The sequence below is a fragment of the Campylobacter showae genome (assembly GCF_963515975.1).
GTDB lineage: Bacteria > Campylobacterota > Campylobacteria > Campylobacterales > Campylobacteraceae > Campylobacter_A > Campylobacter_A showae_F.
Genome location: NZ_CAUPZM010000011.1, coordinates 1 through 57671 on the forward strand (window position 1 = coordinate 1; position 57671 = coordinate 57671).

At 41.1% G+C, this 57671-nt stretch carries 47 protein-coding genes and 1 pseudogene (1 of these 48 running past the window's edge); 9 read left to right on the top strand and 39 right to left on the bottom strand.

Going from position 1 to position 57671, the window contains the following annotated elements:
* On the top strand, positions 1 to 711 hold a 711-nt coding region (locus RWM02_RS05260; protein ID WP_314069736.1), incomplete at its 5' end, for a cysteine ABC transporter substrate-binding protein.
* Between the two features lie 27 nt (positions 712 to 738).
* On the opposite strand, the gene RWM02_RS05265 is transcribed toward RWM02_RS05260, so the two are convergent.
* The gene (locus RWM02_RS05265) at positions 739 to 1950 is read right to left on the bottom strand and encodes a Wzz/FepE/Etk N-terminal domain-containing protein (protein WP_314069739.1); all 1212 of its coding nucleotides are present in this window, start codon (positions 1948 to 1950) and stop codon (positions 739 to 741) included.
* A gap of 284 nt (positions 1951 to 2234) precedes the next feature.
* Here RWM02_RS05265 and RWM02_RS05270 point away from each other — a divergent pair, with 284 nt between their 5' ends.
* The gene (locus tag RWM02_RS05270; protein ID WP_314069741.1) at positions 2235 to 2969 is read left to right on the top strand and encodes a sugar transferase; all 735 of its coding nucleotides are present in this window, start codon (positions 2235 to 2237) and stop codon (positions 2967 to 2969) included.
* A gap of 3 nt (positions 2970 to 2972) precedes the next feature.
* On the opposite strand, the gene RWM02_RS05275 is transcribed toward RWM02_RS05270, so the two are convergent.
* The 20 genes from RWM02_RS05275 to groES form a co-directional block, all read right to left on the bottom strand.
* Positions 2973 to 4181 carry a glycosyltransferase family 4 protein gene (locus RWM02_RS05275; protein ID WP_314069744.1) on the bottom strand — a complete coding sequence of 403 codons (1209 nt, stop codon included), beginning with the start codon at positions 4179 to 4181 and terminating at the stop codon, positions 2973 to 2975.
* On the bottom strand, positions 4178 to 5548 hold the full coding sequence (locus RWM02_RS05280) for an alginate lyase family protein (protein ID WP_314069746.1): 1371 nt from the start codon (positions 5546 to 5548) through the stop codon (positions 4178 to 4180). Before RWM02_RS05280 ends, RWM02_RS05275 begins: the two co-directional genes overlap by 4 nt.
* Positions 5549 to 5693: 145 nt before the next feature.
* Positions 5694 to 7835: a bi-domain-containing oxidoreductase gene (locus tag RWM02_RS05285; RefSeq protein WP_314069749.1), complete on the bottom strand. Its 2142-nt coding sequence runs from the start codon at positions 7833 to 7835 to the stop codon at positions 5694 to 5696.
* On the bottom strand, positions 7810 to 8943 hold the full coding sequence (locus RWM02_RS05290) for a Gfo/Idh/MocA family protein (RefSeq protein ID WP_314069752.1): 1134 nt from the start codon (positions 8941 to 8943) through the stop codon (positions 7810 to 7812). The genes RWM02_RS05285 and RWM02_RS05290 overlap by 26 nt, the downstream gene beginning before the upstream one ends.
* A complete protein-coding gene (locus RWM02_RS05295) occupies positions 8940 to 10082 on the bottom strand; it encodes an N-acetyl sugar amidotransferase (protein WP_314069755.1) in 1143 nt (380 codons plus the stop codon). Before RWM02_RS05295 ends, RWM02_RS05290 begins: the two co-directional genes overlap by 4 nt.
* A 170-nt stretch (positions 10083 to 10252) precedes the next feature.
* The gene (locus tag RWM02_RS05300; protein ID WP_314069757.1) at positions 10253 to 11560 is read right to left on the bottom strand and encodes an O-antigen polymerase; all 1308 of its coding nucleotides are present in this window, start codon (positions 11558 to 11560) and stop codon (positions 10253 to 10255) included.
* Positions 11547 to 12668 (bottom strand): hypothetical protein, encoded by a 1122-nt coding sequence (locus RWM02_RS05305; protein ID WP_314069758.1) that lies wholly within the window; start codon positions 12666 to 12668, stop codon positions 11547 to 11549. The genes RWM02_RS05300 and RWM02_RS05305 overlap by 14 nt, the downstream gene beginning before the upstream one ends.
* A 23-nt stretch (positions 12669 to 12691) precedes the next feature.
* The gene (locus RWM02_RS05310; RefSeq protein WP_314069760.1) at positions 12692 to 13906 is read right to left on the bottom strand and encodes a hypothetical protein; all 1215 of its coding nucleotides are present in this window, start codon (positions 13904 to 13906) and stop codon (positions 12692 to 12694) included.
* Positions 13890 to 14921: a nucleotidyltransferase family protein gene (locus tag RWM02_RS05315; protein ID WP_314069763.1), complete on the bottom strand. Its 1032-nt coding sequence runs from the start codon at positions 14919 to 14921 to the stop codon at positions 13890 to 13892. The genes RWM02_RS05310 and RWM02_RS05315 overlap by 17 nt, the downstream gene beginning before the upstream one ends.
* Entirely contained in the window at positions 14918 to 15991 is a 1074-nt protein-coding gene (locus RWM02_RS05320) for an acyltransferase family protein (RefSeq protein ID WP_314069766.1), read from the bottom strand. The genes RWM02_RS05315 and RWM02_RS05320 overlap by 4 nt, the downstream gene beginning before the upstream one ends.
* Complete coding sequence (locus RWM02_RS05325; RefSeq protein ID WP_314069769.1) at positions 15984 to 16673, bottom strand: acylneuraminate cytidylyltransferase family protein; 690 nt, start codon at positions 16671 to 16673, stop codon at positions 15984 to 15986. Before RWM02_RS05325 ends, RWM02_RS05320 begins: the two co-directional genes overlap by 8 nt.
* Before the next feature lie 2 nt (positions 16674 to 16675).
* On the bottom strand, positions 16676 to 17737 hold the full coding sequence (locus tag RWM02_RS05330) for an N-acetylneuraminate synthase family protein (protein WP_314069772.1): 1062 nt from the start codon (positions 17735 to 17737) through the stop codon (positions 16676 to 16678).
* Between the two features lie 12 nt (positions 17738 to 17749).
* On the bottom strand, positions 17750 to 18550 hold the full coding sequence (locus tag RWM02_RS05335; RefSeq protein ID WP_314069774.1) for a glycosyltransferase: 801 nt from the start codon (positions 18548 to 18550) through the stop codon (positions 17750 to 17752).
* Entirely contained in the window at positions 18547 to 19122 is a 576-nt protein-coding gene (locus tag RWM02_RS05340) for a PglD-related sugar-binding protein (protein ID WP_314069777.1), read from the bottom strand. The genes RWM02_RS05335 and RWM02_RS05340 overlap by 4 nt, the downstream gene beginning before the upstream one ends.
* Positions 19119 to 20255 (bottom strand): LegC family aminotransferase, encoded by a 1137-nt coding sequence (locus RWM02_RS05345; RefSeq protein ID WP_314069780.1) that lies wholly within the window; start codon positions 20253 to 20255, stop codon positions 19119 to 19121. Before RWM02_RS05345 ends, RWM02_RS05340 begins: the two co-directional genes overlap by 4 nt.
* Before the next feature lies 1 nt (position 20256).
* Positions 20257 to 21447, bottom strand: coding sequence for a UDP-N-acetylglucosamine 4,6-dehydratase (locus RWM02_RS05350; RefSeq protein ID WP_314069848.1), 1191 nt, complete (start codon positions 21445 to 21447; stop codon positions 20257 to 20259).
* Positions 21444 to 22637: a UDP-N-acetyl-D-mannosamine dehydrogenase gene (gene wecC / locus RWM02_RS05355; protein ID WP_314069783.1), complete on the bottom strand. Its 1194-nt coding sequence runs from the start codon at positions 22635 to 22637 to the stop codon at positions 21444 to 21446. The genes RWM02_RS05350 and wecC overlap by 4 nt, the downstream gene beginning before the upstream one ends.
* Positions 22637 to 23779 (bottom strand): non-hydrolyzing UDP-N-acetylglucosamine 2-epimerase, encoded by a 1143-nt coding sequence (gene wecB / locus RWM02_RS05360; RefSeq protein WP_314069786.1) that lies wholly within the window; start codon positions 23777 to 23779, stop codon positions 22637 to 22639. Before wecB ends, wecC begins: the two co-directional genes overlap by 1 nt.
* A gap of 236 nt (positions 23780 to 24015) precedes the next feature.
* Positions 24016 to 25650, bottom strand: a complete 1635-nt coding sequence (gene groL / locus RWM02_RS05365) for a chaperonin GroEL (RefSeq protein ID WP_122863534.1) — start codon at positions 25648 to 25650, stop codon at positions 24016 to 24018.
* A gap of 21 nt (positions 25651 to 25671) precedes the next feature.
* Positions 25672 to 25932: a co-chaperone GroES gene (gene groES, locus RWM02_RS05370; RefSeq protein WP_002946739.1), complete on the bottom strand. Its 261-nt coding sequence runs from the start codon at positions 25930 to 25932 to the stop codon at positions 25672 to 25674.
* 173 nt (positions 25933 to 26105) lie between these two features.
* On the opposite strand from groES, the gene RWM02_RS05375 reads away from it, so the two are divergent.
* Positions 26106 to 28703, top strand: a complete 2598-nt coding sequence (locus RWM02_RS05375; protein ID WP_314069791.1) for an AsmA family protein — start codon at positions 26106 to 26108, stop codon at positions 28701 to 28703.
* 582 nt (positions 28704 to 29285) lie between these two features.
* On the opposite strand, the gene RWM02_RS05380 is transcribed toward RWM02_RS05375, so the two are convergent.
* Genes RWM02_RS05380 through RWM02_RS05405 form a run of 6 tightly spaced genes read right to left on the bottom strand, consistent with a single transcriptional unit; the run spans position 29286 to position 34972 of the window.
* The gene (locus RWM02_RS05380; protein WP_122863532.1) at positions 29286 to 29915 is read right to left on the bottom strand and encodes a tetratricopeptide repeat protein; all 630 of its coding nucleotides are present in this window, start codon (positions 29913 to 29915) and stop codon (positions 29286 to 29288) included.
* 9 nt (positions 29916 to 29924) lie between these two features.
* Positions 29925 to 30572 carry a tetratricopeptide repeat protein gene (locus RWM02_RS05385; protein WP_122863531.1) on the bottom strand — a complete coding sequence of 216 codons (648 nt, stop codon included), beginning with the start codon at positions 30570 to 30572 and terminating at the stop codon, positions 29925 to 29927.
* A 9-nt stretch (positions 30573 to 30581) separates the two neighbouring features.
* Positions 30582 to 31217: a tetratricopeptide repeat protein gene (locus tag RWM02_RS05390; protein WP_122863530.1), complete on the bottom strand. Its 636-nt coding sequence runs from the start codon at positions 31215 to 31217 to the stop codon at positions 30582 to 30584.
* A 52-nt stretch (positions 31218 to 31269) separates the two neighbouring features.
* Positions 31270 to 31869, bottom strand: coding sequence for an NUDIX hydrolase (locus RWM02_RS05395; protein ID WP_314069795.1), 600 nt, complete (start codon positions 31867 to 31869; stop codon positions 31270 to 31272).
* Positions 31854 to 33227 (bottom strand): magnesium transporter, encoded by a 1374-nt coding sequence (gene mgtE / locus RWM02_RS05400; RefSeq protein ID WP_314069798.1) that lies wholly within the window; start codon positions 33225 to 33227, stop codon positions 31854 to 31856. Before mgtE ends, RWM02_RS05395 begins: the two co-directional genes overlap by 16 nt.
* Positions 33227 to 34972: a peptidoglycan DD-metalloendopeptidase family protein gene (locus RWM02_RS05405; protein ID WP_314069801.1), complete on the bottom strand. Its 1746-nt coding sequence runs from the start codon at positions 34970 to 34972 to the stop codon at positions 33227 to 33229. The genes mgtE and RWM02_RS05405 overlap by 1 nt, the downstream gene beginning before the upstream one ends.
* Before the next feature lie 114 nt (positions 34973 to 35086).
* On the opposite strand from RWM02_RS05405, the gene RWM02_RS05410 reads away from it, so the two are divergent.
* Genes RWM02_RS05410 through RWM02_RS05420 form a run of 3 tightly spaced genes read left to right on the top strand, consistent with a single transcriptional unit; the run spans position 35087 to position 37763 of the window.
* Complete coding sequence (locus RWM02_RS05410; RefSeq protein WP_314069804.1) at positions 35087 to 35803, top strand: plasminogen-binding N-terminal domain-containing protein; 717 nt, start codon at positions 35087 to 35089, stop codon at positions 35801 to 35803.
* Positions 35803 to 37185 (top strand): FAD-linked oxidase C-terminal domain-containing protein, encoded by a 1383-nt coding sequence (locus RWM02_RS05415; protein ID WP_314069806.1) that lies wholly within the window; start codon positions 35803 to 35805, stop codon positions 37183 to 37185. Before RWM02_RS05410 ends, RWM02_RS05415 begins: the two co-directional genes overlap by 1 nt.
* Positions 37186 to 37187: 2 nt before the next feature.
* Complete coding sequence (locus RWM02_RS05420; RefSeq protein ID WP_314069809.1) at positions 37188 to 37763, top strand: hypothetical protein; 576 nt, start codon at positions 37188 to 37190, stop codon at positions 37761 to 37763.
* Between the two features lie 81 nt (positions 37764 to 37844).
* Here RWM02_RS05420 and RWM02_RS05425 read toward each other — a convergent pair whose 3' ends face one another.
* On the bottom strand, positions 37845 to 41495 hold the full coding sequence (locus RWM02_RS05425; RefSeq protein ID WP_314069812.1) for a S6 family peptidase: 3651 nt from the start codon (positions 41493 to 41495) through the stop codon (positions 37845 to 37847).
* Between the two features lie 185 nt (positions 41496 to 41680).
* Between RWM02_RS05425 and RWM02_RS05430 the strand changes: the two genes are divergently transcribed.
* A complete protein-coding gene (locus RWM02_RS05430) occupies positions 41681 to 42511 on the top strand; it encodes a YihY/virulence factor BrkB family protein (protein WP_314069815.1) in 831 nt (276 codons plus the stop codon).
* On the opposite strand, the gene RWM02_RS05435 is transcribed toward RWM02_RS05430, so the two are convergent.
* The 10 genes from RWM02_RS05435 to RWM02_RS05480 form a co-directional block, all read right to left on the bottom strand.
* Complete coding sequence (locus RWM02_RS05435) at positions 42508 to 43782, bottom strand: ComEC/Rec2 family competence protein (protein ID WP_314069816.1); 1275 nt, start codon at positions 43780 to 43782, stop codon at positions 42508 to 42510. The two genes, RWM02_RS05430 and RWM02_RS05435, sit on opposite strands and share 4 nt — an antisense overlap.
* Before the next feature lie 23 nt (positions 43783 to 43805).
* The gene (locus tag RWM02_RS05440) at positions 43806 to 45215 is read right to left on the bottom strand and encodes a replicative DNA helicase (RefSeq protein WP_314069818.1); all 1410 of its coding nucleotides are present in this window, start codon (positions 45213 to 45215) and stop codon (positions 43806 to 43808) included.
* A gap of 260 nt (positions 45216 to 45475) precedes the next feature.
* A complete protein-coding gene (gene ispG / locus RWM02_RS05445) occupies positions 45476 to 46534 on the bottom strand; it encodes a flavodoxin-dependent (E)-4-hydroxy-3-methylbut-2-enyl-diphosphate synthase (RefSeq protein ID WP_122863519.1) in 1059 nt (352 codons plus the stop codon).
* Positions 46535 to 46924: 390 nt separating this feature from the next.
* Positions 46925 to 47677, bottom strand: a complete 753-nt coding sequence (locus RWM02_RS05450; RefSeq protein ID WP_122863518.1) for a DUF4272 domain-containing protein — start codon at positions 47675 to 47677, stop codon at positions 46925 to 46927.
* A gap of 329 nt (positions 47678 to 48006) precedes the next feature.
* The gene (locus tag RWM02_RS05455) at positions 48007 to 48639 is read right to left on the bottom strand and encodes a DUF417 family protein (protein ID WP_314069825.1); all 633 of its coding nucleotides are present in this window, start codon (positions 48637 to 48639) and stop codon (positions 48007 to 48009) included.
* 634 nt (positions 48640 to 49273) lie between these two features.
* Positions 49274 to 51352, bottom strand: coding sequence for a primosomal protein N' (locus RWM02_RS05460; RefSeq protein WP_314069828.1), 2079 nt, complete (start codon positions 51350 to 51352; stop codon positions 49274 to 49276).
* The gene (locus tag RWM02_RS05465; RefSeq protein ID WP_314069831.1) at positions 51352 to 51765 is read right to left on the bottom strand and encodes a prepilin-type N-terminal cleavage/methylation domain-containing protein; all 414 of its coding nucleotides are present in this window, start codon (positions 51763 to 51765) and stop codon (positions 51352 to 51354) included. Before RWM02_RS05465 ends, RWM02_RS05460 begins: the two co-directional genes overlap by 1 nt.
* A 131-nt stretch (positions 51766 to 51896) precedes the next feature.
* A complete protein-coding gene (locus RWM02_RS05470) occupies positions 51897 to 52406 on the bottom strand; it encodes a type II secretion system protein (protein ID WP_314069833.1) in 510 nt (169 codons plus the stop codon).
* Between the two features lie 131 nt (positions 52407 to 52537).
* Positions 52538 to 52762: a hypothetical protein gene (locus RWM02_RS05475; protein WP_002953755.1), complete on the bottom strand. Its 225-nt coding sequence runs from the start codon at positions 52760 to 52762 to the stop codon at positions 52538 to 52540.
* A gap of 7 nt (positions 52763 to 52769) precedes the next feature.
* Complete coding sequence (locus RWM02_RS05480; RefSeq protein ID WP_002946115.1) at positions 52770 to 53003, bottom strand: hypothetical protein; 234 nt, start codon at positions 53001 to 53003, stop codon at positions 52770 to 52772.
* Positions 53004 to 53071: 68 nt separating this feature from the next.
* On the opposite strand from RWM02_RS05480, the gene uvrB reads away from it, so the two are divergent.
* Positions 53072 to 55048 carry an excinuclease ABC subunit UvrB gene (uvrB, locus tag RWM02_RS05485; protein ID WP_314069838.1) on the top strand — a complete coding sequence of 659 codons (1977 nt, stop codon included), beginning with the start codon at positions 53072 to 53074 and terminating at the stop codon, positions 55046 to 55048.
* Positions 55049 to 55587: 539 nt separating this feature from the next.
* On the opposite strand, the gene RWM02_RS05490 is transcribed toward uvrB, so the two are convergent.
* The gene (locus RWM02_RS05490) at positions 55588 to 56292 is read right to left on the bottom strand and encodes a metallophosphoesterase (protein ID WP_314069842.1); all 705 of its coding nucleotides are present in this window, start codon (positions 56290 to 56292) and stop codon (positions 55588 to 55590) included.
* A gap of 298 nt (positions 56293 to 56590) precedes the next feature.
* On the opposite strand from RWM02_RS05490, the pseudogene RWM02_RS05495 reads away from it, so the two are divergent.
* Positions 56591 to 57671, top strand: a pseudogene (locus RWM02_RS05495) (molybdopterin-dependent oxidoreductase); it runs 1376 nt beyond the window's last position.

A 57671-nucleotide genomic window follows, 5' to 3' on the forward strand; every position in this document is an offset into this window, starting at 1 on the left:
GGCGTTTTTAGCGACAAACCGCCGTTTGGCTACGTCGATAAAGAGGGCAAAAACCAAGGCTACGACATATACTTCGCCAAACGCATCGCAAAGGATCTGCTAGGCGACGAGAGCAAGGTTAAATTTGAACTCGTAGAGGCGGCGGGCCGCGTAGAAGTGCTAGTCGCGGACAAGGTCGACATCACTTTGGCAAATTTCACCAAAACCCCCGAGCGCGCCAGAGTCGTTGATTTCGCGCTTCCGTATATGAAGGTGTCGCTTGGCGTAGTTAGCCCGGACGGCGCGGTCATAAAAAGCGTGGACGAGCTAAAAGGCAAAAAACTAATCGTCAATAAAGGCACGACCGCGGATGCGTATTTCACGAAAAATCACCCTGACATCGAGCTTATAAAATACGACCAAAACACAGAAACCTTCGCCGCTCTGGTCGATAAAAGAGGCGCGGCGCTAGCGCACGATAATGCACTGCTTTTTGCGTGGGCTAAGGAAAATCTAGGCTTTACCGTCGGTATCGAAGCTCTAGGCGACGTGGACGTAATAGCGCCTGCGGTTAAAAAAGGCAACAAAGCGCTGCTTGAGTGGCTAAATAACGAGATCGTAGAACTAGGCAAGGAAAATTTCTTCCACAAAAACTACGACGCTACACTAAAACCGATCTACGGCGATAGCGTAAATCCGGAATCTCTCGTCATTGAAGGCGGGAAGCTGTAAAAATAGAGGGCAACTTAGCCCTCTATTTTAAATTTCTTTTTCTTTATTTATCCTATTTTTTATAGAATCATAAACAAGAACTCCAAAAATTGAAAGCATCAAGCTTGACAAAAATGCGATCGCTATAATAATTGCCTTTTTTGGCTTAACTGGGTTTCTTGATACGACTATATCGGAAACTATTTGAGTATTTTGATAGTTATAGGGATTAAGCGAAAGCTCAACGAGAGATCTTTGGTCCAAGAGTTTATTTAGCTCCTCTATTTGTAAATTTACCAGCTCTCTTTGTAGTGTCGGCAACCTATCGTTTATTATAGTATCCTTTTCAGCCTGCATATTCTCTAGCTCTACACTAGCGAGCCTATCCAATCTATCTTGTGCATTAGGTTTGGTTTGCGTCAGCAACACCTCTTTTTGTTGCTCAAGAGATATTATGCTTTGTTCCAAATTTGTAATTTGACTATAAAAACCCTGCTCCAGCATTTGTTTAAGTATTAAATTTTCGCCCATCTTTATATTTTTATTTGCTTGAAGTTCTTCAAGTTTGGCCTCATACGCCTTTAGCCTTTGTTTGTTTAGTGCGATATTTGTTTCTACAGATGGTATGTTTATATTATCTATCACGGATATGTTTCGTTTTGCTTCAGGTATGGTAACCTCGCGCATATATGTTATTTGCCTGTCTATACGCGGAATTTGTATAGACTTTAAATATTCCATCTGCTGTTCTTTTGCAACTACCGTATTATTTTTTAGAAAATTTATTTGACGATCAATATTTGCAAGCTGAACCCTCTTGGTTTCTAAAAATGCATCAAGAATACTACGATGCTCATCAGCCAGATCGCCCACTATTTTATTCACCTGCTCTTTGGCAATATCGTTTGATACAGCAACAACTTCTATATTTAGAAATTTTTTATTATTTTTCTCTTCAGATATTTTTTGTACTCTATACTCAACCCCCTCGACATCTTTTTGTAAATTAATATATTTTACGGTTAATTTTTGTACAACTTCTGCGGTATTGGCCAATAAAACCTCTTCACCTTTGTCATTTTTATAGTATCCAGTTTCAACTAGTGCGGCAACTTTATACCAAGGAGTAGTTACGGAAGCATACAATACAGCCATTAATGAAGTAGTGCCGGCAACCAAAAAAATAAACTTTTTATAACCCCACATCTTCTTAGCCAACTCAAACAAATCTATCTCGTCATTCAAATTTTCTGATTGCATTTTCATCCTCGCTAATTAGTATATATTTAAGATATATTATACTAAAATAGTAATTAAATTTCTACTGTGTTTAAAGGGTGACTTTGTCTTTAATAATTCTTGGAGAAAAATATCATTTCGACGACTTGGAGTTTATTAAGGTTAATAAAAAATTTAAAAAGATAGATTCTATAAAATACAAAAATAGAGACTCCAGAGAAGTGAGAAAAGATATAGAAAGTCTATTAAAGCAAAGTTTTTATAAATATTTGGTAATAAACACAAAAGTCTATGTAGACCCCAAAATGATAAAATATCTCACCTTACTTCAATTTCGCCTACAAAAGAGAAAAATCCAAATAATAACCATAGAAAATTTTTTAGAAAAATTTCTATACAAATGCTACATACCGGACGACAACTCCGATCTAAAATTTTTAGCCGATATAAGGCCCTACAACAAATTTGAGTTTTGCCTAAAAAAAATAATAGACTATACCGGCGTGAGTATTTTATTTTTAGTGCATTTTTTTGCTAAATTTTTTATAAACCATAAATTATCCGTAGAATCTCCCGGCTCATTATACTTCATACAAAATAGGGTCGGACTAAATGCAAAAACTTTTAAATGCTATAAATTCCGTACAATGCATGAAAATTCATACCACAATCCTTATACGAGCGAAGACGATGATAGAGTTTTTAAATTTGGTAGATTTATGCGAAAAACCAGGATAGATGAGATACCGCAATATAAAAATATCCTAAAAGGAGATATGCACCTAATCGGGCCTAGGGCAGAATGGGATATACTAGTCAAAAACTACGAGAAAGAGATCCCGTACTACAATGAACGGCATTTGGTTAGGCCGGGCATAACAGGCTGGGCGCAGGTAAATTACCCATATGGATCAAATATTTATGATACCAAGCAAAAACTAATGTATGATCTTTATTATATAAAGCATTGGTCCTTATGGCTTGAGCTAAAAACCATAACAAAAACGATTTTAGTAGTGGTCGGCAAAAAAGGGCTTTAGCTTTTAAGACAAGGTTTTTAAAATCTCAAGCATAGTTTTAGCTAACTTTTTTCTATCATAGTCGCTTGCAAGCCTTAAGCAACCAGCCTTACATTCATTATAAAAATCAACGTCTGTTAAAATATTTAACTTTTCTAAAAAATCCTTCTCATTTTCAGGCTCAAAGCACGCCCCTGCGCCATATGCTTCTAAAATTTCTTTAGCCTGTCCTTCTACGCCCAACAAGACGGGTCTTTGCATGGCGCTTGCTTCAAAAATTTTAGACGGAATTACGGTTTTAAAATTATCGTCTTTTTTTAAGGGCGCAAGCATTGCGTCACAAATCGATAAAAATCTTGGTACCTCATCTTTTGACACCGAGTCCAAAAATGTTACATTTTTTAGGCCAAAATCGGCGGCAAGATTAACTATTTTTTCTTTTACCGCGCCGCCCCCCACAAATAAAAAGTGAAATTTCTCATCTTTTATTTTTGAGATAGTCGTTATTATGAAATCCAAGCTATGCGCCATGCCGTGAGTGCCTATGTAGCCTACGATAAATTTATCTTTTAACCCAAGTTGATTTAAAAGCTCTCTATCCTTGTCTCTGGGGACAAAAAGATCCAAATTTGAACCGTTAGTTATAACTTTTATTTTATTGCCATCCATTCCCCTTGCTATCAAATTTTGTCTAAAGGCCTCAGTAACCGCAATCACCAAATTTGAGCTTTTATATAGACCAAGTTCGATTTTTTCTAAAATTTCTATTATTTTACCCTGCTTCATGGCACCCACAGTTTTAATCGACTCAGGCCAAAGATCCCTAAGCTCAAAAACCCAGGGTCTTCTTTTGATTTTTGCCAAGCCGCATCCCGCCCAAGTAGTAAAAAACTGCGGAGACGTAGCGACTATTACGTCAAATTTCTGAAAAAGTCCGACAAAAAAAGCCATAAAAGCAAAGCTAATATAATCAAGCACCCTCTTTACAAAGCCCTCATTTTTACTCATATAGCTCCACACCCTGATCACGTCTATGCCGTCAAATTTTTCTCTTTGATATAGCTTATTTTTGTATCCATTATAAACTTTACCGTGAGGAAAATTCGGAAAGCACGTAAGCACGGTCACCTCTACGCTCTCATCCTTTATCCATTCTTTTATATGCTCGTACGTCCTGGTTGCCGGAGCATTGACCTCGGGAGGAAAGTTATCGGTTATAAATAAAATTTTCATATAGCTATCTTTAATTCTAGTTCTTTCGCAAAGCAGATCTCCAAAACAAATGCGCTTTGAAGCTTATTGTATCCTAGCGCATACATGCATTCTTTTATCTGAAAATCTTTGTCTTCTAAATTTATGTATTTAAATATCTCTTCTTTTGTGATACTTGGGTGAAAATGCAGCCTTGAAACAGCCTGCGTATTCTTATTTAATCCGTCATTTATAGTTATGAGATTTTCATCAAATTTCCAGCTTCTGGTATGTAAAATTCCAAATTTTTTATATCCGTCATGCGTTACGCTAACAAAATTGTCGCCCGTCTTCATATTTACTATTTTAGCTCTATTTGCAAGCCTAAAAGAACCCCACGTATCGCTACTGCTACAAGAATTTATCTCTATGGTATTATGGGCGCGGGTACTTTTTTCATACGCCCTTCTTTGATTGTTTTCGTAGGTACTAATGCCACAATCCACAATAAAAGGCTTGCCGTCAATATAAATTTCAAAAGAAAACGTATCTGCATGCGTATGCCCTGCTATATAGCTAGCTTTTACGTCTGCAACATCCAAAACGCACTCATATCTACCCCTGCTTACTTTTTTATATCCGCTAGCAAAGCTAGACGCCTCAAATTTATCAATACCTAAATTTTTAGCATATAAGAAAAGATCGCTTGAGGTCGGAGCAATACCGCTTGTGCTATCGTTTAGCATTGGTATATCGCCGTTTTTATAAGTGATAGCCTTTAAGTAGCCCAACATCAAAATAGCTTTTTCTTTTAAAAAATTTAAAAAAACAAAATCTTCGCCGTTATTTTGTATCAAATTTATAACATCAAGAAGCCTAAAAAGCATAAGCTGATGATACATAGGGCTTAACTCGAAATGAGCGCCGTCTGATAAAATTTGCTCGTTCAGTTCGTCATAAAGTATCTTTTTGCCTATATTTTTTAAGTTATCGTCATTAAAATAATACCCTCCAAAAATAAGGCTAAAACCATTTTCCAGCAAGTGATTCCCAAGCAGATGATACTCTAAGTTGTCGAGCAAAATGTAGTACTGAGCATAGAGGCTATCATTTATGGCGCTATCGTTTATGTCGTATTTTGTTAGAAATTTTATCCATTTCATGGCGCGCAAGCTTATAGGAAACGGCTCCAAACCGTCCTTTGCAAAAGGAATTTTTCCTATAAAATCGTATATCAAGCGCACATCGTCTTTTTGATTTAAAAATTCAAAATAGTTAAGATTATAAGTCCAAAGCTTGCCGTAGCTACTAAAATTCCAGTCGATTTTATCTTTAAAATCATGGTCTAAATTTAAAAAACAAAATTTAGAACCGTCAGCAAAATCGGTATTTTTAATGCTCTCTCGCAAATTAAGCTTCACGGCTTTTGACGGTCTTACAAGCTGGTACTTAAATCCGGTAGTCTTTCTAAATTTAGCTCTTAAAAAATAAAATAATCTATAATATACCTGAATAAATTTTAGATATTTTACCGTATTTAAAAGCCTAAAAATTTTATCCATCTACGACGACCAAACCGTTTGTCCTCAAGGATTCTAATATCTTAAAGGTCGTTTTTGTCGTATTATAAATACTTTCAAATTCTATGGCGTTTTGGCCGTTTTTTACCGATTCTTTAAATGCAACAAATTCCCCGACAAAACCCTTATCCTGATTTGAACTTTTTTCGGTCGTAGTTTTGCCTCGTCTATATACTTTAAGCTCTCTAAAATCATTAAGCTGCATACTAAAGCCGTTACCAAATAGCTCTATATGCTCTTTTGGCATAGCGCTATCGCCATATGCATAGTAGCTTATCGTAGCAATGCTTCCATTTTGGTATTTTAAAGTTATGCTTACGTTATCTTCATCTGGTATGGAGTGGTCATTTTTACTTAAACTAGTTGCGTGAACGCTTTGTACTGCGCTGCCCATCAAAAAACTACAAGCGTCTATAAAATGGCAAACTTCACCCACTATTCTACCGCCGCCTATATCGGCATCTTGTATCCAAATTCCTCTTGGTATAACGCCTGCATTTATTCTATAGTTTATCGCCACCTGACCTTTTATCTGCTCTTTCATTTTTCTTATCATCGGAGCAAAGCGCCTGTTAAAGCCGACCTGCAAAATACTCTCGCTACGATAGGCCTCTTTTATTTTTTCAAGCTCGCTTTCGCGTATGCAAAGCGGTTTTTCTACAAAGCAGTGCTTTTTTGCCTCAATCGCCCGCATAACTTTAAAAAAATGCTCGTTGTGCCTGGTTGTTATAAATACGCTGTTTATCTCGCTATTTTTAAAAATTTCATCGCTATTGGTCGTAATATATTTAAAATCATACTTCTTGCCGGTACCTTCAGCACTCACTCCGGTCGCAGTGCAAAGCCCTACAAGCTCTATGTCGCTAATCTTTTTTAAATTAGGCAAAATGACGGACTTAGTGAAATTCCCGGCACCGATAAGCCCTATATTTAGCTTGTCTTGAGATACGATTTTATCGCTTCTTTTAACCACTTTGTGATCATCTAAATTTATCTCATTTTTATAGTTTAAGATAATGCCTAAATATTTTTCCTTTATTCTGCCTTCTAGCAAATCATAAGCAGTCATGGCGTCGTCAAAGTCATATGAGTGCGTAATAAGCTCTTTTGGGGTTATTTTACCGTCTTCGATGAGTCCCAAAAATGCCTCAAAATTTCTTTGCTCCGTAAATCTGACCAAATCATAAGGATAATCAAGCCCCTTTTCTTCATAATCAGGATCGTACCTGCCCGGCCCATATGCCATGGATAACTTTATATCGAGTTCTTTTTTATAATAGCTATTTCTAGGAACATCCATTCCGACCAAGCCGACCAGCACCACCCTGCCCCTCATGCGGCTTATCTCGGCCGCATCGATAATAGGCTGGTTTGAAGATGTGGAAGCCGTTATGATAACTGCATCAGCGCCATAACCATTTGTGAATTCGCTAGTCTTAGCTATCAAATCAGAAGCATGGCAAACCTCGTCGCATCCTATTTTTTTGGCCAAATTTAACTTATCTTGATCTATATCGCTACCTATAACCTTGCAGCCGTTCGCCTTTAAAAGCTGAACCGTAAGCTGACCTATGAGGCCAAGCCCTATAACCGCCACTTTTTCGCCTATTAACGGAGCCGTTTGCCTAATGCCTTGCAAAGCTATCGCGCCTACAGTTACGAAAGAAGCATCTATATCGTCTACCTTATCCGGTATTTTTACCATCAAATTTTTAGGCACGTAGTTTATTTCAGCGTGGTTTGCATATCCGGCACCTCCGCAAGCCACCCTGTCGCCTACATTTAGTCCGCTTAAATTTTCTCCGACTTGCACTACCTCGCCAGCCAAACTATACCCAAGCGGTATCGGCGTATCAAGCCTTGTAAAAACCTTTTCGAGGGTGTTTTTCACGCCCTCTTTTTTCATCTTATCCAATACCTGCTTTACCAAATCCGGTCTATCTTTTGCTTTTGCTAGCATTGATTTTTTAGCAAAATCAACCAGCATTTTTTCAGTTCCGGCACTCACAAGACTTACGTTTGTTTTAATCAGGGCACCGTTTTTGTCGCATATTGGAGCCGGTACGTCAAAAAGCCCAAGCTCGCCCGTTTTAAATGATTGTATTAGTTGCTTCATCTACTATTTTACTCCATTCGCTATCTAAGTCAAATACTCCGCTCACTTCCCTATCAATAACCATATCCTTTATAAATAACATCAGTAGCGTAGAAATCTCGATTTCATTCCACTCTCTCTTATAGTCATTTATGGCAAATGGTTGCAATATGGCATTTTTATGCCCCACATCTTTTGGTCTATATTTCTTTTTAATTAATTTTTCTTTTTGCCAAATAGTCATTAACCTAAAATCATCTATCTTGGCAATTGTTTGATCATATTGAAAATTTATCGTTTCATTTATGCCCTCAAATGGGTCACTTCTTGCAGTAAGAACAATAGAAATAAGATCATTTAACTCAGTTGTTATGGTTATCGCTATATTGTCATCAAATTCATCTGCATTACTATAAGCTATTGATATAATATATTTTCTTGGCAACCGTCTCCAACAAAATATATGAATCGCCAAATCTATCCAATGCCCAACATTGCCACATATCCTAGTGCCCTCTTGTGGCTCCCTATACCAATGATTTTTATCTATAAAATGCCCAGATATAAAACAAGATAAAGTTATTGGCTTTTTTTCGAATATCTTTATTGCTTTTTTTAAATCCATAATTGCACCAGAAAAAGGCCTATTATAGCCAGCATAAATACTTACATTATGTGTCGATACGCACCTTACGAGATCTTTTAGTTGCGAATGAGTAACAGATATTGGCTTCTCTAAATAAACAATTTTATTATTTTTTATCGCCTCTATTGCGTATGTTGTGTGACTAAAGTGATTTGAAGCTATATATACAATAGCTATTTTAGGGTTAGAAAAAATATATTTAATATCCGGAGTATGTTCCAGATTGTAAAATTTTTCAAAAGAGACTTGATTGTTTTTATTGATATCGTATGCCGCTAAAAACAAACTTGGAGCTTTTTTAAAAACAAAATAGCCAATTGTAGCAAAACCAAATTGCCCACAACCAATTAGTCCAATGTTTTTAACTCTCAAAGTTGGCAAAAAAATATTCAATACCCTCAATCTGCCAAAAATCTTAAAAAGTGTTCTTTCAATACCATAAATGCAAATATATCTAAATACTTTTTTGAGTCTTAAGATCATCTATATAGTCTTTTTTCTAATCCAAAATATTGCATAACTTTAGCACCAAAATTAATAATATTTATTTTACTTTTATAATCCAAATATGTTCTATTATCCCCCTTATATATTTGCCACAATTCATCACTTGTTAGATTTAATTTTTTGGCAACAAATTCAAATTCTTGCAATAATATATCCTCTGGCAATTCACTTCTTGATATGCGGCCAAGAGCCTCTTCTCTCGTCATTTGACCAGTCATAATCAGGCTTGAAAAATGCGCCCGCCTCTTTTCAATATTATGTTTTTTTGGTAACCAAAAATCCTCATAAAATCGTGTAAATCTAGAATCATGGTGTTTATGCTGAAATTTTTCAAATCCATATAAATCATAAAGTTTGGCTTCAGCGTCTTTTTTCACAAATGGTATAAAATCCAACGGCTTTACCACCTGCATTCCAAGCATATATCTATAAAAAATTTTATAGGTAAGAATATCTATAATTGGAAATTTCTTTAATTTAATCTTGCCAAATTTACTGTGTATGTCTCTTATTAGTGTAGAATCTATGCCTGGATAGGCTCCCCATTCTTGAGGCTCCTTGCAACATTCAGTAGAATAATTACCGCCCGTCAATATATACTTAATATTATTTTTTCTCGCAAACTTATATAAAGTTGAGAAAAATGCAATATCTTGAGGCATATCTTGGTCTCTGATCTGCGATTTCAAAAAAGCAACCTGAAGATCTCTCATTTCATCCCAATCAATTGTCTCCGTATGAAGCTTCAAGCCAAGCCCCTTAACCATTCTTGCTATATTTTCCTCCGCTTGCTTCATATTCCACCCAGCGTTCACATGGAGCAAGAGCGGCCTTAGCCCCATTATTTCTTTTGCAACATAAGCAGTATACGAGCTATCCAATCCTCCACTAAGTCCTATTATACAGTCAAAATCATTATTTTTGTTATTTCTTTTTATTTTTTCTGCAATACGCATTAAAGCATCGAGCCTACCCTTACCATAATTCCATTCGGGCAATATATTACTTTTAAAATTTCTACAATGATCGCACTCTCCATTTTGATCAAAGACTATTTTTTCATCAGTAGTATCCATTATGCAATTTGTGCAAATTTGATATTCTCTATTTTTCACTCCATCTTTCCTTTTTATAATATTACTGCCATTATCAAATATAATGACCCTTATTAGTATTTAGTAAAATTAACAATATATATTTTATCCTGACCATCGCTCCAATTTGACAGAAGCATTATAACAATTTTATCATAAATTACTCTTTTATCATGCACACTACCGCCTACTCAACAACAGTTGCTTAATTTAATGTTTAAAAACTTAAAAATAAAATACAAAATCACGAATGAAAAAAATATTGGCAAAAATATCCCCAATGAAAAAAAAGAATATATTGGAGAAAAAATAAACACGGAACTTATTATAGCCAAAGCAACGCAACTAATAAAATTCTTATTTCTTAGTAACAGAATAGTATTGTATACAAACAGCAACACCAAAATTGCCACAATTACCAAAGCTCCAATTGGTCCAAAATCATAATACAATGGCAGCAATAGGGTTGCGTAGTTTCCGCCCAGCTCCCACTCTTCTAAAATATCACCTATAGTAATGATGTTAAATCCGAGCTTGTTTAATATCATTACTATAGGATAAAATTCCATAGATCCAAAATAGTAAGCGTTTGGTGGCAAATTAGAAACCAATCCCAAATCTAGAATATACAATGAGTGCGTCAGATAAAATACAAGATATAAAATAAAATATGATGCAGTACTGATGATTTTACTTTCCGAGTATATTAAATTCACCCAAAAGTCACTAAATTTTATCTTATAAAAATATTCGTTTAATTTAATCCTATCAATCATGCTAATTCCATTATATTCATCTCTTGCAATAAAAATATACAAAAATACTATCATAATTAAAATAGCGCACACAAATATACCTATTTTGTTTATAGCAATTTTTCTAGCATTGGCAAACCTTATAAAATAAAAACACAAAAGTATCATGATAAATGAGACAAAAATTGAATTTCGACCACCGCCAAACAAAAAAGTAATATCCCCAACGACAAAAATAAATCTAGCCAAATTTAACTGCACAATAGATAACCTATCATGCTCCCACATTGAAAACATTAAAAGTAATATATGAAAGCCAGATAAAGATGTGACCAAAATACCAAGCGGAGTCCCAGAAACAATACTTCCATTCATTGTTTTTTCTCTAAGCTCAATAGATGCAGACGCATAATTGAGACTGATATTCAAACTATCTAGCTCTATTAAAAACCTAGTAGTTGCAATAATTATATAAAATATTGAAATAAACAATAAAAAATAATATATTTTATTTATGCTAAAATTTGGCGCATTATATACTCTTTTAAGTTTTTGCCTAGTTGTAAATAAAATTATAGATATCATATAACAAAACACCACAAAACAAACAAAAAACAATACAACAAAAATAGTTACTTCACTCAGCGGTTGCCAACTAATAAACAAATTTCTGATACAAATATACGACAACCAAATAAATACAAAGAAGTATAGTGGATATAATAGTTTCTTATTTATTTTCATTCCTCAATCTTCCTATTAATAGCCACATAAAATATAATGCAGAAAAGTTAAGCAATACTCCAGTTTTTATCAAAAAGTATATATATTCTAATTCAAATCTCACAAATAAATATGATAAAGCTATATTAAATAAAAAAAGGGAAAACATAGCCCATACAATTTTTTTAAAAAAATCGAGATAAAGCGCAATAGAAGATATTGTATTTATTGTGAAATAATTACCCAGTAAAATAGCCATAACCAAAGAATAGCAAGCTATGTTGTCAAAATTATACATACTTGATATACCAAAAATAAAAAATACAAACAAAATTAACAGTATCAAAAATATCTTATAATTATATATTAATTTATTTTTAAAAAAAATAAAATTTACATCATGCCCTCTTTCGCCTATATCGACGACATTGGTATAAGCTAGTGTCGATAAAGCAAGAATAATAAATTGTATCAAGTTGTATGCCAATGAGTAAGTTGCCAAATCTGCACTATAATACTCCTTAGCTATAAATCTATCGCAAAAGAAAAAAAGCATAATCAAGATAGTTCCAGCATTAATTGGAAAACCTTTTTTTAGCATTATGAAATATTTTTTTATATCTACATTATTACTTTTATACAATTCTAGCTTATTATAGGCAATTAATAACCACAATAGAAACGCCAATATCATTGAGAAAAATAAAGTATTTATTGTTTTTCCATCGTATCCACCAACATAAAATATGGCAACAGAAATAACCAAAAAGATAGAAATAAGCGGCTTGAGCCCAAGTGCCAATACAAACATCTTTTGAGTTTGAAGTTTTTGCTCCATAAATACACTTAATACCATCAAGAAACACAAAACAACAAATAGTATATTGTCAAAATAAACCCATGCAATTGGCACCACAACTATCAAAGCATAGATGGTGCCAAAAATAACCAATTCATTAAAATAATTGCTTTTCAAGTTATAATTGCAATACAAAAAGCCAGACGAAACGCCAAGCATAAGGAATGGCGATGAAAATATAATAAATTTATAATACTCAAAAATTGAATATAATTCCTTCTCAATAAACGCTGGCAATACCAGCACCTCAATGGCCAAAAAAGAATACATAAGGTACCTATAAAAAATTAGCTTCAATCGCTAGTCCACCTTATAGTATTCGACAGTACTTTTTTTATAAGCTCATCTTTATCCTCTTCTTTTTCAAGATAAACTTTTTCATATTTATTATTTGTTCTTTTATCATAGTAATAATTCGAACTAGCAAAATAAACATTTTTTCCATTAACTAATGCTTCTATACCAGTGCTGCCAGTCCACACAAGAAAATTATCAAATGTTTTCATAACATCCGATGTTTTCATAAAAGGGTCAAGTATGACTACATTTTTTATAGAATTAAGTTTTTTGTATAAATTTATATCTTGTCTAAAGCACATAGCGGGGTGTTCTTTTAGGTATACACTCCATCCATTATCAGAAAAATACCTAACAGCTTCTACTAGAGATGTAACATAATCAACATTTTTAATATCGTCAGACCAATACTCTATGGTTGCTTCTGGATGGTAGTGCATTGGGATATAGATAGATTTTTCAGCAATAGCTATATTGTTCCTAAAAAAAGAAAAAGGAAATAGCTTGCCAAATTTATCAATGGTGGCAGAATACGGTGTGCTAGCATAGTCATACTTGTAGTCTCCAAATAGCTTGTGCCTTATAAGATAAAAAATAATATACTTTATTTTATATTTAAAATAATATAGCAAGCCACTATAAACGGCCTTACTTTTTAGAATGGCCATATGGGACTTAAAATCACCTGTTAATTTTTCCTTCAATAGAACAATTTCTTCATTTGTCACCTCTCTAAAAATATTAAATTCTCCATAAACAGTTACTCTCTTATAACCACCTATAAAAAAAGAAGAAATACCAGAGATAACACATTCATAAAACTTTGCAATTCTAATCAATACATCCATAACATAATTATCAACTGGATGAACTATTAAATACTTAAAACTATTCTTCGAAAGTATCTCTATGGAAGATTTTGCGACCTTTAAAATAAGCTCTTTAGCCTTTAGAAATTCTATATTTCTAAGTAGTCTATCTTTAATAATAATTTCAGTAAAATTAATATATTCTTCTATAATTCGCCAATCATCTGTAGTCAAATCACAAATCTCATACTTATTTAAATCTATATAAAAATCACAAATAGGATAGTCTGATATTGTAAAATATTGATCTGACTTAAAATAATCTTTTGCAAATTTTAAAGTCAGATCATTTTCCTCTTTGTTTCTACTATAAAACACTAAACACTTACTTCCAGAGCTCATATAATCCCTTTATTTTTTCATAATCAGCAGGTAGTCCCATATCTATCCAATAGTCTGTAATTTCAAAACCTTTCGTTATTTTACCAGCATTTCTTACAATATCAAACAAGCTAGGCAGATCAAAAAACTTATCTTTTGGTACATAATTCAAAACTTCGGGATTTAAAACATATATGCCAGTATTTATAAAAAATTCCATTATAGGCTTTTCTTTCATTGCTTCTATGGTGTTTTGATTATCTATCTCGACTACCCCATAAGGTATCTGATGACTATCCCTTCTTATACACATAGTGGCTATGGCATTTTGTTCATTATGGTATAATAAAAGCGCATCATAGTCTAATAATGATAAAACATCTCCATTTGTTACAAAAAAAGACTCATTTAACTCCATATCAATCAAGCTCAAAGCACCTCCCGTACCAAGTCGCTTCTTCTCTTCAAGATATTTTATCTCTATACCAAATTTACTACCATCTCCAAAATATTCCTTTATTACATCAGCCTTGTAATTTACGCTCAACATAAATTTTGTAAACCCATAGGATACAAACATGTCAATAATATGTTGCATCATAGGCTTAGTTCCTACTTTTAACATGGGCTTAGGAGTATCTTTTGTGAGATCGCCCAGTCTAGTACCCAACCCACCAGCCATAATTACAACCCAATTTGGCTTTAAACTAAAATCTATATCATCAAGAGCAACTATTTTAACAAATCTATCTTGGTCATCAACGAGTGGCATGTGTCTTCTGCGAATCTGCTTCATATAGGTAATCACCTGGTTTTTTGAAGAGTTTATATGAAGCTTGTAGGGATTTTTATTTATAATACGCTCTAGATCCAAACTATTATTTAAAATAGCCTTTCTTATATCTCCATCCGTTATGATACCTAGTAGTTTTTGATTTTTATCAACTACAGGCAACACACCATTTCCATTCAGATCGAGCAGTCTAATTGCATCATTAAAATTTATTTTATCACTAAGTATTAATACATTATTCATCTATAATTCTTCCTTTCTACCAAATAACTACAATACTTACTAAATTTAAAAATTACAAAATTTCCAGATATTAATAGAAACAATATCCATAAAATATTATATTCATAAATAGTTTCATGAAATATCGATAATAATAATAATGGAAAATGAATAACATATAAGGTATAGGAATACTTTGATATAGTATAAAAAAAATCTTTTAGATATAAACTTGTTTTTGACAAATAGATAGAATAAAACAAAACCATAGTAAGTGAAACTACGATCATTGTTCTGTAGCCCGAACTTGTATAAGGCTTAAAATAATTAGCCCTAAAGAGCAGTAATCCAAATAAAAATATCAACACTATAAACAGTATTTTTTTTAGAGTATAAATATTATATTTTTTAGAATATCTAATATAATATGATAGCACACCAATAAAAAATACTATCATTAAATACAGAAATTGCTTATTGTGAAAATGCAACTGAAAGTATACAATAACAGCAAAGATAACAATAGATATATTTCTCTTAGAATTATTTAAATTATAATTAATAAGAAATAATGAAATAGTTGCCAGCAGTACATAAAAATAAACTTCAAAATTTAACGACCATAGCGGTCCGTTCATAGTTATGCTGTTTATGCTTGGGATAAAGCTATTTAAAAAAAGAAAATTATAAAATATCAACTCCCAATCATATCTTGCTTGATCTCTAGCTACATATTTGGATTCTGGCAGCCAATATTCGCTCCCGTTTAAAGAAAAATATTGTATGCAAAATACAACCAATATACTCAACAAAAATGGAGGCATAATTCTATTTATTCTTTTTCTTGCAAATTCACCAATATCTATTTTTTTATTATTCTTTAAATAATTTAAATGTAAACTCGAGGCTATAGAGTATCCAGAAATTAGAATAAAACCCACAACAGAATACGCAGCTATGAATTGAACCATACCCAAAACAACGCTAGTCTCACTATAAAATAAAGGCAATAATAATATTTGATACGTATGGGCAAAAACTACCAATGTAGCAAAAAAACCCCTAAAATAATTTAAATTCTCCTCATACATTAATAATCTTTTTTTCTTGCAATAAAAATTCTATATACCTAAAATCCTCCAATGTGTCTACATCTATAGATCGATTCCTTGGCATTACATAGGCATATGAATTATTACTATAGTATTTTTTTTGCTTTATCAAGTTGTAATCAAAAACAAATATCGCACCATTTGGAAAATAACTTTTTCTAATTTCTTGACGATTTAAAAGATTTTCATTAAATATATTTTCAAATTTTCCATCCTTTGTAATATATTTATGCCACTCAACAGGATGGTATTCTTCAGTATAGCTAATCACGCTATCTGCATTTTTGTCCTTAAAAAGCTTAATCGCACCATCTATATCCTCTACCGTTCTCATCGGAGATGTGGGTTGGAGTACTACGAAATTTTTAATATCATAGCCAAAACATTCGTTTAATCTATCGATTGTATATATATAATTATCAATAGCTTTTGCATGATCACTAGCTAAGTGATCAGGTCTTAGAAAGTAACTTTTAGCCCCGTACTTTATAGCAACACTTTCTATTTCTTTGTAGTCTGTAGAAACTATAACTTCGCTAATATTCTTTGACTTTAAAGCCTCTTCTATAGTATACGCGATCATTGGTTTCCCAAGCAAATCTTTGATGTTTTTACCGGGCAACCCTTTTGAGCCACCCCGTGCTGGAACTATGGCTATCATGATTAAACAATATCCTCTTTGCTTAATATATGATCATATTTTAGATCTTTATTTAGCACTCTTCCTATCACAAAATCAGTCATTTCCGGCTTTATTCCAGTTCCTGGTCTTTTATAGTCTATATCAGTATATTTTATAACATCACCTTTTTTCATATCTCTTGCTAAAACTATGCTTCTTCTAAATTCTTGCTTTTTTTCATCTGTTTCCGTGGCAGTAATCCTAAAGGATCCCATGGCTTCATTTATTCTTTTTGAACCCTCAACTATAATTTTCATTTCATCCTTATTGGCTGAAACTTTATGATCCCAACCCTCCATATTTTTATCCAATGTAAAATGCTTCTCTATCAAGCAAGCCCCCAAAGCCACAGATGCTAAAGGTATGGCGGTTCCCAAAGTATGATCCGAAAAGCCTATCGGGTAATCAGGATAAGCTTTCATAAGTGTTGTTATATTATTTAAATTTACATCACTATCCTTTGGGGGATAAGTTGAAACACAATGTAATATTACAATATTTTTGTTTCCAGTATTTTCTATGGTTTTTATAGCCTTATCAATCTCATAAAGCTCACTAAGTCCGGTTGCCAGAACCATAGGTCTATTTTTTTTAGCCAAATATTCCAAAAATGGGTAATTGTTTAAATCCATAGAGGCAACTTTTATAAACGGTGAGTTTAATTTATCCATTAAGAAATCAGCCTCTTTTTTACTAAACGGCGTAGATGTGCAGTCAATGCCTATTTCATCTGCAAATTTTTTCATTTCCAAAAGCTCTTCTTCGCTTATAGCATAAGCATCTACTATTTCTTCAAGAGTATAATCTGTTCTATTTCTATAATCATCGGCTATAAAATAATTATCTTCATATTTTTTTCTACTAAATATTGTATCTTTAGACCAGCTCTGAAATTTAACACAGTCTGCGCCAGATTCTTTAGCCTGCATAATAAGCCTTTTGGCCAACTCCATATCACCATTGTGGTTGGAACCCAATTCAGCTATTATATATGGTTTACAAAAATTGTAAACATATTTTGCTTTTGTTAAATTTACTTTCATACCAATATTCCTTTAAATCAACTCCCACCAAAGCGGATAATTTATATGCCTCAAATCAGCAAACCCAATATCATTCAATTTTTCTAGCTCAAAAATATATTTAGGATAAACTTGCTTTAAACTTTCATAGTGTTTTCTTTTTACATATAAAAATTTTTGAAAAACTACTTCTGTTAATTGTCCAAGTCCAACCATGTTTTTTTCATACTGCCTATAATAGCTAACTGTTTCATTTGTAAAAATTGCTTTTTTGTCATCAAGCAACATATGCGAAAATATATACCAATCAACAGCAAGTATATTTTCATCTATTAGTATTTTATCCAAACACTTTAGCCCCATTGCGCTATTCGAAAGACCAAATATATTTTTGTCTTTTATAAATTCAAAATCAATAATTTGCCTGTTTCTAACCCTATTCGACAAATATCCTTCATCATAAATACCAGTCTCATCAAAAAGACTTAAGTCATTTACGACAATATCGTTATCTTCAAGCAATTCGAGTGATTTTTCTATACGGTTTTTAGCAAAATAATCATCACTATCTCCAAAAACTAATATGTCATAACCTTTTTCTATACAATAATTTATTCCCCACTCCCTATTTTTAGCAGGAGTATTTGAATATTTAAGCTCAACAATGCTTAATTCTTTACTATATTTTCTTGCAATGTCTTCGAAACCATCAAAACCATCATTTACAACTACAATATCAAAATTTTTATATGTTTGTTCTTTGAGTGAATTAAAAAAATCAATTAAATATAGCCTGTTCGCAGGGAAAACAGTTGTTAGAACTGCTGTTCTCATTTTACCAAACCTCCCGCCTTTATAAAACCACCTATTTCCACATATTCTTTTGAGACAGAATTACTTCCAAAAAACGTATTTTCTTTTACTACCACCCCGCCGTTTATCACGCTGGCAGTCGAAATATGGCAATTATCTCCTACAATACTATCATGCTCTATTAGTGCTTTTGTATTAATTATGCAATTTTTTCCTACTTCAACATTTGAATTTATAAGCGCATGATGAAAAACTACACTTCCTTCTCCTATCTTAGAATATCTTGATACATAAGCTAGGGGAGATATGATAACAGGCATATTAAAACCTATTTTTTTTGCTTTCACAAAAAGACTTACTCTTAAAGCATTTGATTTTATGTGCCCCATAGAGATGACCGCATTTTTGCAAATTTTAAAAACTTCACTCAAGTCATTATCGCAACCGATAATTTGATAGCCTAAAACTCTTTTACCGATATTTTCTTTTGTGTCTATAACGCCTATTATCTCGTATTTGTTTTCTTGCTCTACTACGTCTATTACGCTTTTGCAGTGACCGCCGCCGCCGATTAGAACTATCTTTTCTTTCATAGTATCACCGAACTAGGGATATTAACGACTCTTTGCTCTAAAAATTTTGCGTTTTCCAAATTTGCCTTTTGGCAATTTCTATACATATCAAGCTCATTCATTAAGCGCCAAATCGGTCTTGTCATCACGCCATTTTTATTTGAAAATTCCAAAAAATCATCTCTTTGCACAACGTCACCAAAAACAATAGCTTGCAGCCAGTAATTTGATTTCGCATTTTTTGGCTCTTCTACAAATTTTATATTTTTATTAGCAAAGAATTCTTTATATTTGTCGGCCAAATCTCTTTTTGATATTAAAAATTTATCGAGTTGCTCAAGCTGCGCTATAAGCAAAGCGGTGTTTAAATTTGGAAGGCGATAGTTATACGCCGCTTCATCATGCACGTATTCGTAAGCGTGTGGTATTTTGGCAGTAGTGGTAATATGCTTTGCTCTTTTTGCTAAATTTTCATCATCGGTTACTATTGCTCCGCCGCCTCCGCTCGTAACTATTTTATTGCCGTTAAAAGAAAAAGCTCCGACTTTCCCAAAAGTCCCGGTATGCTTACCTTTGTAATAACTACCAAGACTCTCTGCTGCATCCTCCACCAATACTATATGCCACGCATCGCAAATTTCTTTTATTTCGTCTATTTTGCAAGGATGGCCGAAAGTGTGCATCGGAACGCAGGCTTTCACCCGTCTGCTCGTAGTCTTATTTATGCACTTACTATCTATGATTTCGCAATTTACCTCTAGAAAATTTTTCAAAGCTTGCGGACTAAGCCCCATGGTGTCCAAATCTACATCCACAAATACAGGCCTTGCGCCTATGTAGGATATCGCATTGCAAGTTGCCACAAACGTAATCGGTTGAGTTATAACCTCATCGTCTCTTTTTACGCCCGCCAAGATCAAAGATATGTGAAGTGCAGACGTGCCGTTTACGGTAGCCACGGCGTATTTACTACCGACTATTTTTGCAAAATCCTTCTCAAATCTGTCCACGTACTGCCCTACGCTTGATACAAAAGTAGATTCTATGCAGTCATTTAGATATTTTTTTTCATTTCCTATAAATCTAGGCTCGTGAAGAGGTATAAATTTGTCGGTATTAAATGTTTTTCTTATAAAGTCTATTATCTCTTGCATTCTACATCTTTCCGTCTAGGTATTTACCGGTATCTTTGTATCCAAAATCAGGGATTAGTTTAAAAAATTCTCTCACGATATCATCTTTTGTCCAAGATAAATTCTGCTTGTACTTTTTAATAGCTGCTTCGAAATTATTTAAAAGGTCTTCGTCATATAGCAGGTCGTTTTTTATGATGCCGATACTTTCAAATTTATCCATATCCAAAATTTCTTTATCGGTAAAAAACTCTTCAAAATCCTTCTCGCCGGTCGTGTCGCTAGCAGTAAATAAGCATGGATACTTACCTGTTTTAGGCAAAGTCTTGGCCAGCTCTCTCGCCTCGTCTTCATCCTCGCACAAATACGGCTCATATCCTAAATTTTCCAAATATTTAACGGCTATCTCTGAAAAAGTTATGAGATGCAAATTCTCGCTTAACTTCGGAAAGAAAATATCTCTATTTTCCCCAAATATACAAGACATCAAACAAAGTTCTCCGCTTTCTTGCGGTGTTACGAAATATCTTTTTACGTCATTTGGCGCTACAATGGGCTGGTTTTTTTCGATCCTTTTATTAAACCCATGAAGTAGCGAACCGTCGCTAAAGGCTACGTTAGCAAATCTTGCCATAGAGACATCGATTTGTTTTGATTTTCTCATCACAAACATCTCCATAATTCTCTTGCTTGCGCCCATCATATTTACCGGATTTGCGGCCTTATCCGTACTTACGCAAAAATATTTTTTCGTACTGTTTTCTATTGCCTGCATTAACGTCTTATCGGTGTTGAAAATATTCGTTTCGCACATACGCATAAGAGTAAATGGGTCTTTTTCGCTTCTTACATGTTTTAAGGCCGACAAATTTAATATATAATCATATTTTCCATCATATTTTATGAAAGCGTCGTATTCATCGCTTCCGATATCAAGAGCAAATGTTTTAAAATCACCGTCTATATACCCAAAACTACTCCTAATATCTCTAACCAATTCAACCATGTTGTTTTCAGAAATATCGACGACGTGAAGTTTTTTAGGATTTCTTTTAAATATTTCTTTTGTTACGGCCTGGCCGATACTGCCGGCTCCGCCTATAACTAGAAAGGTAGAATTTGAAACTATTTTCAACAACTCATTTTCAAATTTCCTAATATCGGCATAGAAAAGCTCGTTTGTGCGCCCTATTAAATTTAAAATGCTCATTATTTAAAAACTCCGCAAAAATCCAAAACTTCTTTTTCAATTTTTAGCCCTTTAAATTCCTTATGTCCGACTAAAAACACGATAATATCAGAAATTTCAATAGCCTTTTTGTAGTCAACGATCTCAAAATCTTTGTGAGTCTTAATGTTTGGCTCCACAGCAATCACGTCGACACCTTCCGCGATCAAGCATTTGGTTATATTTAGCGCAGGCGACTCTCGCAAATCGTCGATGTCTGGCTTAAAAGCAAGCCCCATGCATGCTACTTTTGGCTTTCTACTATTTTTTAATTCAAATTTCAAAGCGGCGTTTTTGATCTTTTCTATGCTCCACTCTGCTTTGTGATTATTGACCTCTCTTGCGGATTTGATCAGCCTCGCTTCATAGCCGCCCGCATGCACTATAAACCACGGATCGACCGCTATGCAGTGCCCGCCTACGCCGCAGCCCGGGCTTAAAATATTAACTCGCGGATGGCGATTTGCTAGCGAGATAAGCTCCCAGACGTTAATGCCGAATTTATCGCACAAAATGCTAAGTTCGTTTGCAAAGGCTATGTTTACGTCGCGGAAAGAATTCTCGGTAAGCTTCGCCATTTCGGCGGTTCTTGCGTCCGTTTTTAAAATTTCGCCTTTAACGAACGTCTTATAAAATTCCGCCGTTTTCTCGGCAGACTCCCTACTTAACCCGCCCACGATCCTATCGTTTTGCGTGAGCTCTTTTAAAATTTTACCGGGCAAAACCCTCTCCGGGCAGTGAGCTATATAAATTTTACTCGTATCTACGCCGTTTTCTTTGAGGATTTTTTCCACCATCTCCGTCGTACCCACAGGAGATGTGGATTCTAAAATTACTATATTTTCATTTTTTACGTACGGCGCTATTGATGCCGTAGCGCTTGAAACATAATCCAAATTTGGCACAAAACCATCACGAAACGGAGTCGGAACGGCTATGATAAAAATATCGGCAAAATCGGGCTTTATGTCCGCCCTTAAATTTTCGCTACTTATAGCGCCTTTTACAAAAATGTCAAGCTCGGGTTCAACAATGTGGATCTTGCCTTGATTTATCGTGTCTACGGTACTTTTTACGACATCCACTCCGTGCACTTTGTAGCCTTTATTTGCCAAAAGCGCGGCTGTTGGCAGACCTATATAGCCAAGTCCAACCACGCAAACTTTTTGTCTCATTATCGCTCCGATCTTAATTTTTTTACAAATTCCACTATTTTAGCGCATGTATCTCCATCTCCATACGGACTTCGCGCGTTAGACATTTCTTGGTAAATTTTACCATTATCAAGCAAAATTTGAGCTTGCGATACTATATTTTCCTTATCAACGCCAACGAGCCTAACCGAGCCAGCTTCGATAGCTTCAGGTCTTTCGGTAGTATTTCTCATTACAAGCACGGGCTTACCTAAACTAGGCGCCTCCTCTTGTATCCCGCCGCTATCAGTGATGATAAAATATGATTTACTCATCAAATAGACAAACTCATCGTACTCAAGTGGCGAAACAAGATGGACATTTTTTATATTTGACAAAATATTTTTTACAGGCTCTTGTACGTTTGGATTAAGGTGCACGGGATAAACTATATCAATGTCCGGATTTTTAGCAGCTAGGCATTTTAAGGCCTCACAGATATTTATAAAGCCCGCGCCAAAATTTTCTCTCCTATGTCCGGTTACGAGTATGATTTTTCTATCAAAATCTAAGTTAAATTTTGAGTTAAGAGAGGCTAAAATTTTATCTTTTAGATTTACGTTTTGCTCGATAGTTTTAAGCAGTAAAAACAAAGCATCGATGACGGTGTTTCCTGTTACTACGATATTTTTTGGGCTCTTATTTTCTTTTATAAGATTTTCTTTTGATAAATTTGTAGGAGCAAAGTGATAGTTTGCGATTATGCCGACTAGTTGCCTATTTATCTCCTCCGGAAACGGCGAATAAATATCTCCGGTCCTTAGCCCGGCCTCAACGTGAGCCACCTTAATCTGCTTATAAAAAGCAGCCAAAGACGTAATGCTAGCAGTCGTAGTATCTCCGTGCACAAAGACTATATCGGGCTTAAAATTATCTAAAACATCTCGCATTTTTAGCAAAATCCTAGACGTCAGATCGTACAGATCCTGCCCCGCTTGCATAATATCCAAATCATAATCAGGCACTATCTCAAATATCTCTAACACCTGATCAAGCATTTGTCTATGCTGAGCCGTAACACAGACCTTAACGTCAAATTCCTGACATTTTTTAAACTCTTTTACTAAAGGAGCCATTTTGATAGCTTCTGGACGAGTACCGAAAACGATAAGTATTTTTTTCATAGTATCCAAAGAATAACCAATCCTATAATTGAAGTTTCAAAAGCAAACATATTATTCTATAGCCAAGACCCAAATTGTTTTGCTAAAAATTTGGATATTTTATAAAAAATTCAATTAAATACGAATTAGTCTCAAATAATTTTTGATTTATGAATTTTGTGCGAGATTTGGCTAGAAAGTAAGAAATTTAGAAGAAAACCTGCGGAAAGCCGAAGCCCTCCGCAGATAAAGGCGTATTACATCATTCCGCCCATGCCGCCCATGCCGCCCATATCAGGCATCGCAGGCATCGGTTTATCCTCTTTTAGCTCGCTTATGGTAGCTTCCGTGGTTAGAAGCAGGCTCGCCACGCTAACCGCGTTTTGTAGAGCCACGCGCTCGACCTTGACCGGGTCGATGATGCCGGCTTTAAACATATCCACATACTCGCCCGTAGCCGCGTTGAAGCCGTAGTTATCATCTTTGCTCACGCTTACGGAGTTTGCTACTACGCCCGCGTCAAATCCCGCATTTTCAGCGATCTGGCGTAGCGGAGCGGTTAGGGCACGTCTTACGATATCTGCGCCGATAGCTTCGTCGCCGCTTAGTTGTAGATCCACTTTTGCGCTCGCTTTGATAAACGCAGCGCCGCCGCCGATCACGATGCCCTCCTCTACGGCCGCTTTAGTCGCGCTTAGAGCGTCGTCCACGCGGTCTTTTTTCTCTTTCATCTCAGTCTCGGTAGCAGCGCCCACCTTGATAACCGCTACGCCGCCGCTTAGCTTAGCTAGGCGTTCTTGTAGTTTTTCTTTATCGTAGTCGCTAGTAGTTTCCGCGATTTGAGCTTTTATCTGGATGATTCTAGCGTCGATTGCCGATTTCTCGCCTGCACCGTTTACGATAGTCGTATTATCCTTGTCGATGATGACGCTTGAAGCTTGACCCAGGTCGCTTAGAGTCGCGCTTTCTAGCGTTCTTCCTAGCTCTTCGCTCACTACTTCGCCGCCTGTTAATATCGCGATATCCTCAAGCATCGCTTTTCTGCGGTCGCCAAAGCCTGGAGCCTTAACCGCAGAGATGTTTAGTACGCCGCGAAGCTTGTTTACTACTAACGTTGCAAGCGCCTCGCCCTCGATATCTTCAGCGATGATTAGTAGCGGTTTGCCTGTTTTTTGAATCTGCTCGAGCACAGGTAGTAGGTCTTTTAAATTTGTAATCTTCTTGTCAAATAGCAATATGAACGGATTGCTTAGCTCGACCTGCATCTTTTCGGCGTTTGTGATGAAGTACGGGCTTAGATATCCGCGGTCAAACTGCATACCCTCGACCACGTTTAGCTCGTCGTGGATAGATTTTGCTTCCTCGACGGTAATGACGCCGTCTTTGCCGACTTTTTCCATCGCGTCAGCGATCAGTCCGCCGATAGCAGAGTCAGAATTTGCCGAGATAGTGGCTACTTGCGCGATCTCTTTTTTATCGGTTACTTTGCGCGATAGGCTTTTTAGCTCGGCGATTATAGCTGCGGCTTGCTTATCCATACCGCGTTTTACCTCGACCGGATTTGCGCCTGCGGTGATATTTCTTAAGCCCTCTTTAAAGATAGAGTGCGCCAAAACCGTAGCTGTAGTCGTACCGTCGCCAGCCTCGTCGTTTGTTTTGCTAGCGACCTCTTTTACTAGGCCTGCGCCCATGTTTTCTAGAGCGTCTTTTAGCTCGACCTCTTTAGCTACGCTCACGCCGTCTTTGGTGATCGCAGGAGCGCCGAAGCTCTTTTGCACTAGCACGTTTCTGCCGCGAGGCCCCATCGTTACTTTTACCGCGTCGTTTAATTTTCTAACGCCTTCATATAGTCTATTTCTAGCCTCGTCTGAAAAAAATATCTCTTTTGCCATCTTTTTTCCTTTAAATTTAGATTATTTTAAAACGCCCAAAACATCTTCGATTTTTAGAACCAAATATGTTTTACCATCAAGCACGACCTCGGTGCCGCCGTATTTTGCGAAAACTACGCTATCGCCCACACTCACGCCTTCTACCTCGCTTGATACCGCCAAAACCTTGCCGCTTAAAGGTTTTTCTTTTGCATTATCGGGTATAATGATGCCCGAAGCGGTCGTTTTGACGTCCTCAAGACGCTCGACTAAGACTCGTTTGCCTAACGGTTGAAAATTCATGATTCATCCTTTATGGTTTGATTTTTACTTTTTTAGCACTCTTTTGTTTTGAGTGATGAAATTATAGTCAAATTTTTAGAATTTGTCAATAATTTAGCTAAAATTCTTAACAAGTCTTAGTATAATCGGCTCAAGTTTCATAATAAAATTAAACTAAATCTAAAGGATAGACGATGAAAATATTAGGCGCCCTGCTCGGACTGGTTTTTGCTTTGCTTATCGCGGCTTACGTCGCGGCCTTTACGGATTTTGGCAACGGCTTGGTTAAGCCGTATGCCCAAAATTTGATCAAAGAAAAAAGCGGATTTGACGTCAAATTTGACAAATTTCAGATCCGCCCGACGAGCGTAGATATCGTAGCGAACGTAAACGGCGAGATCGTAGCGAACGTAAACGGCGGGCTTTCGATTTTCTCGCAAAGCCTCGATCTAAAATACGACGTCGCCGTGAGCGATCTAAAAAGCCTGGGCGTCAAGCTAAACGAAGCTATGAAAATCTCAGGCATCGCAAAGGGCAAATTTAGCGATTTCGCCGCTAGCGGAGTAGGCCAAATGCTAGGCTCAAACGTCAGCTTCGACGCAAATTTAAAGGACTACAAGCCGCTTTCTTTAAAACTCGACGCCAAAAATTTACAGGTCGAAAAAGCTCTAGCGCTAGCAGGTCAGCCTATCTACGCGCGCGGTAAAATCTCCGCCGTAGCAAATATAGTAGAAAGCGGTGGCAAGCCAAACGGCACCGCAAATATCGATATCTTGGACATCAAAACAGATAACGCGCTCATCGCAAAGGATTTTAACGTCACTCTGCCGTCAAATTTCGCCGCAAACGGCAAAATCGTAGCCGACGTTAAAGACGGCATCGTAAACGCCAAAAGCGCGGTGATCACGCCGCTAGCAACGATCGGCAGCGACAAGACGATCTACGATCCAAACTCAAACACCCTAAGCAGCGACGTCAAACTTATCGTGGACGATCTGGCTAAATTTGAGCCTGTCATCAAGCAAAAGCTTAGCGGAGCGTTTAAAGCAAACGGCAACGTCATCGCCACCGCCGGCGAGCTAAAAAACTTCGACGTCAAGATCGAAGGATTTGGCGGCAACGTCGATGCGGTGCTAAACGGCGGCAAACTAATAGCCAAAATCAGCTCGCTAAAGCTTGACGAACTAGTTAAAATCGCCGCTTTCCCGGCGTTTGTCGGCGGAACGATCAGCGGCGAAGCGGTGCTAAACGACGTGCACAACACGCAAAATATCTCTGGCTCGGTTAAGCTAGCCACCAAAAACGCGCGGCTAAATCCGGCCGAGCTAAAACAGGTCGCAAAGGAGATAAATTTAAGCAAACCTCTAGCCTTTGAACTAAACGCAAACGCCGATGTGGCGAGCTCGAAAGCCAAATTTAACGCCTCGCTAAACTCCGAACTTCTAAAACTAAAGAGCCTAAGCGGCGTTTACGGACTGGATGATAAAAATGCGGACGTCAAATTTGACGCGGGCATCGATGATCTGGGCAAATTTGAAGAGCTAATCGGCAAAAAGCTATCTGGCAAAGTGGACGTCAAAGGCGCGGCAAAGCTCGCAAAGGGCGCGCTTAGCGAGCTAGATCTAAACGCAAACGCGCTAGGCGGCAAGATAGATGCGAACCTCAAAAACGAAAAACTCACGGCAAATTTAAGCGCGCTTTCGCTCAAAGACGCATTTACGCTGGCTGCGCTGCCAAACTATGCCGACGCCGTGATCGACGGATCCGTAAATCTAAGCGGACTGGATCCGAAAAATCTCAGCGGTACGGCTAAATTTAACGTCAAAAACGGTATCGTAAACAGCGCCGTCGTAGTAAAAGAACTAGATAAACGCTTCCCAAGCGGCACGAAATTCGACGCTAACACAGACGTCGCTATAAACGGCGGCAAGGCTAAATTTGACGCGACAGCAAACCTCGTCTCAAACGCAAACAAGAACCTAATCGCGCTAAAAAATCTAAAAGGAGACTACGAGCTTGAAAGCGGCTCGGCGAAGGCGGATTTTGAGCTTAGCATAAGAGAGCTAAAAGAGATCGAGTTTTTGGTCGGACGACCTCTTTACGGGCCTTTGCTAGTTATCGGCGACGCGACGAAAACGGGCGAAAAGCTAAGCGCGAACGTAAATTCGCGGCTATTTAACGGCGATCTTAAGGCAGTCTTAAAAGACGATATCCTGAACGCAAATTTAAAAAGCTTTACCGCCAAAGGTCTCACCGACTTTTTGGGTCTCTCGCACGTCTATGACGGCACTGGCAACATGACGATGGACTATAATCTCGTCTCGCAAAAAGGCAAATTTGACGTCATAGTGGACGAAGGCAGGCTTGTAAATACCGATTTTACCGAGCAGGTAAGGACCTTCACGGGACGCGACATCACGAGCGAAATCTATAAAAATAGCAAAATAAAAGGTACGATAAACAAAAACCTCATCGACTTTAACGCCGATATGAACGCGACTAGAAGCCACGTCTCGGTAACTAGCGGCAAATACGACATGGCAACCAAGGCCGTAAATGTGCCGATCAAGATGAACTACGAAAAAACCGACATCGACATCACGGTCACGGGCACTAGCGACAACCCGAAATACACGATCGGCTCGGACTACCTAAAGGGCAAGGCGATCAAAGAGCTGGATAGATTTTTGGATAAGAAATTCGGCAAAGACAACGAAAACGGCACCACGGGCGATGCAAAAAAAGACGCCAAAAAAGATGCGATAAAAGGGCTTATAAAGGGACTATTTTAGGTAAATTTGAGCTAAGCGCGGCGGTAAATTTGACGTCGAATTTGAGCAAAATAAGTTCGCAAATTTAAAGCCAGAACCCGTTTGCTCGGCGCGTCAAATTTGGGCTACTCAGCCAAATTTGACCGCTCGGCTCGGCGATCAAATTTACGATTTGCCGGGCGGTAAATTTGAAAGCCGCTTTGCGGTCGCCAAATTTGGACTTTGCTACTCAAATTTGCGGCTTGGATTTAGAGGCTGAAAAATTTAGCTTAACGTCAAATTTGACACACTATTTCGCAGTTAAATTTAAACTGCTCGGCGTTTAATCGGATCAAATTTGATTTTACCGAGCGAAACGGCGGCAAATTTAACCAAGACAGACTCAAGGAAATATTTAGCGGCAGATACGCGGTGTGCTTAAAAAGACGCCCGAGCAAAGCCAAAATAGTAAATTTTAAATGATAGAAGTTTTAGAAGCTGGCGCTGCGCAAAGCCGAAAGCCAAATCAACGCCCGCCCATGAATCAAAAACAACGGCAAGCAGAGCTCACTCGCCGCATTTACGCCCCCGCCAGACAATCAAAATCTAGCGAGGCGCGAGATCTTACTTCGCCTTTTTAACGAGTTCTCTAAATTTAACGCAGCCTTCCGTATATCCGTAATCGCAAGAGACCCCGTAAATATCCATCGCTTTTTTCATATCCTGTTCGCTCTTTTCGTATCCTTGCGCGAGCATATAGCAGCCTTGCGAGTCTTTGTGGTCGCAGGCTAGCGAGTAGTATTTGCGGACTTTTTGCGGGTCTTTCGCGCCGCCGTATTCGCCGCTGTGATGAGCAGCCGCCCTATAGCACGCCTCGCCGACTCCGCCCTCGCAGGCCTTTTCATATAGCGCCGCCGCCTTTTCGTAGTCTATCTGAGAGATTTGCCACAGTATGGTACCCTCGTACACCGCGGCTACGGCCGTGCAGCCGTCCATGTCGCCCATATCGCAGGCCTTTTTATATAGCGCAAAGGTCTTTTCGCCGCCGCCATCGTCGTCATGCGAGAGACCCTGCTCGCCCAAAAACGCCGCCATATAGCAACCCGCGGCATTTTTATCGTCGTTGCAAGATTTTTCAAACAGTCGCGCGCCGTTTTCGAAGTCCGATTTTTTTAGATAAATTTTCGTGGCTTGTTCAAAGTTTCCGCCAAAAGCCGCCGCCGCCAAGATCGCAGCTAAAATAATCTTTCTCAACGCATCCTCCTATTTGCTAAATTTTTTAGATTTGGCGCAGCCGCGACCAAGGCCGTTTTCGCAAGCAAGACCGTAATATTTCGCCGCTTCGGCGCTATTTTTAGGCGTTCCGTCGCCTGACTCGTAGATATCGGCCGCGTTGTAGCAGCCCTCGCCCTCTCTGGCCTCGCAGGCTAGTTTATAGTATTTTAGCGCATCGGCGAATTTCGAGGCGTTGTCGTGCTGTTTGGCTATCTTTAGGCAAGCTTCCCCGTCTTTGCTCTCGCATGCTTTTTCGTAAAATTCGGCTGATTTTTCCGTGTCGTCCTGCTCTACGACAAAATTATCATTTGACGGCGTAGAGTCATAAAAATCGCCCGCCATAGAGCAAGCTTTAGCGTAGCCAAGATCGCAAGCGCTTTTATAAAGCTCGAAAACTTCGCCGTTTATTCGCGCATACTCCTCATCGTCTTTTAGGTCGTATGTTTGATAGGCTTTTAGCTGCGCGGCTATGTAGCAACCTACGGCGTTTTTATCATCGCGGCACGATTTTTCGTAGAGTTTGGGTACGTTTTTATCGCCCATATCTTGTAGGTATTTTTTAGTAGCGATTTCAAAATTCGTCTGCGCGGCCGCCAATCCGGCTAAAATCAAAACGAGATAAATTTTCTTAAACATAGCGGCTCCTTATTTTTTGTTTTTGTAAAGTTTTCTAAAATCGGCGCAAGCTCCCCTAGAGCCATAGTCGCAAGCTAACCCGTAAAAATCCATCGCCTTCGTCTCGTCTTTTTTTACGCCCTCGCCACTTTCGTACATATCAGCTAGCGCGTGGCAGCCGCTCGCGTCCTCGTACTTGCATGCGGTTTCGTAAAATTTAGACGCTTTGGCTAAATTTTGCTCGGTGCCCCCGCTGTTGTAGTCGTAGTATCCGGCCACTCTCGCGCACGCGGCGCCCACTTTGCCCTCGCAAGCTTTTTCGTGAAATTTCATCGCTTTTTTATAGTCGGTTTCCTGCCCGGCCTGTCCGTTTTCGTAGATGTCGCCCAGAGATTTGCAACCGTCCATATCGCCAGCATCGCAAGCTTTTGAAAACTGCTCGAAGCCTTTTGCCTCGCTAGAGTTTTGCGAATAGGCGTTAATGTTTATAAAGCCCGCGGCATAGCAACCTACGATATTTTTCTCCTCGTAGCAAGACTTCTCAAAGAGCTTTAAGGCATTGTCGTAGTTGTTTTGAGCTAGCTCCGCGCTCGCCTCCTCGAAAGCAGGCACGGCGGCAAAAGCCGCGGACGCCAAAAAAGCGGCACAAACAATTTTCTTTAGCATTTGTTTTCCTTAAATTTGATTATTTTTCGCGAAATCTAAAATTTGGCGCAAACTATCTGCCCATTCTATCGAAAAACCACATAAAAGCAAACATTAGCCCCGTGGCCTTGGTTTTGGTTTCGTCGAACATAAACTCCCGCGCCCGCTCAAGCGGCACGTAAACAGGCTCGATACTTTCGCCGTCTATGCCGCCGCCTTTGCCGACTTTCATAGCGTCGTTTATCACGGCAAAAAACATCGTCTGCTTCGCTCCGCCAAAGCCCAGCGCGCCGCGAGTGGATGTTATGCGCTCGACCTTACTCACGGCAAAGCCCGTCTCCTCGGCGATCTCCTCGATGACGGTCTGCTCCTCGCTCTTGCCTTTGTCCATCAGACCCGCGCAAAGCTCGTAGGTATAGCCCTCGTCGCCCTTTTGCGTCAAATTTAGCTCGCGTCCGTCTTGTAAGTTAAACCAAACGGCGGGGCGAAACTGCTTAACTAGCAAAAACGCGTCCTTATCCTCGTGATAAAGCAACACCGAGACGCTGTCGTGAGCCTTGATACACTCCCATCTGACGGACTTTTCGCACAGATCAAACGAAATTTGATACGGCTTTACGTAGTGCGGGGAGGTTAAATTTTCTATTTTGATATTTTTTACAGAAGTATCCATTTTGCCAGTCCTAAAAAGCTAAAAAAGCCGACCGTGTCGGTAACGGTGGTAAGCAGCACGGCCGAGCCGACGGCGGGGTCGATGTCAAATTTCTTTAAGGTTAGCGGTATCAAAGTACCGAAAAATCCGGCGAAAAACAAATTTATCAACATCGAAGCGCCGATAACGACGCCAAGCATCGGGCGATTAAACCACAGCGCAGCGATAACGCCCATCAAAAATGCAAAGGTTAGTCCGTTTATAAGTGCGATGCCGACCTCGCGTTTTAGCGCATTTGCGGCGTTTTTAAACTCGATTTCTCCCAGAGTTAGTCGGCGCACGGTAACCGTAAGCGCCTGCGTGCCGGTGTTTCCGCCCATGGATGCGACGATAGGCATCAGTACCGCAAGCGCTACGTAGCTGGCTATCGTCTCGTCAAAAAGCCCGATGATAGATGAGCTGATTAGCGCCGTAAATAAATTTATAAGTAGCCAAACCGCTCTCGCGCGAGTGGCCTTAACCAGGCTCGTATCCTCCTCCTCGGCTTCGTCGTCGACGCCGGCTAGGTTATAAATTTGCTCCGTGGCGCTTTCTTTTATAAAGTCGTGGATATCGTCGGTGGTGATACGACCGAGCAAATAGCCCTTGCTATCGACGACCGCGATCGAGTTCATATCGTAGTTTTCGACCGTTTCTACGACCGTCTCGATAGGCTCGTTATCGACGGCTACATTGGGTTTATACTTATCCTCTTCGCTCTTTGAGATGATCTCTCTTAAGGTTTGGTTAAAGTCAAATAGTATCAGATCCTCAAGCGGCACCGCATGGAGCAAAACGCCCTTTTTATCGGTGATAAAAAGCTGCGAGACGTTTTCTAGCTTGCCCTCTTCTTTCTCGCGTCTTAGCCGCTCGACCGCCGTTTTTAGCTGTTCGTCGATATGCGCGCTAAAAAGCTCCGTCTGCATAAACGCGCCCGCCTCACCCTCGTCGTAGCTGCGGATACGTAAAATCTCCTCCTGATCGTCCTTATCTAGGCCGTCAAAGAGCTCCTTAGCCTTTTGTTCGTCGATCTCCTCGATATACTCCAAAAGCTCGGCGGCGTCGTCGCTCTCTAGCTCTTCGATCGCCTCGATGATTTTGTCGCTGGGTATCTGCTCGATCACGTCCTTTAGCATGTGATCGGGCATCTCGATCGCTACGTCGCCCAGGATCTCGGGGTCGAGCTTTTCGAGGTATTCGCCAAAAAGCTCCTCGTCATGTTTTTTGAGCGTTTTTAGGTGCTGGGCGAGATCGGCGGGGCTTAGTTCCTTATCGATCGTCTCGTTTAGATGCGAGTCTAGCAGTTCTTTGGCTTCGTTTAATTGCTCGTTTTCTTCCATCACTTACTCTTTTTGTCGCTTGACTCGGCGGTTTTATCTTTTGATTTAGCCTTTTTATCGGCGGTCTCTTTTTGTTTTTTAGACTTATCTTTGCTAGCGTTTACGTCCTTCTTCTTTTTAGACTCGCTTTTTGCCTCTTGGCTTGGTTTGTCCTTTTTCTTGTCCGCCTGCTTTGGTTTGTCTTTGTTATTTTTAGCGGACGAATTTGACTCGGTTTTTTTTGCCTCTTTGCTTGATTTTTTAGGCTCAGCCTTGCTTGCCGCCTTGTTTGACGCTTTTGCGGAGGTTAAATTTGACTCCGGTTTTGCAGATTTTGCCGCGGCTAAATTTGCCGTTTCGTTCGCGTCCGTTTTTGACTCGGAGGAGTTATTTTCGGCCTTAGGCTGCACGGTCAAATTTGGCTCAGACGTAGTTAAATTTGACTCCGTCAAATTTGCATCGTCGTTGCCGCTTACAGGCTCGCTAGTTAAATTTACGTCCGCGGCATTTGGTTGCGCCGTTAAATTTAAATCATCGCTCTGCAAGGTTAAATTTACATCGCTTTTCGGTTCCGCGATCGGGTGCTCCCAGTCCATCGCCGCGTCAAATCTATACTCTTTTTCAGGGATTCTATCCTTGCCAAGAGCCTTTTTTATCTCGGGTTCTAGCCGCTCTACGCGGTTTTTAAACTCCCTTTCTTCTTTTGAGAAAAATACGCTTTTAGCCACCTTTATCTCGGTTTCAGGATTTACCGCGGTGCCGTTTTTATAGACGCCAAAGTGCAGGTGCGAGCCCGTACTCATGCCCGTGTTGCCCACATAGGCGATGAGCTGGCCTTGCTTGACCTTGACGCCGGTTTTTATACCTTTAGCAAAGCCGTTCGTGTGCGCGTACAGCGTCTCGTAGGCGCCGGCATGCTTTAGGATCACGACCTTGCCGTAGCCGCTTTTGGTACCGACGAATTTAACCGCGCCCTCGCCCGCAGCCTTTATCGGAGTGCCTTTAGGAGCGCCGTAGTCAACGCCCAAGTGCGCCTTATAGCGCTTTAGTATCGGATGAAAGCGCTTGGGCGTAAACGGCGACGTGATACGAGCGTTTGAGATAGGTCTAGTGAGCAAAAATTTATCGCTTTTTTTGCCGCTTTTGTCGTAGTATTTGTTTTGATGTCTATAAACCGTGTACCTTTTACCCCTGATCTCTATCGCCGCCCAGTCGATTTCAGGCATACCGAAAGTGCGACCCAGCCTAATCTTTTGCTTGTAGCTCATCGCGAGCCTGTCGCCCTTTTTCAGCCTTTTAAACTCGCCGTCGCCGACCTCGCCTTTCATCGCTAGATAAAATCCATGCGCCAGCGCTACGCTGCCGGTAATTTCTATGATGTCTTGCGACGGGTTTGCGCTAACGGGCATACTAAGCACGCGGTCGTAGGTCTGATATGAGATCGGAGAGAGCTGAAATTTAAACCCGCCGTCGTCGTCTTTGTAAATTTGCGCTTGAAGCTCTTCGTTTACGGGGATCAGCACCTGAGATATCCCGCCCTTTTCGTCCTTTGAAATTTGATACGAGATGCCTTCCTTAATCTCGTCCAGGAACTCTTTATCCTCTGAGTCCAAATCATAATAAAGCTTTAGCGGGATGGAGTTTTTTTCTAAAAACGTCAAAAAGCTATCGCCCTTGGGCCAACTAAGCTCCTGGACGGTAGATTGTATAGGCGCGGCGGCGAATAAATTTACCGCCAGCAGTAAAGCTAATGAAAATTTCTTCATAAAATCCCTTGATTTAAAAGCCGTATTTTACTCGAAAATTACTTACATTTTGCAAAACTAAGCCAGTTTCAGATATAATGAGCGCTAAAATTTCAAACTTTCAGGAGATAAATTTTGAAAAAATTTCTTTTATTTTTAGCGGCGGCTTGCCTCGGTTTTGCGGCGGAATTCTCGATGAGAGAGTACAAAACCCCGCTAATAAGCGTGGATGAGGGCGTAGGCACGATCATAGACAGCTCGGACATCGTCGTAGGCAGTAGCGGCGTCGTGATGCATAAATTTGAAGGCTCTCAAAGCTCAATCATCGCTCGCGCCGTCGTTACGGAAAAAGACGGAGGCTTTGCGAAGGTGCGATTCGAGGTATTTGACACGTTAGCGCAAAAAGCTCTACCGATACCGGGAATTTTGCCTAAAGGCGGCGACGAGATCATCCTAAACTACCTATACAACCGCTCGCTCATCATCGTGCCGAACAAAGAAATTTACGCCGAAGTAACGAACGCTTTTAAAGATATCACCTTTATCCACCCCGATATCGTGGGCTCGTACCTAAGCTACGAGTATAAGCCAAACCCTAGCCGCGACGATTTTCGCAAAATGTGCTCTCAAAGCGCTGCGGGGCTCATTTTTATCGCCATGAACAACGAAGCGCTTTTTGCCGATTGCCAGAGTTTCGAGCCGCTAAAACGCTTCCAAAGCGGCGCGGTCAAATACTACCAGCTGCCTTTCTACACTCGCGTCAAGGACATCGATACGGTATTTTGGAAATGGGGCTCGGAGCAGATCAGCGACTTTGACCGCCACTACAAAGCTCTTTTGAAAGAAAAATGATGCACGAAAAACACGCTAAATTTTTTGTAAATTTACTAGGCGCGGACAACGCCTACTTCGACGACGCGCACAGGATCGCCTACTGCTACGACGCGACCAGAAAGCGACATTTGCCCGACGGAGTGCTTTTCCCTAGGGACGAGCGCGACGTTAGCGAGATTTTAAAGTACTGTAACGAAAATAAAATCATAATCGTGCCTAGAGGTGCGGGTAGCGGCTTTACGGGAGGTGCGCTAGCGCACGAGGGCGGCGTGGTGCTTGCTTTTGAAAAGCACATGAACAAAATCCTAGAGATCGACATGCAAAACATGGTCGCCGTCGTGCAGCCGGGCTGTATAAATATAAATTTACAGCGCGAAGCCGAGAAGCTAGGGCTTTTCTACCCGCCAGATCCCGCCAGCCAGGAGTACTCAACGCTAGGCGGCAACGTCAGCGAAAACGCAGGCGGCATGCGTGCGGCAAAATACGGCATCACCAAAGACTACGTCATGGCGCTACGAGCCGTGCTGCCTAACGGCGAAGTGATCCGCGCAGGCAAACGCACGATAAAAGACGTCGCGGGATACAATATCGCAGGCATCCTCATCGCCAGCGAGGGCACGCTAGCGGTAATAACCGAGATCACGCTAAAACTCATCGCAAAGCCTAAATTTAGAAAAACGGCGATGGGAATTTTTCCTAGCGTAAATGCCGCGATGAACGCCGTTTATAAGACGATGGCGGCAGGCGTGACGCCTGTAGCTATGGAATTTTTAGACGCTCTTTGCATACGCGCGGTCGAGACCAAATTTAACAAAGGCCTACCGCAAGATGCGGGCGCTTTGCTCATCACCGACGTAGACGGCGACGTTTTAGACGGGCTAGAGCAGGATCTTGCTACGATAGAGCGAGTGTTTAGAGAAAACGGCGCTAGCGAATTTAGGCGCGCTAAGGACGAGAGCGAGCGAAACGACATCTGGTTCGCCCGCCGCAACTGCTCGCAGGCGATAAATATCTACGGAAATTTAAAGCTAAACGAGGACATCACGGTGCCGCGCTCAAAGCTACCCGAGCTGCTAGAGCGTATCGGCGGCGTCGCTGAAAAATACGGCGTGCAGGTGCCGTGTTTCGGCCACACGGGGGATGGCAACGTACACACTAACGTCATGGTAGTGGACAAAACCAACCCGACGCAGGTAGAGAGCGGACACAAAGCGATCGAGGAAATTTTTAAGATCGCGGTGGAGCTTGGCGGTACGCTTAGCGGCGAACACGGTATCGGTATCAGCAAGGCCGAGTTTATGCCGCTTGCCTTTACGGACGCCGAGATGGAGCTTTTTAGAAGTATCAAAAAGGCGTTTGATCCGAACAATATCCTAAACCCGTTTAAAATGGGGCTGTAAATTTGGCGCAAGGCGTAGCTGATTTTTTAAAAATAGCCCTTGACGCCTTGGTGATTGTTTTTTTGGCTGTACTGCTTTTTAGGAAAAATGACAAAATATCTTTTCGGCACGTCGGTTGCGGAGACTTGCTTATACGTCCTGACCCGTTTTTAAAGATAATGTACTTTTTAATGTTTTCATGTTGCGGCGCAATGTTGCTATCAAGCCGAGTGGCACATAAAAAATTATTCGCCGACTATAATCTGCTGCTATTTCTTTACGATATGCTATCGGTTTGCCTTTTGGCTTTCGCTTTTTATACCCTGATGCAAAAAGGCATAAGAGTCAAGCAAGACGGCATCTCAAAAGAGATAGGATTGTTTGGCTTTAAACGCTCCTATGAAGTTAAATTTGACGAAATGATTTATGATGTCGGAGTTGCTCTCAGAGGCGATGAAAAAGTATTCAAAATAAAATGCGAAAACAGCGATACTAAATTTGGATTTGGGTCATTGTATGCGAGAAAAGACATGGATGATTTAGAAAAATTGATACGCAAAAATATCAAATTTAAAAACCTTAAACCTCTAAGTAGCTAAATTTTAGGACGAAAATGGTCCAGCAAAAATACTAAAAATTACAGAGGCGGAAATCATCCGCCTCATTCTTACGCCTACGTTTTAAAATTTATACTCCAGCTTCACGCCGCCGCTTACGCCGTAGCTTCTATCGTTATCTAGCATTCCGCTAAGCTGATAAGAAACCGCAAAATTTTTGCTAAACTCCGTGCTTGCAGACAAATTTAGCTTATAGACCAGCTTGTTGTTGTCGAGCTTGTAGTCGACGTATTCATTTGAGTTATTAAGCGAAACATAAGATTTGTCGTCAGAGTTATAGACGTTTTGTTTTACTAAAAATTGAGCCGCAAATGCATTTTTGTCGCTATTTAGCACATACTCGAGGCCGACCCCCAAAGCTACGTTAAAGTCGTTTATGTCTTTTTGGTCGTATATGTCGTTTTTAAAACCCTTTACTCCGTTTGCGCCAAATTCTAGCGCAAGTACGGGCTTGATAGCCTGAGCGTATTCGCCGTTTGAGCCGAGGGAAATTTTATATTTATAGTAGTTACTCGAAAGGACGCCCGTGCTTCTTACGCTAGCCTTTTGCGAATCGTTTAAGCTGCGCTTAGAGTTTACGAAGGCTAAATTTAGATTGCTCTGTATCTCGTGAGCGTCTCGCTCAAAAAATCCATACGCTCCAAAACTGTAAATTTTAGCATCGTCGCTCATGGCGCCAGAGCTAAATTTAGCCTTGCTCACGCCCGCGCTAGCGCCCAAAATAAATTCGTCGTAGCTCCTGTCGTAGCCGATATTAGTACCGTAAAATTTTAAATCTCCGCCGCTATCTTTATCTTTAAAGTACGCTCCGTTTACGTTCGCCCAGAAGTTATTTCTCAGCCTATCCGCCTCAGCCGCCTCATAAGCCATCGCAGCAGTTGGTTTAAAGTCGCTCTCAAGCCCGGCTAGACTAAATTTAGAGATATCAGCCTTTGCCCTTAATTGCATAATTCGCGACAGTCTTGAGTTGATCAGCTCGTTGTTGTTCTGCAAGGCCTTAACGCTGATTTTTAAAGATGAAGCCGAAATTTCCTTCATATCGGATTCCGCCTTTAGCGCCATACGCTTTATCGTTTCCATATCGGCGCTTTGAACGGCATTTTCATATTCAGGCGTATTTTTTAGCATATTTAGGATCTTGTTTTGTCTTTCGCTAAACTCTGCTATTTTTAAACCCTGCTCCACTCCTGGCGTTACCTGCGGATTTGAAGCCTGCTTGTCGCTCAAGCTCATCAAAATTTTGCCGTCTTTTATGGTATAGGTAGTAAAAAGATCATTAATCTTTTGCTCCATATTAAATATTGCGCCCTTGTTTACGATATTTGTAGCGCTTACTAGTGTGTAGGTTTTATCGGCTGTCATTTGCCCTTTTAAAGCAGTCGTAAAGTCGATATTAAATTTCATCCCCGCGCCAAGTGTCAAAACCTTTTTAAAGTCCAAAATCGGCTCGTCTGCGTTGCCGAAATCTTTAATATTTAAATTTTTCGTTACGGTCGTATCAGGCTCAAAGGTTAGTTTATTTGCTCCGCTAACTCCTAAGTCTTCTATTTCTAATTTGCCGCTTCCAGCCACTATGCTACGAGTAGGAGCGGTATTTTTGCCGTTTACGACAAGTTCTCTTAGCTTTGTGGTTGTGCCGCCGACTTTTAGCATACTGTCGCTATCCATGACGATTTTATTTTTAAAACTTACGTCTTTAACTAGCAAATTTCCTTTTTCTACGTTTTGGCGGTATTTTAATCCGTCATCATAGGTGTTTGATCCGTCAAATTTATCTATATAGTGAGCCAAATCGCCGCTTAAATTTATAACCGAGTTTGCGGCTTTTATTTCGCCGTTTAAGTCAGCTTCCTTGCCTATCGTAAGCTCTGAGGAATTTAAATTTATACCCTCTTTTGCGTTAAATTCTCTTTTGTCCCAATCAGGCTGAGACAGCGTCGACGGACGAGTTAGATCCATATACTCGGGCAAGGTTAGGCCTGCGGCGGCTATTTTATCCTTTACCGCCTGCGTTAAGACGCTAGTATCTGCCGTAGCGTGAGCGGTCGGGTGTCCTTGCAAAGTCACTTTGGCGTTATTTAGAGTCAGGCTTCCGTCTATATCAAAACCGCCGTCAAACACAAGCTCTTGTCCTTGTCCATCGTGTTTTATGTCTATATTTTTGTCTACGCTCGCATGAAATATCGTATCTTTACCGTTTTCGCCGCTCACAGTAAGTGTCGATCTTTGCGTGCCTAGGTTGGTTATTTTGGCGGCGTTTGAGTTGGCCGAAACATTGCTAAAGGTTTGATTAAATCCGTTTAAATCAAGCTTTCCGCCGCCGTTTCCAAAGAAAATTTTATCTTTTAAGCTATCGTCTACGCCAAGCTTTAACAAGCCTCTACCGCTCGTTACGTAAATATTTTCAAAAGCGTTTGCCGTTTTTAGCTCTACGACGCCGTCGCCCAGCCTTAGAGCTTTATTACCGCTAGAATTTACGATTAGGTTTCCTTTGCCGATCTTGTGAATACTCGTATCTGAAACGACGTTTAAATCTAGACTTGCTCTTCTAGCAACGTCAAAGCCTGCAAGTTTTTTAATCTTACCGCTACCGCCGATCGCGACATCCCCGTTTTTGACCACTATTCCGCCGTGCCCTAGATCTAAGTCCGAATTTAGCGTTACGTCGCTTGTAGCGGTTAATATATTGTCTTTGTTTTGCACAAGTTGCGCATCCGTAACATTTGATCCAGCCACGTCGTTTTCATAGTCTTTTTTGTAGTCGTTAAAATCGGTCATCGTTACGATTGAGGCGTTGTTGCTATTATCGGCTACCGTGGATAAAACCCCTACTAAAACCCATTTTTGCGCCACTGTATCGTACACGAAAAACCCAGAACCGCTATCGCCCGGCAAAAGCCTATTTCTAAAGCCTCTATCGGAGGTCATAAACATATAAACCCCAGGCCTATTTATACTTGAAAGATTAGTTTTATAATGTGCCGAATAATTCACGCTTATTTCATTTACGCTTCCGCCCAAAGCCTGGTTAACGATACCTTGATCTTCAAATTCTCTTGCGCTTACGACGGTGTTATATCCGTCCGACTCCGTCTTTGGTTTTGGCTTTTCAAGCCCAAGCGCTCCGGTGCCCGCCTGATAGGCAAGGACGTTATCGCCTCTAGCCCCGCCGCTATTTTTTATATCTTTTATATAGTCTTCTATCTTTTTTGCATTGGCCTCATCTTTGGTTCTATCAGTACCTGAGATATCTAAATTCGGCACATCTAGCGGATCAATTTGTCCCTCTACGATATATTTTGTGGTTCGCATATAGGCTGTATCGGAGTTGTATAGTTTTTCCGTAGAAGTTGCCGTATGCGATGTTAGATATTCGTATTTTGTATTGCCAAACCACCCTCTATTTTCATTAAAATTACTAGCCGCAGCAGCCCCCAACGTATGATTTGCCGTTACGACGAAATTTCGTCCCAGAGAGGTAAAATTTCCTTTATTATTCCTAGCGCCGCTATTTGGGATTTTATCAAACGTAAATTTGTCGCCGTTTCTTTGCGCAAATTCTAGCGGAGCGTCTTGCGGAGCAAAAACGCCCTTATTTTGCGCAAAATCAAGATAATCCCTATAATAATTCGTTCCTATATCCATAACCTGCGAGTTGGCACAGGTGCACAAAATGCTAGCTAAAACAATCGAAATACCAAATCTATTATTCACAAATAACCTCCAAATTATTTACTTTATTTAAATTTCATAATAATATTATAAATACAATTTAACAAATCTCTAATAAATTTTGAAGGCGCATTATATACGCTTTTTAATTTTTTTGCAACCCTTAGCAAAATATTCTTTATTTTAAAATCTTTAATTGTAAAATACCTAAAATTTAAGGATTTAAGATGACTGCGCAAAAATTTGAAAAGATAAAACAAACGCTTAAAATTTGGCTCACGGCGATGCTAAAGATCAAGGACAAGCAGCTGTTGCACTACGCATCAAGCCTGAGTTTTCACACGATGCTCTCCATCATCCCCGTGCTACTCATCTCGCTCTCGCTTTTTACGCAGATGCCAAGCTTTAGCGTCTATTACGCCAAAATCAAGGAATTTATATTCGCCCAGCTACTACCCTCAAACCAAGACGCGATATCAAACTACATCGAGACCTTTTTACAAAACAGCTCGAGCCTTGGCATCCTCGGCCTTGGCGCCATCATCTTTACTTCGATCATGTTTTTTGCCGATTATGAATACGTCATCAACCGCATCATGCACACGCAAAGCCGCAAATTTTGGAACTCGCTAAGTGCCTATTGGACACTCATTACGCTGGCTCCCTTAGGGCTTGGGCTTAGTTTTTATCTCTCAAATTTATTTCAAGATATGCTAAACTCCAGCACCTACACGAAGTGGATAAATTTTCTCAGCATATTTCCGTACCTCATCATTTGGGCGATATTTTGCGTGACGTATCTCATCTCGATAAACCGCCAAATCGCCCTAAAAAACGCGCTTTTTAGCTCGTTCGTAGCCTCGCTCATCTGGTATCTTGGCAAAAATATCTTCGTCTTCTACGCCGCAAACAACAAAACCTATCTTAGCATCTACGGTTCGTTTTCCGTAGTGCTGCTCTTTTTCGTGTGGATTTACGTGTCGTGGATCATATTTCTTTACGGCGTAAAGCTGTGCGCGTATCTGGAAAAAGCGGGCGAGAGCGACAAAGAAGCTTAAAAAAGCGCGGCAAAGCAGAGTAAATTTAGCGGCACGATAACGGCGGCCAAAATTTTGCTTTTGACGCTTGCTAAGCTCAGCGCGTTGTAAAGCAAAAATAGCCAAAACGGCACGTTCAAATTTACCCCCTTTGCGCGCCATGAGAGGAATTCGAGCAAATACTCGTCAAGCGCCCCGCCAGCGCCAAACGCGTGCAAAAGCGCGCTAATCGGATAAAATAAGCTAAAAAGCGGCGTGAGCGGTAAGACGGCTAGCTGCTGGGCGCTAACGAGCGGGAAAAAGTAAAGCACGGGCAAAATCATCGCCGAAAATACCCAAAAATTTAGCAAGATAGCGTTGCTTAAATTTGAAAATCGCTCGCCGAAGTGCCGCAAATACAGATAAATATAAAACACACCCATACACGAAAAATAAAATCCGATGCTAAAAAGTAGACTCGGCATCAGCGCCACGGCAGCGCAAATCACGACGAAAAGTAGCTCAAAGCTAACGACGCGCACGTTTCTAGCGAGCAAAAACAGAGCTAGTAATCCCATCAAAAACGCTCGCAAAAAGGACGGCACGAAACCGATCAAGGCAAGATAGCAAAACAAAACCGCAAAAATCGCGGCCGAGAGGTCAAATTTAGCGTTTCGATACGGAAAATAGCGCGCCTGAAAATAGCGGTAAATCGGGCGCAAAATAAAATATAACGCCCCAAAAATCAGTCCCAGATGATAACCCGAGATCGCGATGAGGTGCGCTACGCCGTAGAAATTTACGTCTTGGCGCAGCTCCTTGCCCACGGGCGCGGCCAAAAACAGCGCGGTAAAAAGCTCTGCCATTTTTTCGCTTTCGTGCTGCTCGGCAATAAACTCGAAAATTTTATCGTAAATTCGTTCCTTGCTCGCGGCGTACCTAAGTTCGGCTACGCCGTAGCTAGGCATATAAAACGAGCCGCTTAGGTACTCTTTAAATTTGACGTTTTTGTTTTCAACGCCGATTAAAATTTGCTCGCTCGCTCCCGCGTCAAAGTCCGCCCGCGTCGTCGTGTAGAAGCTAAAATCATTGGTTTTTAGCTTCAAAACGCGGTAAATTTTACCTTTTTCGTTCGTTTTTTCGTAGTTTTGTAAAATTTTGGCTTGCAGGATAACGCCGTTTTGGGCTTTAAATCCCCAAAATTTATAGTAGCTAAAGCCCAAATTTAGCGCCAAAATGAGCGCGCACGCAAGGCAAAATATATAAACCTCGCGCGCGTTTTCAAAGATAGATTTACGTTGCGGCTTTTGCAAAATTTGAGCTTAAAGGGCGCATTTTAGGCGTTTGGGTTAAACTCCGCTACGTGCGCGGCGCCAAAACTCTTATCTACAAAGCGCGTAAATTCCTTCTGAAATATTACCTCCACCGTGCCGACCGGGCCATTTCGGTTCTTGCCCACGATGATTTCGGCGTCCTCTTCGATCTTGTTAGGGACGAATTTACGCACGTACTCCTTGCCCTCGGCATGCGCCTTTTTCTCGGCCTCCTTCTCCTCCTGCTCGCGGTAAACCTCGTCGCGGTAGACGAAAAGTATCATATCGGCGTCCTGTTCGATGGCGCCTGATTCGCGCAGGTCGCTTAGCATCGGGCGTTTGTTCGCGCGGGACTCTAGGCTGCGGTTTAGCTGGCTAAGCGCGATGATAGGCATGTCTAGCTCGCGCGCTAGCAGCTTTAGTCCGCGCGAGATTTCGGCGATCTGCAGGTGGCGATCGGAGAAATTTGACGTCGCCATCATGAGGCCGATGTAGTCGATGACGCACAGCGTGATCTCGGGATGCGAGGACTTGAGCTTGCGCATCTGCGTGCGGATCTGGTGGATGTTTACGTAGCCGCTGTCGTAGACGAAAAGCTTACGACTAGCCATATCGTCGCACGCGTCGCTTAGGCGCGACCACTCCTCGTCGTCCATTTTAGCAGTCATTATGTTTTGTAGCGGGATCGAGGTTTTGGCGCTTAGCATACGCAGCATGATCTGCTCGGCGGGCATCTCAAGTGAGAAAAATACCACGCCGCCGCCGCGCATCAGCACGTGGTTCATTAAATTTAAGCAAATCGTGGTTTTTCCCATACCCGGGCGCGCCGCGATGATGATGAGGTCGCCGTGCTTAAAGCCCTTGGTCATCTCGTTTAGCTGGCGAAAACCCGTGTCGATGCCCACGATATCCTTATCCTCGAGCAGTTTTTGCTTTTCTAGGTGCGCGATGACGTCTGCGATGATGACGGGAGCGTCCTTTACGACGCCCGCGCTCTGCCCGTCCATTAGCGAATAAAAACTCTGACTCAGCTCGTCCACCATATCGCGGCTGGGCTTATCCTCGCTCACTTTGCTAGGTATCTGGTGCGCGATTTTTACTAAGCTTCGTTTGATAGATTTTTCTTTGATTTCATTGGCGTATTTTTTCACGTCCAGGATTGAGTTCGTGCCGATGATCTCGCTCATAACGTTTTCGTCAAATTTACTTCCTAGTTTGGTTTTTAAAAATCCCGTTTCTACGGGCAAATTTTCATTCAGGCACTTTACCATCGCGTCGTAAACGTCGCCGTGAGCGCGCAGGTAAAAGTCAAACGGGCTTATGATATCGAAAATCTCGCTTAGATTATCCGCGCTATAGATGATAGATGCGAGGATCGCGCGCTCCATATCTAGGTCGTAGAGATTGTGCATATCGATGTTTTCTTTTGCCATTTTCGTGTCCTTTTATCTTGTTAAATTTGCCTGCGTTTGGGCGGATTTTATAAAATTTGGATTCAAATTTGACGCTTGCGCGTAAATTTGCTTTAGCTTTGAGCAGTCAAATTTGAGTTAGCGCCGTAAAGAACGCAGTTTCGCAATTAGATTCAAATTTGACGATCAAATTTAAACCCGAGCCGGAAATCAAATTTATCGGCTCAAATTTGACCGAGCCGAGCCGAGCGTCGCCAAATCTCAAATTTGACGCCCGAAATTTACGCCCGCGACTTTATCTCGTCGTCGATCTCTAGTAAAAATCTATCCACTAGCTCGCTCTCGGGCAGCCTTGCAACCACCTCGCCTTTGCGCATTATCATGCCGTTTCCTTTGCCAAACGCTATCGCCACGTCCGCGCCCTTAGCCTCGCCGATCGCGTTTACGACGCAGCCCATCACCGAGACGTTTAGCGGCTCTTTTATGTGCTTGGTTTTTTCCTCGACGAGCTTTACCGCAGCCATGAGATCAGCTTGCAAACGCCCACAGGTCGGGCACGAGATGATATTTAGCCCCTCTTTTTGGCGGCCACTATCTTTTAGGATCGCTTTTGCGACCTTGATCTCTTCTTCTAGCTCGCCCGTGATACTAACTCGCATCGTGTCGCCGATGCCTTCTAGCAACAGTCCGCCTAGCGCGATCGCGGACTTTATCGTCGCGTGAAAGCTAGTGCCGGCCTCCGTCACGCCCAAGTGAAATGGATACGCCACAAGCGGCCTAAGCGCGCGATAAGCGGCCATCGTGCGCTCGACGTCGCTTGATTTTAGCGAGATTTTGATATCGGTAAAGTCAAAATCCTCGAGCAAATTTATATTATAAAGCGCGCTTTGCACCATCGCTTCGACCGTGCGACCGTATTTGTCCTCAAACTGCTTTTCTAGCGAGCCCGAGTTTACGCCGATGCGGATAGGCAGATTTCGCTGCTTGCACGCGTCCACAACGGCTTTGATGTTCTTTTTGGAGCCGATGTTTCCCGGGTTTATGCGGATAGCGTCGACGAACTCGCTAACTATCACGGCGTAGTTGTGGTTAAAGTGAATATCGGCGACGACGGGCAGCGGGCTAGCCTTCACGACCTCGCGCAGCGCGGCGGTGTCCTCTTTGTCAAACACGGCACAGCGCACGATATCGCAGCCGGCAAAATAAAGCCTCTGTATCTGCTCTAGCGTGCCTTTTACGTCTTTTGTTTTACTAAACGTCATCGACTGCACCGATATGGGCGCATCTCCGCCTATTTTTACGTCTCGGATTTTTATCTGTTTCGTGGGGTATCTTTGCAAATTTAGCCTTTAAATTTTATTGTGAGATTATATAAAATCTTGGCTTTTAAATAAATTTACCGCTCCAAAACCTACTCGCCGAAAACCTCGCGCCTATACTCCCGCGTATCTATAAATTTCTTTTTTGATTTTCTATGTGCGCGTCTATGTTTTTGCTAGTTATCTCTACGCCTAGCCCCGCATGCTCGCCCTGCCCCGACAAGAACTCCAGCATCATATCGCCAAGCTTTGCGTTATAGTGGCTAGCCTCCCAGTAGTACGGCGAGGCAAAATTTCTACTTCGCTACGCTCTTAGCTGCTAGCAGAAGATTTTTAAGCGTAGGCTAGGCAAGGACCTGCCGAGCTTGAAAATTAAATTTAAACGAAGTATAAGTAGAAAAAGACAAACTGCTAGGTGTTTAGATCCGGATAATCCCACGCATTATACTCATCGCTCGGATTATCGTTTTCAGCCCCCTTGCAGCACAGCCACTCTAGCCCGCCGCGCCTTTCCATCACGACCTCTTCATCAAGACCTGCACTCTTAGTGCCGTTTACTCTGGCATTGACGCACGCCCAGTGATAGCGGTAGACGAGATCGAGCGCCTGCAGGATTTCATCAGTATCCCGCATTTTTACGCACTCCGAAAAATCGCCGCTAAAGGTCTTCATTACAAAATTGCAATCGCAGATATCCTTTGGGAAATCCAGCTCTTTTACTAGCCCCATCGCCCAAAGCAGCGCCCACAGCGACTCGTATTTCCAGCCCATATTTACGGCCTCGTCGTAGCTCGCTTTGCCCTCTATGACGCGACGCTCCATGCGCGTTAGCTTGTCTATGCACCCGAAGCGGTTATCGAGAAAATCCTTCGTGCCCTGCTTGTCTTCGTCCGTTAGCTCGCCGTTATCTCTGATCGTGCAAGCGCACATTATCGCAGCAAACGAGCAAATAGAGCGTGCGATAACCTCGTCCTTTTCGCGCAGTGCGACCTCGCCCGTCTCGTATCGTAGCGGCAGATGATCTATAAAAGGCACGCCTTGCGATTTTAAAATTTCGATGCTTATATCCTTGCGCTCCTGCGCGGTCTTGCCGATCTTTACGGCGCTTGCGCTTCTTTTTCGCGCGCTATCGGCCACTTTTTTAAAAAAGTCAAAAATACCCACGCCTTCTCCTTAAAATTTGCATAAATTTATGCGGGTATTTTAGTACAAAAATGCCCAATTTTCTCTTACGGCTACGCCTGACTCGCTAAATTTGACAAGATAAAAAGCAAAGGCAAATTTAATAATCAACGCTTGCTAATCCACAGAATGTAAAAAATAAAATTTAGTGACTTTTTCAGAGTTCCGCCGGTGTGGTGTTTGGCGCAAAAATTAGTCTGGGGTAGAAAAAGAAGATAAAATTACGGTAAGACCGTAAATTTAGGGATAAAAACGGCCGCGAGCGGAGAGATGTCTAAATTTAGGCCTACCGCTCGCCAAAATCCGCTATTTTATTTACCTGCGCAGCTTTTGCAGCACTCCAAAAGCCTGCGTGCCGCATTTGAGGCTACGATTAGCCCCGCGGCAGACATTATTATATCTTTTAACACCAGTCGTCCGGCACCCGATAGATACGGGAAGCCGTGATTAGGGCTTTCGGCGATACCGAGCGCCGGATTGCCTAGATTCGGCACCCAAGTCTCAGGCGTCGTTATCAAAAAGCTAAGCGTTACGATAGACATGCCAAACGTCAGCAGCCCGCCGATAAGCCCTAGTTTAGGGAACCAGATGCCAAGTAGCACTAGCGTACCGATAGTGCAGATCATCGCGCCGATGAGGTACGAAACCGCGTAAGTACCGTTTTGTTTATGCCACTCGATGTTTTTAGGCACGACCAAGCCTTCCGGATTTTTGTGTAGGTTGTACTCGGCGATCATTTTGCCCTTGCCGTTATCTACGATATCTTTTTTGCTATACATATAGCTAAAAAACGGGCTGTTGGTTACAAACGGCACGATGCCGTCGGCCTCGTATTGCACGACTTTGAGTCCGCCTATCCACACCATTACGATAAAAATCGCGACGCTAACGTAGTTTACGAAATATTTTTGCGAGCCTGCTAGGGCTTGTAAAAATTTTTGCATTAAGTTCCTTTAGGGTGATTTTTATAATTTTAATTAGACTGTATATTTAAGGCTAGATAAAATTATAACGGGATTATATATAAATCATATAAAATTCTGCTTAAAAAGATAAGCATTATCATAAATGGAAACTTTAATTACATTTTAGTTTTGGATTAAGCAAGACTTTAAATTTGAAGTTTATAGAATACGGTAAAAGCTTAAGGCATTATCTGATCATATAATGTCTATATTTGCGAGCGATAAAAACAAAAAAGCAAGCAAATACATCTTTTACACACAGTAAAAGCATAGACAACACGAAGGACTAAAATATTCGTAAGAGCTAAAGCACGTAAGGCTGGATTGAAAATCTCTTCTGCAAAGATTGCAAGCATTTGATTAACCGTAAATTTAAGAGACTCGATCTAAATTAACCAACCTGCGTTCGTCAAATTTAAGATTTTATAAACATCGTAAAAATCAAAGCGGCTAAATTTGTATCAAAAAACAAGCTTAACTTGCCGGACGGCAAATTTATCGCAACTTAAATTTCAAGATCACATAGAATGCAAAATTTGATTTTACAAACTTTGCAAAATGCTTACAGCAACGTATCTAAGCCCTATAAATAAAAATCAGACAAAAGCAAAATTTACGAGAAATTTATCGGATCCATATCGACGTCAAAGCCGTGCGCGGCGCAGATGCGAGCGGCTTTGATAAGCGGAGCGTGCGAGGCGCAGCGCAGCAAAATCTCAAAGCGAAATTTACCCCCTAAAATCTCGACTCCGCACTTGCCGTGTCCGACTATCTCGAGCGAAGATTCTACGGCGCGTAAATTTTCAAGCTCGGCTACGCAAATTTCAAGCCTTTGTTTTGCCGCCTGTTCGCTTTTTTCAGAAACGACAACGCGCAAAAGCCTAGCAAACGGCGGATATATCGGCTCTCTAGCAAGCGTTTCCTCCTCTAAAAACGCATCATAATCCTCGATAAAATTTTCAAAAAACTCCCGCTGCCTACTTTGCACGACCACGCGCCCAAGCCCCGCGCGCCCGGCTCTGCCGGCTACTTGCATAGCAAGAGCCAGCGTCCGCTCCCTAGCGCGAAAATCAGGAAAGCTCAAAAGATCGTCCACGCCCATGATAACAGCCAAATCTACATTATGATAATCATGGCCTTTGCTAAGCATCTGCGTGCCGACTAGCGCGTCTATCTCGCCCGCGTTAAAGGCCTTTAGCGTCTTTTCGAGCTTGTTTTGCGTCGTGATCTCGTCGCGGTCGAATTTTGCTATCCTAGCCGCGGGAAACGCCGAGCGCAAGGTCTCCGTTAGCTCGTCGGTGCCGATTTTTTTTGCCTCGATCATCTGGCTACCGCATTTCTCGCACGAGCATGTAGCAGACGCCGTAAAGCCGCAGTACTGGCACTTTAGCAGATTACGCCTTTTATAAAAGCTCATCCCGACGCTACAAAACGGGCACTTTATCGTGCTGCCGCACTCGCGGCATGAAAGATAGCGGAAATTTGCGCGCGTGGGTAGGAAAACGACCGCCTGTTTGCCTCCCGCAAAACTCGCCGCAAGCTCGTCCAGCACAATGCCGCTTAGCCCCGTCTCGCTCTCGTCGTAGATAAATTTTTTCTCGCTTTTAAAAAACGTGCCTTTTAGCCTAAAATGCGGCTGTTTAGCAAAGCTGGTTACGCTTGGCGTCGCAGAGCCTAGCACGACTTTTACGTCAAATTTGCTCGCGAGAAATATCGCGAGGTCGCGGGCGTTATAGTGCGGATTTTGCGCAGATTTGTAGCTGTCGTCGTGCTCCTCGTCGACGATGACGAGTCCAAGCTCGGTAAACGGCAAAAACAGCGCCGAACGCGCGCCTGCGATCAAATTTATCTCGCGACTCTGAAATTTTTGCAGGATTTCGCCGCGCTTTTTTGGAGTTATTTTAGAATGCCAAACGCCAAATTTTTCGCCAAAATAGCTTTTTAGTCGCTTTGTCATCTGCGGTGTGAGCGAGATTTCCGGCATCAAAAGCAAAACTTGTTTGCCCGCGAGTAGATATTCGCGGATAAGAGAAAAATAAATCTCGCTTTTTCCGCTTCCCGTATCGCCGAAAATCAAACTCGTTTTATGGCTTTTAGCGAATTTTAGCGCTTCTTGTTGATCTTGGTTTAGGTTTGGATTTTTTGGGAAAAATTCCGTTGCAACTAACTGATCGGAGCTTATTTTGGGCGACTGTGCGGGATTATTAAAATTTAATTTGGCAGCAACATTTTCATTTAAGTTCAATTTTTCTTGCAAGCTATTATTATTTAAATTTTGGAGTAAATTCGGCTGCGATGTTTCGTCAAATTCCGTAGTCAAATTTGACTCTTTGCCATCGTCAAATTTTGCATTTGTCTCGTTTTTTTCGCTCAAAATTTGCGCTTGCGTTAAATTGAACACTTCGGCCTCTAGCGGAGTAAAAAGTCCGGCCGCAACAGATAAATTTACGACGTAATAGTGCGAGATAAATTTTAAAAGCGAGATTTGTATCGGCGTAAGCGTAGCGGGCAAAATTTCTAAAATTTCAAGCGTTTTAAAATTTGGCTCTGTCACTCCTTGCAAAACATAGCCAATAATTTTTTTATTTTTTATATTGATTAAGACTTGGGTAAAATTTGAGATTTTAAAATTTGAATGATAGGTAAGCGGCTTAAGATTTAAGCCGCTAGGTAAAATTTGGTAGTAGAGCATTACTCCGTTAAGGCGCTACAAAGGCTATCGGTTCTAGGGCACGAAAAAGTGCCGCTTGCCTGATCATAGGTAAATCTAGTGGAACTTCCACGAAGTGTAAAAATATAGTCATTCCCATCCTTGGTCCATCCGCTTTTATTATCAATTTTTATACCGCTTTGTAAAACATTTTCAAATAAAAGTCCAGTAGTGCTACCTGCTTTCTCGAGTGCGGGATAGGTAAAATTACCGGTTAGCATATTTGCATTATATGCATTTGTAACGGCGCTTTTTATCGATGCTATATCAGATCTAGCCCTAACCAGTACCGCATCATCTCTGCTAACGAATAGCCTAGGCACGGCGATTGCCGCCAAAATACCTATAATAACTATAGTAAAAACAAGTTCAATCATAGTAAATGCTCGCTTCATTTGCATTCCTTTTGTTTTTTAGCAAGATTATACCACAATAATCTATAAATAAAATCTAGGCGATAAAATTTAAAAAGGCCTAAGACTCGCGAAAGTCTTAGGCCTCATATGTAACTACTTGATTAAAAAAATTAGAATTTAATCGTAGTAGTACCACCGATAGCTATACCTTTTTCTTGTGTAGTTGTAGGATTGCCACCAGGTGTTGTTGCTGGAGTAGTTTTTGTATATGTTTTCTCCATTAGATTCTTAACTGCGCCGTTAGTAAGAAGTCTTGGGCATATAGTGTTAGCAGTCGTTGCATCATCACCATTGCTAAACGTAATCACAGGGGGATTATTAGCATCGCCTGCTGTTACTGTAACTTTTACGCATTTTTTACCAGCAGAATCCATCTGACCTTCTAGTGTTGGAGTTCCAACAAATTTGACGCCAGTCATGTCAGTTAATGCTGCACCTAGAGCAGCTTGTGATACATAGTACGATGATACATCGCTAACTAAAACGCTCATCGCTCTAGCAGTTTTAACAGCCTCTGCGTCATCTCTAGAAGCAGCTAGTCTTGGGATAGCTATAGCAGCTAGGATACCTAGTATAACGATCACGAAGATCAACTCGATCATTGTAAAACCTTTTCTCATATGAGACTCCTTGTATGAATTCTACATACACTTATGTAGTTAAACGGAATTATACGACTTTTAACTTAAAAAAAAATAAAATAGCAATAAATTTATAAGGAACGTGTAAAAACGAAACGAAGGTGCGAATTTTAGCCGATCTCTTTGCTGAGCTTTTGAGCCAGTGAGCGCAGTTCGCGCTCCTGCTGATAGTTTTCATAACATTTTTGCACAAAGGCGCTTAGCAGTTCTTTTACGTCAAGATATCTTTTGCCATCCGTAAAAGTATCCCACTCGCGTTCAAAGCTTTGCGCAAATTCGTCTTCAAGGCTAATAGTATAAGAAGTAGAGGCGATTTTGACCGTTATTTTTCTCATAGCTTATTTATTTTCCCAGTACTGCTTCGATCTTGCGGATAACGTCGTCGCTCTCGGTGTTTTTAGCTCTTAGATCTTCTTCGAGGCGTGCGATTTGATTACTCTTGGCTTCGTTTTGTGCCTTCACGCTTACTAGCTCGTTGCGTAAAGATTCATTTTCATCGCAAACTTCGTTATATCTAGCTAGCAGGTCGTTTACTCTATCAGTTAGGGTATTTAGCACTTTATCGTCGTCAAACATCATTTTTCCTTAGTTTTGGTATAATTTTACGTAATTGTAACAAAAAAAGCTGATTTTTAAGGTAAAAAATGAAAAATTTTGAAATTTCGTCCAAATTTAGCCCGAGCGAGGATCAGGCCCGCGCAGTCGCTAACATCGTCGCGTCTGTAAAATCAGGAAACAAATATCAAACGCTTCTAGGCGTCACGGGTTCGGGCAAGACCTTTACGATGGCAAACGTGATAAAAGAGCTAAATATGCCCACTCTAATCATGACGCACAACAAATCCCTTGCCGCGCAACTTTATAGCGAATTTAAGGGCTTTTTCCCTAAAAATCACGTGGAGTATTTCATCAGCTACTACGACTACTATCAGCCCGAGGCCTACATCCCGCGTCAAGACCTTTTTATAGAAAAAGATAGCTCCGTAAACGAAGAACTCGAGCGTCTGCGTCTCTCTGCGACGGCGAGCTTGCTCAGCTTTGACGACGTCGTGTGCGTGGCGTCGGTGTCGGCCAACTACGGCTTAGGTAATCCTAGCGAATACCAAGGCATGGTCGCATACCTAAACGTCGGCGATAAAATCAACCAGCGCGCGCTACTGCAAAAGCTAGTGGATATGGGATATAAGCGAAACGACGTTTATTTCGACCGCGGCGACTTTCGCGTAAACGGCGACGTGGTGGACGTATATCCCGCGTATTTTAACGACGAGGCGTTTAGGATCGAGTTTTTCGGCGACGAGATCGAGACGATGTATAGCCTAGATGTGCTGGAAAACAAAAAAAGACACGACCTGAAAAAATTTATCCTCTACCCGACCAGCCAGTTTATCGTGGGCGAAAACCGCCTCAAAATCGCCATCAAACAGATAGAAGAGGAGCTGGCGGAGCGGCTAAAAGAATTTAGCGAGAAAGGCAAGCTCGTCGAGGCGCAGCGCCTAAAACAACGAGTGGAATTTGACCTAGAGATGATGAGTAGCACGGGCATGTGCAAGGGCATCGAAAACTACGCGCGCCACCTAACAGGACAAAAGGCGGGAGAGACGCCCTACTCGATGTTTGATTATTTCGAATTAGGCGGCAAGGACTATCTAGTCATCGTGGACGAAAGCCACGTGAGCCTACCACAGTTTCGCGGTATGTACGCGGGCGACCGCAGCCGCAAAGAGGTACTGGTGGAGTACGGATTTCGTCTACCGTCCGCGCTTGACAATCGTCCGCTAAAATTTGACGAGTTTATAAACAAACGCGCCAAATTTCTTTTTGTCTCGGCGACCCCGAACGAATACGAGATAAATTTAAGCCGCGGCCACGTCTACGAGCAAATTTTACGCCCGACCGGACTGCTTGATCCCTTAATCGAGATAAAAGACAGCGAAAATCAGGTGGAGATTTTATTTGACGAGGCGAAAAAAACCATCGAGAGAAACGAGCGGGTGCTAGTCACCGTGCTCACTAAAAAGATGGCCGAGGAGCTCAGCCGCTACTACACCGAGCTTGGCATCAAGGTCAAATACATGCACTCAGACATCGACGCCGTCGAGCGAAACGAGATCATCCGCGGGCTAAGAGGGGGCGAGTTTGATATGCTCATCGGTATAAATTTGCTAAGAGAAGGGCTTGATCTGCCCGAGGTTAGCCTCATAGCCATCATGGACGCCGATAAGGAGGGCTTTTTACGCTCGACGACGAGCCTGATCCAAACGATGGGGCGCGCGGCTAGAAACGTAAACGGCCAAGTGCTGATGTTTGCCAAAAAGATCACCAAATCCATGCAAGAAGCTATGGATACGACGCTAGCGCGCCGCAAGATGCAAGACGAATACAACCGCGCCCACGGTATCACGCCACGCTCGGCCAGCCGAAACATCGAGGAGAGCCTGCACGTCGAGGACGGCACGGAGATCTTGAGAAAAGGCGCAAATCTGGAAAAAATGCCTGCCGCCGAGCGAGCGAGTATCATAAAAGAGCTAAGAAAGCAGATGCTAGAAGCCGCGGAGCAGCTGGAGTTTGAGAAGGCGGCGGCATTGCGCGACGAAATCGCCAAAATACGTAAACTATGAAAGCGTTGTCTTTTGCGTATCTTTAAATGAGTTTGCTAAAATTTTGCTCGACGGACTACCTGTCCAGCCTACGCAAAATTTTATCTACACAACATTTAAATCTATCGCAAAATACTTCCGCCTTATCGTTTTGCGTTCAAATTTGGAGTCCAATTTGGCTAAATTTGTAAATTTCGGTTTCAAATTTTACTCACCGAGACCCATATCTTGACGGTACCAAATTTAACTCCGTCGTAAATTTGAAAGCGCGTGCGCAACGCCAATTTTAAACCTGCGCAAAGCGCAGCAACCTCTCACGTCGTCGAGGATAGTGGATTGTTAAGGGGGAAGGGAACTCTTTTGCTTCAGCTACGCTTCGCAACTGCAAAGCAGAGCGTAATTCAAGCCCCCTCCCCCTTAACAAGAAAGATTGATTTATGCAAAAAATCTAATTTTTAACGCCAAATTTAACCAACTCAAATTTAACGTTTTAAAGATTCGGGTCTCGGCGGATAAAATTTCAAATTTTAGTCAAATTTAGCCTCAAATTTCGGCAAATTTTACTCTCCGTCCTCGATATTTTCCTGCATAAAAACCCGCATACTCGGAAACTCGAGCGCGCAAAGACGGCCGAAATCATGCTTATAAACGCAGCCTGTGTCGATATTTGCGCTAAATTCCGTGATATCAGGCTCAGCGATCGGCGTATGTCCGTAGACGTTAAAAACGCCTTCGTTTTGGCTAAAATCGCCTCTGCTGCAAAGCACATGCCGCCTAAACTCCGCCGCGCTATCGCCGTGAGAGTTGCGTAGCGCCCACATCCGCCCAATCGCCGAATGCGACGCGACAAGCCGCCTGCCCTGTGCGTTTTTAAACGCAGCAAGCTCCAAATAAAGCGGTAAATTTGATAAAAACTCTAAATGCGCGAGCTTTTGTGCGCGACTAGCTTTGGCATAGGAGGCAAAAGTCTGCGCGCCGCCGTTTAGGTAAAACCAGCGCGGATCGCTAGGCGTCTCGCCGCGTAAAAATGCATCCTTGTGTTGCAAAAGGCGGTACTCGTGATTGCCCATCACGGCCGCATAGCCGCGCCGCATCGCTAGCTGCACGATCTCAAAACTTCCCTCGCCGCGGTCTATCAGATCTCCGACGAAGCAAATTTTAGAATCGGTGCCCCGCGCCAAGCGATCTATCAAGGCGCAAAGCGTTTTATAGCAGCCGTGAACGTCACCGATGAGGTAAATTTGGTCGTCATAATCATCTAACATTTTTATTTGCCTATCTTAAATTTAGCTCAAATTTTAGCCATTTTTTATAAATTTTACAGTCGCTTTCACGCTCTTATACGCTTAAAAACAAACAATATCTACTAAAAATCACATTTTTTATATATTTTTTATTCTTTATCTCTTATAATATCATATAACGATAAAATTAGTTTTTATACTTCAAGGAGGTTTAATAAATAACGCCGACGACCTCAAATTTAGTCGTAGGCTTAGCCGAGAGTACATTTAACCCAACACCAAAGACGAGATAACCAAATTTCATTTCAAGGGAGAAAAAATGAAAAGACGAAATTTCTTAAAGCTTAGCGCATTAGCCGGCGTTAGCCTGCAAGCTAGCAGGATAGAGGGCGTTACCCAGACGCTTTTTGACCAGAAGAAAGTTTTTTGTGCAAATAGATTCGGTCCGTTTTACGCAAACGTAGTCAGCGGACAGATAACTAGCGTAGATCCTTTTGAGGCGGATAAATTCCCAAGCACTTTAAACAACGCCGTTGCAGATTGCGTCCAAAACGAGAGCAGAGTACTGTATCCTTGCGTTAGAAAGAGTTATCTGGAGAAAAAGGGGCCGAACAAACCCGAGCTTAGAGGCGAGGAGGAATTCGTAAGAGTTAGCTGGGATACGGCGCTTGATCTAGCCGCAAAAGCTCTAAAAGAAAATTTTGAAAAATACGGCTCCGAGAGTATCTACGGAGAGTGCTACTGGTGGGGCGGCAGCGGTAAAGTTAGCTGGGGTAGAGCTACGGCTAGGAGGATGCTAACGATACTAGGCGGCTTCGTCTCAGAAGACGGCAACTACTCCTACGGCGCGGGTCACGTTATCATGCCTCACGTTATCGGAACCATCGAACCAAACGAAGCTCCGACAAAATGGGAAGCAGTACTAAAGTCCGCCAAAACGATAGTATTTTGGGGGAGCAACCCGGTAGTAACTAATGAAATAGGCGTAGGCGCTCCTACTCACGAAGGTTACGACGTGTATGCCAAACTAAAAGAGATGAACGCAAAAGGCGAGAAGAAAATTTACGCCGTAGATACCTATAAAAACGATACGATTAGGTATTTAAACTCGGACTTTATAGGAGTGGTGCCGGGAACCGATACGGCTATGATGATAGGTATGTGCCACTATCTATACGAAAATAAACTATACGACGAAGCATTTATAGGAAAATACACCGTCGGATTTAATAAATTTAAAGATTATTTTCTAGGCACTCACGACAAAGTAGTTAAAAATTTAGACTGGGCTAGCAAAATTTGCGGTGTAAGCGTCAAAAAGCTAGAGGAACTTTGCGTGTCGTTAGCCAAAAACGAGTCTTTGATAATAAGCGGTTTTGCCATCCAAAGGCAAGATCACG

Excerpts from the sequence above, each read along its gene's own strand:
- RWM02_RS05265 (WP_314069739.1), bottom strand. The coding sequence starts at position 1,950 with ATGCAATCAGAAAATTTGAATGACGAGATAGATTTGTTTGAGTTGGCT.
- RWM02_RS05270 (WP_314069741.1), top strand. The coding sequence starts at position 2,235 with ATGATAAAATATCTCACCTTACTTCAATTTCGCCTACAAAAGAGAAAA.
- RWM02_RS05275 (WP_314069744.1), bottom strand. The coding sequence starts at position 4,181 with ATGAAAATTTTATTTATAACCGATAACTTTCCTCCCGAGGTCAATGCT.
- RWM02_RS05285 (WP_314069749.1), bottom strand. The coding sequence starts at position 7,835 with ATGAAGCAACTAATACAATCATTTAAAACGGGCGAGCTTGGGCTTTTT.
- RWM02_RS05290 (WP_314069752.1), bottom strand. The coding sequence starts at position 8,943 with ATGATCTTAAGACTCAAAAAAGTATTTAGATATATTTGCATTTATGGT.
- RWM02_RS05300 (WP_314069757.1), bottom strand. The coding sequence starts at position 11,560 with ATGAAAATAAATAAGAAACTATTATATCCACTATACTTCTTTGTATTT.
- RWM02_RS05305 (WP_314069758.1), bottom strand. The coding sequence starts at position 12,668 with ATGTATTCTTTTTTGGCCATTGAGGTGCTGGTATTGCCAGCGTTTATT.
- RWM02_RS05310 (WP_314069760.1), bottom strand. The coding sequence starts at position 13,906 with ATGAGCTCTGGAAGTAAGTGTTTAGTGTTTTATAGTAGAAACAAAGAG.
- RWM02_RS05315 (WP_314069763.1), bottom strand. The coding sequence starts at position 14,921 with ATGAATAATGTATTAATACTTAGTGATAAAATAAATTTTAATGATGCA.
- RWM02_RS05320 (WP_314069766.1), bottom strand. The coding sequence starts at position 15,991 with ATGTATGAGGAGAATTTAAATTATTTTAGGGGTTTTTTTGCTACATTG.
- RWM02_RS05325 (WP_314069769.1), bottom strand. The coding sequence starts at position 16,673 with ATGATAGCCATAGTTCCAGCACGGGGTGGCTCAAAAGGGTTGCCCGGT.
- RWM02_RS05330 (WP_314069772.1), bottom strand. The coding sequence starts at position 17,737 with ATGAAAGTAAATTTAACAAAAGCAAAATATGTTTACAATTTTTGTAAA.
- RWM02_RS05335 (WP_314069774.1), bottom strand. The coding sequence starts at position 18,550 with ATGAGAACAGCAGTTCTAACAACTGTTTTCCCTGCGAACAGGCTATAT.
- RWM02_RS05340 (WP_314069777.1), bottom strand. The coding sequence starts at position 19,122 with ATGAAAGAAAAGATAGTTCTAATCGGCGGCGGCGGTCACTGCAAAAGC.
- RWM02_RS05345 (WP_314069780.1), bottom strand. The coding sequence starts at position 20,255 with ATGCAAGAGATAATAGACTTTATAAGAAAAACATTTAATACCGACAAA.
- wecC (WP_314069783.1), bottom strand. The coding sequence starts at position 22,637 with ATGAGACAAAAAGTTTGCGTGGTTGGACTTGGCTATATAGGTCTGCCA.
- wecB (WP_314069786.1), bottom strand. The coding sequence starts at position 23,779 with ATGAAAAAAATACTTATCGTTTTCGGTACTCGTCCAGAAGCTATCAAA.
- groL (WP_122863534.1), bottom strand. The coding sequence starts at position 25,650 with ATGGCAAAAGAGATATTTTTTTCAGACGAGGCTAGAAATAGACTATAT.
- groES (WP_002946739.1), bottom strand. The coding sequence starts at position 25,932 with ATGAATTTTCAACCGTTAGGCAAACGAGTCTTAGTCGAGCGTCTTGAG.
- RWM02_RS05375 (WP_314069791.1), top strand. The coding sequence starts at position 26,106 with ATGAAAATATTAGGCGCCCTGCTCGGACTGGTTTTTGCTTTGCTTATC.
- RWM02_RS05385 (WP_122863531.1), bottom strand. The coding sequence starts at position 30,572 with ATGTTTAAGAAAATTTATCTCGTTTTGATTTTAGCCGGATTGGCGGCC.
- RWM02_RS05390 (WP_122863530.1), bottom strand. The coding sequence starts at position 31,217 with ATGCTAAAGAAAATTGTTTGTGCCGCTTTTTTGGCGTCCGCGGCTTTT.
- RWM02_RS05395 (WP_314069795.1), bottom strand. The coding sequence starts at position 31,869 with ATGGATACTTCTGTAAAAAATATCAAAATAGAAAATTTAACCTCCCCG.
- mgtE (WP_314069798.1), bottom strand. The coding sequence starts at position 33,227 with ATGGAAGAAAACGAGCAATTAAACGAAGCCAAAGAACTGCTAGACTCG.
- RWM02_RS05405 (WP_314069801.1), bottom strand. The coding sequence starts at position 34,972 with ATGAAGAAATTTTCATTAGCTTTACTGCTGGCGGTAAATTTATTCGCC.
- RWM02_RS05415 (WP_314069806.1), top strand. The coding sequence starts at position 35,803 with ATGCACGAAAAACACGCTAAATTTTTTGTAAATTTACTAGGCGCGGAC.
- RWM02_RS05430 (WP_314069815.1), top strand. The coding sequence starts at position 41,681 with ATGACTGCGCAAAAATTTGAAAAGATAAAACAAACGCTTAAAATTTGG.
- RWM02_RS05440 (WP_314069818.1), bottom strand. The coding sequence starts at position 45,215 with ATGGCAAAAGAAAACATCGATATGCACAATCTCTACGACCTAGATATG.
- RWM02_RS05455 (WP_314069825.1), bottom strand. The coding sequence starts at position 48,639 with ATGCAAAAATTTTTACAAGCCCTAGCAGGCTCGCAAAAATATTTCGTA.
- RWM02_RS05460 (WP_314069828.1), bottom strand. The coding sequence starts at position 51,352 with ATGCTCTACTACCAAATTTTACCTAGCGGCTTAAATCTTAAGCCGCTT.
- RWM02_RS05465 (WP_314069831.1), bottom strand. The coding sequence starts at position 51,765 with ATGAAGCGAGCATTTACTATGATTGAACTTGTTTTTACTATAGTTATT.
- RWM02_RS05470 (WP_314069833.1), bottom strand. The coding sequence starts at position 52,406 with ATGAGAAAAGGTTTTACAATGATCGAGTTGATCTTCGTGATCGTTATA.
- RWM02_RS05475 (WP_002953755.1), bottom strand. The coding sequence starts at position 52,762 with ATGAGAAAAATAACGGTCAAAATCGCCTCTACTTCTTATACTATTAGC.
- RWM02_RS05480 (WP_002946115.1), bottom strand. The coding sequence starts at position 53,003 with ATGTTTGACGACGATAAAGTGCTAAATACCCTAACTGATAGAGTAAAC.
- uvrB (WP_314069838.1), top strand. The coding sequence starts at position 53,072 with ATGAAAAATTTTGAAATTTCGTCCAAATTTAGCCCGAGCGAGGATCAG.
- RWM02_RS05490 (WP_314069842.1), bottom strand. The coding sequence starts at position 56,292 with ATGTTAGATGATTATGACGACCAAATTTACCTCATCGGTGACGTTCAC.